Origin of the sequence: Candidatus Magnetobacterium casense (assembly GCF_000714715.1) — a bacterium.
In the GTDB taxonomy this organism is placed as follows: Bacteria; Nitrospirota; Thermodesulfovibrionia; order Thermodesulfovibrionales; family Magnetobacteriaceae; genus Magnetobacterium; species Magnetobacterium casense.
In genome coordinates, this window is the sequence record NZ_JMFO01000003.1 from 57,672 (window position 1) to 115,342 (window position 57,671).

The 57,671-nt window shown below is 48.4% G+C and carries 54 protein-coding genes (1 of these 54 only partly in view); 34 read left to right on the forward strand and 20 right to left on the reverse strand.

Annotated features, from left to right (window positions below; genetic code table 11):
• The 9 genes from Mcas_RS16075 to Mcas_RS01980 form a co-directional block, all read left to right on the forward strand.
• Positions 1 to 733 carry the end of a sigma-54-dependent transcriptional regulator gene (locus Mcas_RS16075; RefSeq protein WP_052566711.1) on the forward strand. The gene continues 737 nt to the left of window position 1, outside the view, so 733 of the gene's 1,470 nt are visible here — the last part of the coding sequence; the start codon falls outside the window, past its left edge; the stop codon is at positions 731 to 733.
• A 113-nt stretch (positions 734 to 846) separates the two neighbouring features.
• The gene (rpsF, locus tag Mcas_RS01945; RefSeq protein ID WP_040333798.1) at positions 847 to 1,230 is read left to right on the forward strand and encodes a 30S ribosomal protein S6; all 384 of its coding nucleotides are present in this window, start codon (positions 847 to 849) and stop codon (positions 1,228 to 1,230) included.
• Positions 1,231 to 1,234: 4 nt separating this feature from the next.
• A complete protein-coding gene (locus tag Mcas_RS01950; protein ID WP_040333799.1) occupies positions 1,235 to 1,639 on the forward strand; it encodes a single-stranded DNA-binding protein in 405 nt (134 codons plus the stop codon).
• A 34-nt stretch (positions 1,640 to 1,673) separates the two neighbouring features.
• Positions 1,674 to 1,934 carry a 30S ribosomal protein S18 gene (rpsR, locus tag Mcas_RS01955; RefSeq protein ID WP_040333800.1) on the forward strand — a complete coding sequence of 87 codons (261 nt, stop codon included), beginning with the start codon at positions 1,674 to 1,676 and terminating at the stop codon, positions 1,932 to 1,934.
• 1 nt (position 1,935) lies between these two features.
• A complete protein-coding gene (locus tag Mcas_RS18950) occupies positions 1,936 to 2,217 on the forward strand; it encodes a DUF507 family protein (protein ID WP_040333801.1) in 282 nt (93 codons plus the stop codon).
• Positions 2,217 to 2,492, forward strand: a complete 276-nt coding sequence (locus tag Mcas_RS18955; RefSeq protein WP_052566712.1) for a DUF507 family protein — start codon at positions 2,217 to 2,219, stop codon at positions 2,490 to 2,492. The genes Mcas_RS18950 and Mcas_RS18955 overlap by 1 nt, the downstream gene beginning before the upstream one ends.
• The gene (locus tag Mcas_RS01970; protein ID WP_040333802.1) at positions 2,489 to 2,803 is read left to right on the forward strand and encodes an HNH endonuclease; all 315 of its coding nucleotides are present in this window, start codon (positions 2,489 to 2,491) and stop codon (positions 2,801 to 2,803) included. The genes Mcas_RS18955 and Mcas_RS01970 overlap by 4 nt, the downstream gene beginning before the upstream one ends.
• A 180-nt stretch (positions 2,804 to 2,983) precedes the next feature.
• Positions 2,984 to 3,298 carry a nucleotidyltransferase domain-containing protein gene (locus Mcas_RS01975; RefSeq protein ID WP_040333803.1) on the forward strand — a complete coding sequence of 105 codons (315 nt, stop codon included), beginning with the start codon at positions 2,984 to 2,986 and terminating at the stop codon, positions 3,296 to 3,298.
• The gene (locus tag Mcas_RS01980) at positions 3,295 to 3,708 is read left to right on the forward strand and encodes a HEPN domain-containing protein (RefSeq protein ID WP_052566713.1); all 414 of its coding nucleotides are present in this window, start codon (positions 3,295 to 3,297) and stop codon (positions 3,706 to 3,708) included. The genes Mcas_RS01975 and Mcas_RS01980 overlap by 4 nt, the downstream gene beginning before the upstream one ends.
• Before the next feature lie 49 nt (positions 3,709 to 3,757).
• Here Mcas_RS01980 and Mcas_RS17940 read toward each other — a convergent pair whose 3' ends face one another.
• Positions 3,758 to 5,944: an InlB B-repeat-containing protein gene (locus Mcas_RS17940; protein ID WP_156033019.1), complete on the reverse strand. Its 2,187-nt coding sequence runs from the start codon at positions 5,942 to 5,944 to the stop codon at positions 3,758 to 3,760.
• A 666-nt stretch (positions 5,945 to 6,610) separates the two neighbouring features.
• Here Mcas_RS17940 and Mcas_RS01995 point away from each other — a divergent pair.
• Positions 6,611 to 6,805, forward strand: coding sequence for a hypothetical protein (locus tag Mcas_RS01995; RefSeq protein ID WP_040333805.1), 195 nt, complete (start codon positions 6,611 to 6,613; stop codon positions 6,803 to 6,805).
• A gap of 108 nt (positions 6,806 to 6,913) precedes the next feature.
• Here Mcas_RS01995 and Mcas_RS19110 read toward each other — a convergent pair whose 3' ends face one another.
• The 5 genes from Mcas_RS19110 to Mcas_RS02015 form a co-directional block, all read right to left on the reverse strand.
• A complete protein-coding gene (locus tag Mcas_RS19110; RefSeq protein ID WP_081853535.1) occupies positions 6,914 to 7,153 on the reverse strand; it encodes a type II toxin-antitoxin system HicA family toxin in 240 nt (79 codons plus the stop codon).
• Positions 7,153 to 7,377: a type II toxin-antitoxin system HicB family antitoxin gene (locus Mcas_RS02000; RefSeq protein ID WP_040333806.1), complete on the reverse strand. Its 225-nt coding sequence runs from the start codon at positions 7,375 to 7,377 to the stop codon at positions 7,153 to 7,155. The genes Mcas_RS19110 and Mcas_RS02000 overlap by 1 nt, the downstream gene beginning before the upstream one ends.
• Before the next feature lie 34 nt (positions 7,378 to 7,411).
• Positions 7,412 to 10,813 carry an InlB B-repeat-containing protein gene (locus Mcas_RS16080; RefSeq protein WP_052566714.1) on the reverse strand — a complete coding sequence of 1,134 codons (3,402 nt, stop codon included), beginning with the start codon at positions 10,811 to 10,813 and terminating at the stop codon, positions 7,412 to 7,414.
• Positions 10,814 to 10,890: 77 nt separating this feature from the next.
• Positions 10,891 to 11,322, reverse strand: coding sequence for a hypothetical protein (locus Mcas_RS02010; RefSeq protein ID WP_040333807.1), 432 nt, complete (start codon positions 11,320 to 11,322; stop codon positions 10,891 to 10,893).
• Positions 11,323 to 11,353: 31 nt separating this feature from the next.
• On the reverse strand, positions 11,354 to 12,121 hold the full coding sequence (locus Mcas_RS02015) for an MlaA family lipoprotein (RefSeq protein WP_052566715.1): 768 nt from the start codon (positions 12,119 to 12,121) through the stop codon (positions 11,354 to 11,356).
• A gap of 479 nt (positions 12,122 to 12,600) precedes the next feature.
• Here Mcas_RS02015 and Mcas_RS02020 point away from each other — a divergent pair, with 479 nt between their 5' ends.
• The 13 genes from Mcas_RS02020 to lpxB all read left to right on the forward strand — a co-directional run bounded on the left by Mcas_RS02020 (position 12,601) and on the right by lpxB (position 26,878).
• Positions 12,601 to 13,413, forward strand: coding sequence for a PIG-L deacetylase family protein (locus Mcas_RS02020; RefSeq protein WP_040333808.1), 813 nt, complete (start codon positions 12,601 to 12,603; stop codon positions 13,411 to 13,413).
• A 15-nt stretch (positions 13,414 to 13,428) separates the two neighbouring features.
• Entirely contained in the window at positions 13,429 to 14,469 is a 1,041-nt protein-coding gene (locus tag Mcas_RS02025; protein WP_040333809.1) for a potassium channel family protein, read from the forward strand.
• A 115-nt stretch (positions 14,470 to 14,584) separates the two neighbouring features.
• Positions 14,585 to 15,313, forward strand: a complete 729-nt coding sequence (hisA, locus tag Mcas_RS02030) for a 1-(5-phosphoribosyl)-5-[(5-phosphoribosylamino)methylideneamino]imidazole-4-carboxamide isomerase (RefSeq protein WP_040333810.1) — start codon at positions 14,585 to 14,587, stop codon at positions 15,311 to 15,313.
• A gap of 54 nt (positions 15,314 to 15,367) precedes the next feature.
• Positions 15,368 to 16,228: an imidazole glycerol phosphate synthase subunit HisF gene (hisF, locus tag Mcas_RS02035; protein ID WP_040333811.1), complete on the forward strand. Its 861-nt coding sequence runs from the start codon at positions 15,368 to 15,370 to the stop codon at positions 16,226 to 16,228.
• 12 nt (positions 16,229 to 16,240) lie between these two features.
• Entirely contained in the window at positions 16,241 to 16,801 is a 561-nt protein-coding gene (locus Mcas_RS16085) for a CPBP family intramembrane glutamic endopeptidase (RefSeq protein WP_052566716.1), read from the forward strand.
• A gap of 330 nt (positions 16,802 to 17,131) precedes the next feature.
• Positions 17,132 to 18,616, forward strand: coding sequence for an anthranilate synthase component I (gene trpE, locus Mcas_RS02050; RefSeq protein ID WP_040333813.1), 1,485 nt, complete (start codon positions 17,132 to 17,134; stop codon positions 18,614 to 18,616).
• Positions 18,617 to 18,622: 6 nt separating this feature from the next.
• Positions 18,623 to 19,207 carry an anthranilate synthase component II gene (locus Mcas_RS02055; protein WP_040333814.1) on the forward strand — a complete coding sequence of 195 codons (585 nt, stop codon included), beginning with the start codon at positions 18,623 to 18,625 and terminating at the stop codon, positions 19,205 to 19,207.
• A 5-nt stretch (positions 19,208 to 19,212) separates the two neighbouring features.
• Positions 19,213 to 19,767: a Uma2 family endonuclease gene (locus tag Mcas_RS02060; protein ID WP_162176232.1), complete on the forward strand. Its 555-nt coding sequence runs from the start codon at positions 19,213 to 19,215 to the stop codon at positions 19,765 to 19,767.
• A gap of 50 nt (positions 19,768 to 19,817) precedes the next feature.
• Complete coding sequence (gene trpD, locus Mcas_RS02065) at positions 19,818 to 20,828, forward strand: anthranilate phosphoribosyltransferase (protein ID WP_040333816.1); 1,011 nt, start codon at positions 19,818 to 19,820, stop codon at positions 20,826 to 20,828.
• An 18-nt stretch (positions 20,829 to 20,846) separates the two neighbouring features.
• The gene (locus tag Mcas_RS02070) at positions 20,847 to 21,836 is read left to right on the forward strand and encodes a Gfo/Idh/MocA family protein (RefSeq protein WP_081853538.1); all 990 of its coding nucleotides are present in this window, start codon (positions 20,847 to 20,849) and stop codon (positions 21,834 to 21,836) included.
• Positions 21,833 to 22,924 (forward strand): DegT/DnrJ/EryC1/StrS family aminotransferase, encoded by a 1,092-nt coding sequence (locus Mcas_RS02075; RefSeq protein WP_040333817.1) that lies wholly within the window; start codon positions 21,833 to 21,835, stop codon positions 22,922 to 22,924. Before Mcas_RS02070 ends, Mcas_RS02075 begins: the two co-directional genes overlap by 4 nt.
• Before the next feature lie 153 nt (positions 22,925 to 23,077).
• Positions 23,078 to 25,612 carry an N-6 DNA methylase gene (locus tag Mcas_RS02080; protein ID WP_052566718.1) on the forward strand — a complete coding sequence of 845 codons (2,535 nt, stop codon included), beginning with the start codon at positions 23,078 to 23,080 and terminating at the stop codon, positions 25,610 to 25,612.
• A 129-nt stretch (positions 25,613 to 25,741) separates the two neighbouring features.
• Positions 25,742 to 26,878 (forward strand): lipid-A-disaccharide synthase, encoded by a 1,137-nt coding sequence (gene lpxB / locus Mcas_RS02085; RefSeq protein ID WP_052566719.1) that lies wholly within the window; start codon positions 25,742 to 25,744, stop codon positions 26,876 to 26,878.
• 96 nt (positions 26,879 to 26,974) lie between these two features.
• On the opposite strand, the gene Mcas_RS02090 is transcribed toward lpxB, so the two are convergent.
• The 8 genes from Mcas_RS02090 to Mcas_RS02125 form a co-directional block, all read right to left on the reverse strand.
• Entirely contained in the window at positions 26,975 to 27,634 is a 660-nt protein-coding gene (locus tag Mcas_RS02090) for a hypothetical protein (RefSeq protein ID WP_040333818.1), read from the reverse strand.
• Positions 27,616 to 28,608: a siroheme decarboxylase subunit alpha gene (gene ahbA, locus Mcas_RS02095; RefSeq protein ID WP_040333819.1), complete on the reverse strand. Its 993-nt coding sequence runs from the start codon at positions 28,606 to 28,608 to the stop codon at positions 27,616 to 27,618. Before ahbA ends, Mcas_RS02090 begins: the two co-directional genes overlap by 19 nt.
• 7 nt (positions 28,609 to 28,615) lie before the next feature.
• Positions 28,616 to 29,788 (reverse strand): cytochrome D1 domain-containing protein, encoded by a 1,173-nt coding sequence (locus Mcas_RS02100; RefSeq protein WP_200873611.1) that lies wholly within the window; start codon positions 29,786 to 29,788, stop codon positions 28,616 to 28,618.
• Positions 29,776 to 30,918 (reverse strand): radical SAM/SPASM domain-containing protein, encoded by a 1,143-nt coding sequence (locus tag Mcas_RS02105; protein ID WP_040333820.1) that lies wholly within the window; start codon positions 30,916 to 30,918, stop codon positions 29,776 to 29,778. The genes Mcas_RS02100 and Mcas_RS02105 overlap by 13 nt, the downstream gene beginning before the upstream one ends.
• Positions 30,902 to 32,620, reverse strand: coding sequence for a nitrite reductase (locus Mcas_RS02110; protein WP_052566720.1), 1,719 nt, complete (start codon positions 32,618 to 32,620; stop codon positions 30,902 to 30,904). Before Mcas_RS02110 ends, Mcas_RS02105 begins: the two co-directional genes overlap by 17 nt.
• A 45-nt stretch (positions 32,621 to 32,665) precedes the next feature.
• Positions 32,666 to 34,267 (reverse strand): cytochrome D1 domain-containing protein, encoded by a 1,602-nt coding sequence (locus Mcas_RS02115; protein WP_052566770.1) that lies wholly within the window; start codon positions 34,265 to 34,267, stop codon positions 32,666 to 32,668.
• Between the two features lie 258 nt (positions 34,268 to 34,525).
• Complete coding sequence (locus Mcas_RS02120; protein ID WP_052566721.1) at positions 34,526 to 35,803, reverse strand: radical SAM/SPASM domain-containing protein; 1,278 nt, start codon at positions 35,801 to 35,803, stop codon at positions 34,526 to 34,528.
• Complete coding sequence (locus Mcas_RS02125; RefSeq protein WP_040333822.1) at positions 35,791 to 36,864, reverse strand: universal stress protein; 1,074 nt, start codon at positions 36,862 to 36,864, stop codon at positions 35,791 to 35,793. The genes Mcas_RS02120 and Mcas_RS02125 overlap by 13 nt, the downstream gene beginning before the upstream one ends.
• 308 nt (positions 36,865 to 37,172) lie before the next feature.
• Here Mcas_RS02125 and Mcas_RS02130 point away from each other — a divergent pair, with 308 nt between their 5' ends.
• From Mcas_RS02130 to Mcas_RS16090, 3 genes are all read left to right on the forward strand, one after another.
• On the forward strand, positions 37,173 to 37,904 hold the full coding sequence (locus Mcas_RS02130; RefSeq protein WP_052566722.1) for a 16S rRNA (uracil(1498)-N(3))-methyltransferase: 732 nt from the start codon (positions 37,173 to 37,175) through the stop codon (positions 37,902 to 37,904).
• 200 nt (positions 37,905 to 38,104) lie between these two features.
• Positions 38,105 to 38,524: a flagellar assembly protein FliW gene (gene fliW, locus Mcas_RS02135; RefSeq protein ID WP_040333823.1), complete on the forward strand. Its 420-nt coding sequence runs from the start codon at positions 38,105 to 38,107 to the stop codon at positions 38,522 to 38,524.
• A gap of 39 nt (positions 38,525 to 38,563) precedes the next feature.
• Entirely contained in the window at positions 38,564 to 39,214 is a 651-nt protein-coding gene (locus Mcas_RS16090) for a putative metalloprotease CJM1_0395 family protein (protein ID WP_052566723.1), read from the forward strand.
• Positions 39,215 to 39,262: 48 nt separating this feature from the next.
• On the opposite strand, the gene Mcas_RS16095 is transcribed toward Mcas_RS16090, so the two are convergent.
• From Mcas_RS16095 to Mcas_RS02165, 5 genes are all read right to left on the reverse strand, one after another.
• Positions 39,263 to 40,720 carry a glycosyltransferase family 2 protein gene (locus Mcas_RS16095; RefSeq protein WP_052566724.1) on the reverse strand — a complete coding sequence of 486 codons (1,458 nt, stop codon included), beginning with the start codon at positions 40,718 to 40,720 and terminating at the stop codon, positions 39,263 to 39,265.
• A gap of 15 nt (positions 40,721 to 40,735) precedes the next feature.
• A complete protein-coding gene (locus tag Mcas_RS02150) occupies positions 40,736 to 41,332 on the reverse strand; it encodes an HAD family hydrolase (RefSeq protein ID WP_052566725.1) in 597 nt (198 codons plus the stop codon).
• 129 nt (positions 41,333 to 41,461) lie between these two features.
• On the reverse strand, positions 41,462 to 42,238 hold the full coding sequence (locus tag Mcas_RS02155) for an ABC transporter permease (protein ID WP_040333824.1): 777 nt from the start codon (positions 42,236 to 42,238) through the stop codon (positions 41,462 to 41,464).
• Between the two features lie 24 nt (positions 42,239 to 42,262).
• Positions 42,263 to 42,853 carry a DUF4276 family protein gene (locus Mcas_RS02160; RefSeq protein WP_040333825.1) on the reverse strand — a complete coding sequence of 197 codons (591 nt, stop codon included), beginning with the start codon at positions 42,851 to 42,853 and terminating at the stop codon, positions 42,263 to 42,265.
• Entirely contained in the window at positions 42,850 to 44,157 is a 1,308-nt protein-coding gene (locus Mcas_RS02165) for an AAA family ATPase (RefSeq protein WP_320408694.1), read from the reverse strand. Before Mcas_RS02165 ends, Mcas_RS02160 begins: the two co-directional genes overlap by 4 nt.
• Before the next feature lie 265 nt (positions 44,158 to 44,422).
• On the opposite strand from Mcas_RS02165, the gene Mcas_RS02170 reads away from it, so the two are divergent.
• From Mcas_RS02170 to Mcas_RS02200, 7 genes are all read left to right on the forward strand, one after another.
• Complete coding sequence (locus tag Mcas_RS02170; protein WP_052566726.1) at positions 44,423 to 46,525, forward strand: molybdopterin oxidoreductase family protein; 2,103 nt, start codon at positions 44,423 to 44,425, stop codon at positions 46,523 to 46,525.
• Positions 46,522 to 47,673, forward strand: a complete 1,152-nt coding sequence (locus Mcas_RS02175) for a histidine kinase dimerization/phosphoacceptor domain -containing protein (RefSeq protein ID WP_052566727.1) — start codon at positions 46,522 to 46,524, stop codon at positions 47,671 to 47,673. The genes Mcas_RS02170 and Mcas_RS02175 overlap by 4 nt, the downstream gene beginning before the upstream one ends.
• A 24-nt stretch (positions 47,674 to 47,697) precedes the next feature.
• A complete protein-coding gene (locus Mcas_RS02180) occupies positions 47,698 to 48,234 on the forward strand; it encodes a CDP-alcohol phosphatidyltransferase family protein (RefSeq protein ID WP_162176234.1) in 537 nt (178 codons plus the stop codon).
• A complete protein-coding gene (locus Mcas_RS02185; RefSeq protein ID WP_040333828.1) occupies positions 48,227 to 49,555 on the forward strand; it encodes a DUF512 domain-containing protein in 1,329 nt (442 codons plus the stop codon). Before Mcas_RS02180 ends, Mcas_RS02185 begins: the two co-directional genes overlap by 8 nt.
• A 307-nt stretch (positions 49,556 to 49,862) precedes the next feature.
• Complete coding sequence (locus tag Mcas_RS02190; RefSeq protein ID WP_040333829.1) at positions 49,863 to 52,850, forward strand: TIR domain-containing protein; 2,988 nt, start codon at positions 49,863 to 49,865, stop codon at positions 52,848 to 52,850.
• Positions 52,851 to 53,203: 353 nt separating this feature from the next.
• A complete protein-coding gene (locus Mcas_RS02195) occupies positions 53,204 to 54,025 on the forward strand; it encodes a shikimate dehydrogenase (protein ID WP_040333830.1) in 822 nt (273 codons plus the stop codon).
• A gap of 24 nt (positions 54,026 to 54,049) precedes the next feature.
• Complete coding sequence (locus tag Mcas_RS02200; protein ID WP_156033023.1) at positions 54,050 to 55,216, forward strand: hypothetical protein; 1,167 nt, start codon at positions 54,050 to 54,052, stop codon at positions 55,214 to 55,216.
• A 96-nt stretch (positions 55,217 to 55,312) separates the two neighbouring features.
• Here the strand turns inward: Mcas_RS02200 and Mcas_RS02205 are convergent, their stop codons facing one another.
• Positions 55,313 to 56,353 carry a multiheme c-type cytochrome gene (locus Mcas_RS02205; RefSeq protein WP_040333832.1) on the reverse strand — a complete coding sequence of 347 codons (1,041 nt, stop codon included), beginning with the start codon at positions 56,351 to 56,353 and terminating at the stop codon, positions 55,313 to 55,315.
• Between the two features lie 195 nt (positions 56,354 to 56,548).
• Between Mcas_RS02205 and pseI the strand changes: the two genes are divergently transcribed.
• A complete protein-coding gene (gene pseI, locus Mcas_RS02210) occupies positions 56,549 to 57,652 on the forward strand; it encodes a pseudaminic acid synthase (RefSeq protein WP_200873612.1) in 1,104 nt (367 codons plus the stop codon).
• Positions 57,653 to 57,671 lie beyond the last annotated feature (19 nt).

Here is a 57,671-nt window from a genome sequence, read left to right on the forward strand (position 1 = left end):
CGCTCTACAGCAGAGACTGTTGAGCTTTATCAGGACAGGCCAGTATATTCCTGTCGGGGGAACTTCTGCAGTTGTTGCCGACGTCCGCGTCATAGCCGCCACCAGCAAGGACATCAAAGGGGCCGTTACAGAGGCCACGTTCAACCCCGAACTCTATGACCTCCTGCACAGACACGAAATAAAGCTGCCCCCCCTGCGAGAGCGCAAGGAAGACATCCTGCCCATAGCGGAACACTTCCTGGAGTCATCCCGGCGCAAGTACGATACAGACATAAAGGAGTTCTCTGATGCCGCCAAGTCCCTCATGTTAAGCTATCGCTGGCCCGGCAACGTCAGCGAACTCAAGCGAACCGTCTTTCGTGCGGCAGCCGTATCGGAGGGCGCCATGATTGACGACAAGGACCTCCTCGTTACCGAAGAACGCCCCTGCTCCATGCACGACTTTCTCAAGGATAAGTTGAGCAAATACCTAAAGGATATCACCCAACTCAACGATGGAAACCTATATAATACGATCATCGCCGAGGTGGAGAAGTCGCTTATATCTATCGTGCTGGCCGAAACCAACGGCAATCAGTTGAAGGCGTCCAGGGCACTGGGTATCAACCGAAACACACTGAGAGCAAAGCTCAAGCAATATCAGATATCCATAAGCGACACCAAGAAAGAACACAACGAGGACAGCTCCCCTCAGCTCCAACACGCAGGGGCCATGACCCCAATGAATCCGTGATTGTGTACTCGCTATGAAAAAATTATGCACTCATTCACTAATAAGCTATTGCCGTAAAGAATGTATTTGTGATATCATTGCTATAGGAAAAAAAAGCTAAGGGGTTTTAAGAAATGAACTACTATGAGAACATTGTTATTATTGATGCCTCGTTGGATGACGAAAACGTGGATGGCGCGATAAAACGGATATCTGACACGATAGAGGGCAACACGGGGCAGATACTGAAACAGGAGAAGTGGGGCAGGAGGAAACTTGCCTACATGATAAACAAGCACGAAAAGGGATTTTACCTCTTTTTTGTGTTCAAGGCCCCACCGACGACGACAAGATTGCTTGAGGGATTGTACAAGGTCTACGATCCGGTATTTAAGTATCAGGTGATAAAGCTGAGAAAGAAGGAGATCGAGGTGCTTGAGGAATCTCTGAGGGCAGCGGAGGCAAAACAGAAGGAAGCGGCAGATGCCCCGGTAGAAGAAGAAAAGACAGAGGGGTAGAGACATGTTCAACAAACTCATATTAGCCGGCAATCTGACAAAGGACCCCGAACTTCGTTACACCCCCCAGGGTCTGCCGGTTGTTACGTTGAGATTGGCTGCAACCTCCAGAAGTAAGCAGGGGGAAACGTGGAAGGATGAGACGTTGTTTTTGGACGTAACTGTTTTTGGTAAACAGGCTGAAAACTGTGGCCAGTATCTGAACAAGGGCAGTGGTGTTTTAGCTGAAGGACGCCTCAGGGAGAGGACTTGGGAAGCTGATGGCCAGAAGAAGAGCAGATTTGAGTGTGTTGCAACTAATGTCGTTTTTCTTCCAAAGCGTGAAGGTGGTGGTGCAGGTCAACAACAGAGTGATTTTGGTTCCGAGCCTCTGCCGCCGTATGAATCTACGGACGTTGAACCATTCTAAATTATTATAAAAACTTATAGGAGTAATAGCACTTATGAGAACGGCAACAAGAACCAAGCCGACAGAACAGGCCAAGTACAAGCGGTTTACTCGGAAAAAGTTCTGCAGGTTTTGTGCGGAGAAGACAGTTTTTATCGATTACAAGGACACCAAGACGCTCAAGTCGTATCTGACCGAGCGTGGCAAGCTCCTGCCAAGTCGGATGACGGGCACCTGCGCCAAGCACCAGAGGGACCTCACGGAGGCTATCAAGCGTGCAAGAAACATAGCCCTGTTGTCATTTATGGAAAAATAAGATGCGCATCCCCAAGTCGTGGTTGCCCATAATTGCCGGCAGGATAGTCAACAGCCTTGTCCGCGGAGGGTTTGTTGAGCCAAAGGTGGCCATCAACGAACTCTGCAGGCAGACGGAGGCGTTGCTGTATGAGGAATTGACGGTTGAGGACAGGTTGGCCGATGAGGTGCGGCAGATATTGCGGTCATTTGAGGGTGAGATAGAGCGCAAGCACCTCGATTACAAGGCGCTCTTTGATATGACCAAGCAGAGACTCATCAAGGAGCGAAACATAGTCATTTGATGCTATCGGATGATAAAATAACCCACATGTCACACGTCTTGCTCAAGGGGTTATCGGACAAGGGCCTTGTGCATTTAAAGGCCGACGAAGGCAAGATACGCAAGGAAATCAGAAAGGTCATCGTTGATGAACTCAGGTTAGGGCAGGAGATCGACGATGCCGTCCGGGCAAAGATAAACACCCTGTCAAAGAAGGTCGTTGAAGGCAGCACTGAGTGGGATATCCTTTACAAGAAGCTGTTTGCCGAGGAAGAACGAAAAAAAGGCAGGTCTTGAGTCGGAGTACATTCTTTCACATCAGCGATGAGTACGTAAAACAGCACAGGGCTAAGGCCCGTCAACTCAGAAAAACCACATGGTGGCGCCGCAAATGTCAACGTGGCATCTGCCACTACTGCAACGGCACCTTTCGCCCGTCAGATATAACAATGGACCACATCATTCCCCTGTCACAGGGTGGCACCTCGATCAAAAGCAATATAGTTGCAGCCTGTAAATCATGCAACACCAAAAAGCAGCACTCCCTTCCCTGGCAATGGACATCCTACATGGATAGCCTCAAGGAAGCGGAAAACGGTGGCGATTGAGGGGGCGACTGTCGGCCTTTCGTCGCGCCGAGTTGCATCCGGCTGTGGCGTTTGCACCGACCCCTCAGCCCCATCATAAGGAGCAGAGGATAAACTGAAAAACAGCCGGCAGTCTTGAACTTCAGACAGAACAAAGTCACCGTGATGCAATTTTATCACGATTTGTGGTAAGATTACCTTATGGAGACATCTGATCCTATCCTTGCTAAATTTCATGCGGCGCTTGTTGATATTTACGGCGAGCGCCTTGATCGCGTGGTATTGTTCGGCTCTCGTGCTCGTGGCAACGAACATGAAGATTCCGATTATGACGTTGCCGTATTCCTTAAATCGCTTCCGGACAGGTGGGCTGAACTGGACAGATTAGCCAGGCTCCGTGTCAGTTTCATTGATGATGCAGGCGTTTTTTTTGATGCGAAGCCTTATTCAGCTACGGCTTACCAAGAAAGTTCACCGCTCATGCGTGAAATCAGACAAGAAGGGCTTGACCTGTGACGCCAGAGGCAGCCAGCTTCATTGAAAAAGCCAGGAAATTGCTTGTAAATGCCAACACCATGCTTGATGTTGGCCTTAACGGTGATGCAGGGCGTACCGCTTATCTTGCCGGATTTCATGCCGTACAAGCCCTCATCTTTGAACGTATGGGAAAAACGGTTAAAACCCATAAAGGTGTTCAAATGGAGTTTATGCGTCTAACCAAAAATGAGCCGAGTGTTCCGACAGAACTCAGAATATTCCTGTCTCAGGCTTACAACCTCAAGGCCATTGCCGATTACGAGACAGGTACTGACTCTGAAGTTTCTTTTGAACGGGCTGCAGCCGCCATTGAAACGTGCAAACAGTTTGTGGCACACATTACAGGTCTAATAAATTTGACAATGTCACATTCCAATTTCTGCAATTAAAAATGACGGCAACAGGTAATACCCCCATTGCCGTCAAAGCCACCAGCGCCTAGTACGTGAACACCCCCGTGCCGCCCAACGCTCCGAAGTTGTTTGACGTGCAGAGATAGCCGACCAGGTTGCGCTTGGGAAGCGTATCTCCTTGGAAGCAGGCCATCGGAACGCTGCCACAACTCAGACCAACCGGGTCAACCGTACTCTCACTCGTTATAACAATCGAGGCGCCATAGGAACCATACAGGCTTGACTTGGGGGCCACCTCAGGTATGCTGCCTATCACGTTTGTATCCAGTGAGATGTCTTTGCCATTGAAGGTTAGCATCCGTGTCTGATAGGGGTTGATTTGTTTATTAGCTGTTGTCATTGTCGTTATCAGGTCATTTGTGGGGCTGGACATGTTACCGGCGGCAGTTGCTGTAAGCTCAACGCCTACCGTTGAGGTATCCGCCGTCATATTCGATATGACGCAATAGGTCACGTTGACGGGGTTTGTGTGCAGGTATGGCAGCGTGTAGGTGACCTGAGCAGGCGATAAAAGTGCCACGGGGTCCTGGATCGTCCCGACGGTACTGTCGATGTCTCCCAGTTGGTTGTCTATCAGGTAGAGGGTCACGACCGTGTTATTCCTCCCGCCGCTTATCTCGCCGCAGGGCGTCCCCCTGAATTTGCCGTTGCAGTCGAAGTCGTACCATCCGGATGTGCCGTATTTTTTCACGTGATTGACGACAACCCCGCGGGGCAGATAGAACTTCACCTGGTTGACCGCGCCGGTCTGGACGCCCGTCAGTGTGAATGACAAAGTGCCCACGGGCAGCTTCGACCCGGCGTTGCCTGTAGTCAGGCCCAGGCCGCCGAGGTCGGGGGTGGTGACTGAGCTGATGGTGCTGATGTTCACGGATGGATCGGCTGCCACGGTTATGTACTGTAAGTTGGCCGCGTGGAATGACTCCACGTTACCCTGGAGTCTGTCGGGGGTACCGTCGCCGTTGCCGTCGTAGTTGGGGTCGTTGCCACCGGGGCCTTGCTCCTCCGTGGCTGCGTTAAACGTTGCTGTTACCTCCTTTGCTGCCGACATCGTCAGCGTGCAGGTTGAGGTCGTTCCGGTGCAGTCCCAGCTCCAGCCGGCGAAGGTTGCGTTGTCGCTGGCCGTTGCGGTCAGGGTCACGGATGTGCCTGCGGCGAAGCTGGCCGAGCACGTTGAACCGCAGTTGATCCCGGCGGGTGCGCTCGTGACGGTTCCGTCGCCTGTACCGGAGAGGGAAATGTCAAGCGTATAAGAACCGCCGCTTGAGGTAAACTTCTGGATACGGCTATTTTCATTATCTGCTATATAGACAACACTACCTGAAGCATTTACCGCTATTCCACGTGGATAACTAAATTGGCCATCACCACTGCCAGAACTGCCCCATTTAGTTATAAAGACACCGTTTGAGGTAAACTTCTGAATACGGTGGTTTTCAGCATCTGCAACGTAGACATTACCAGAACTATCTACCGCTACTCCAAGTGGTAAATCAAACTGCCCATCACCGCTGCCTTGACTGCCCCACTTGGTCATAAAAGTACCGCTTGACGTAAACTTCTGAATGCGATAGTTGCGATGATCACTGACATAGACATTATCCGAAGCATCTACTGCTATTGCATGTGGGTTATCAAACTGCCCATCACCACTACCTAAGCTGCCCCACTTGGTTATAAAAGTACCGCTTGAGGTAAATTTCTGGACACGATGATTGCTCTGTTCTACAATGTAGATATTACCCAAACTATCAAATGCTATTCCATGTGGCCAATAAAACTGCCCATCACCGCTGCCGTTGCTACCCCACTTGGTTATAAAAGTACCGTTTGGGGTAAATTTCTGGATGCGATCATTGTAAGTGTCTGTAACATAGATATTACCCGAACCATCTATTGCTACTGCATGGTCATAGTTAAACTGCCCATCTCCACTGCCCCCACTACCCCATGTGGTTATAAAAGTGCCACTTGAAGTAAATTTCTGTATTCGGTTGTTGTAAGAATCTGCAATGAGGACATTACCTGAAGCATCTATTGCTACTGCACTTGGATGATAAAACTGTCCATCCCCGCTACCAAAACTGCCCCACTTTGTGACAAAACTATACGTCTCAGTCGCTGACAACGCTGCCACCGACACCAGCACCAGGGCTATTATTAACGTAATCATTTTCGTTGTTGCCAATAACTTTTTACTTGCTCTGATCATCCTTTTCTTCTCCTTCCAGGTTTACGGTTCATGTTCACGGTAAAAATGTCTGAATCACGCCTGCGACCGTAGGGAGTAAATTTAACTCCACGGATTGCACTGATTATCAGGATTAGGTGAAAGGCAGGTCTTAATCGTTTTTCTGTAAATCAATCCTGCATAATCCTCTAATCCGTTTAATCCCGGTTCAGACAATCTCTTTATCGCCGGAGATCATCACGGTGGGGCGCGCAAAGCCGGACTTGCCGCCTGCCGGTGGATCGGGCAAGAAAGCCCCGCAGGCGGAACATAAGGTTTATATGCAAGAAGAAAAACTATTAAATATGTGTTACATATAAGACTGACTGACTGACTGACTGACTGACTGACTGACTGACTGAGCAAGAGCCATGCCAGAATTATGGCGCCTCTGCGCTAAATCTTTTTTGCTCATCCCTGTCGGTGACATTATCCCCAATCTACACACCATAATTTTTATATCGGAACATGGGGCAATAATCTTTAGCCCGGCAATACCAGATGCAATGGGCGGTATAAAAAAATGGTTCTTTCTTACCTCAAGTGTGTAAATCAACATTGGGTAGTCCTGCATGAGGCAGAGTTTTTTTGACATTTTGATCATTATTTTTATAACATAAAATCAATGGATACGCAATGGAGGAAGCAATGGACAAGAGAAAAGTTGATAAGCATCTAAAGCTTGACCCTATCTTACTTGAAAGAGCAAAAAAGATACTGGATACAAAAACGGACAGTGAAACCGTTGAAAAAGCGCTGGGTTACATAATAGATGAAGGCCAAATAAGAGAAGCGATTAAGGCAATGAAAGGCATTGGCGGTATTGAAGCTGTTTATGATTAAGGTAATCTACGATACCAATGTTTATATAGATTGGGCTGCAAATAAAATAGACGATGATGTACTATTCAGACTGGAATCCAGAAAGTGCGAAACCATAGGAAGTATATGTTATGAAGTTTCATATGTCTTAACGAAATCCTCCCGTGATATACCTACTTGTGTGCATATAGTCCTCAACGTTGAAGCCTTTATATATCTATGGTTAGGAATAGTTAAATACGTCTTACTGCCATCTGGATTTTCTCGCTCCATAGAGATATGTTCCCTTTCTCTGATTATATTGAAACCAAACTTTTCAAACGTATAAATTACTTTCCTTTTCAGGCAGTCGTTTGGAAACTTTTGCATCAGACCTCGACAAATGCTTCATCTATGAAGGCATCTATCACCTGGTCCTCAACATCAAACACTTCACTGCCAAACGTTTCTATGTGAAACCTGATAGCAGAGATGACATCAGAGACAGCATCATCGTAAGTATCACCCTGTCCAACCACAGTGCCCTTAATCCCTAAAGGATATGCAACGTAACCATCATCATGTCTCTCCACAATAATCTTGTACTGTTTCATTTGATATCTCCATCAATACTCAATCTGAATTCGCCTAATCCAGTGGGATGACGTTCCAACTGTTGTCGGGCAGGATTGCCGGTGAACCACCGCCTTTGATCGTCAGGCCGTCCATGAGCCAGATGTAGAATTCCCCGGTAGCGGTGTTTCTTAGGCAGACATCGCTTTTACCGTCACCGTTGAAGTCTCCGACGGTCTTTATTTGCCAGTTGGCGTCGGTTAGTTGTGTGACCTGTCCGCTGGATGATACCGTTGCAGCATCCATGAGCCAGAGAGCAAAGACTCCGGTTGAGGTGTTTTGCCATAACAGATCGCTCTTACCATCGCCGTTGAAGTCTCCGATAGCCTTTATTTGCCAGTTGGCGTCGGCCACCGTGGCCGGAGACGCACTTTGTGAGATGTTCAGACCATCCATGAGCCAAACAGATAACATCCCGGTGGAGGTGTTTTGCCAGATAATGTCAGTCTTGCCATCGCCGTTGAAATCCCCGATGCCCTTTATCTGCCAGTTGGTATCGCCCACCGTGGCCGGGGAACCACCCGACGATATGAGGGCGCCATCCATGAACCATATGTAGGTCATCCCCGTGGCGGTGTTGTACCACAGGACGTCGCTCTTGCCGTCGCCATTGAAGTCTCCGATGTGCCGTATCTGCCACACCTGAGACCGGACAACGGCAGACAAACCGGTCGATACTATATTATCGCTGTCCATCAGCCAGATGTATATGCCGCCATTGGAAGTGTTCTGCCAGATAACGTCAGCCTTGCCATCGGCGTTGAAATCCCCGATGCCTTTTATCTGCCATTTGGTATCAGACATGGCCCCGGACGAACGTCCCAGAGAGATGGCGGCATCGCGCATGAACCATATGTAGGTCATCCCTGATGCGGAGTTGTAAAACAAGAGATCGCTCTTGCCGTCCCCGTTGAAGTCCATCTTTGGCGGTCGGGTGGGGATGAGTGTAAAGTCTGCCGTCACTGCCCTGTCGCTGTTGAGCGTGACGGTACACTGGGTGGCAGAGACGGTGTCGCAACCGCTCCATCCGGTGAAGGTAGAGCCGGTTGACGGGATTGCCGTCAGCGTAACGACGGTACCTGTGGCATATGCGGCAGCACCAAAGTTCCCGTTCCACACGATTGTACCGGATGAGGGTGTAACGGAGCCAGTGCCGGTACCGGTTTTTGTCACGGACAGGATGTTCTCCTGCAGAGGCAGCATAAAGGTCGCCCTAACACCCCTTGCCGTGGCGTTCATCGTGACGGTACACTGGTTTGCAGAGACGGTGTCACAGCCGCTCCATCCGGTGAAGGTAGAGCCGGTTGCCGGTGTTGCCGTCAGCACAACGATGGTGCCGGGGGCATAGGTAGCGATGCCGGTGTTGCCGGTCCATGTCAGGGTGCCCAATGAGGCCGTAACGGTACCGGTGCCGGTGCCAATCTTTGTCACATTCAGGGTATAGTTCTGAGATGTAAAGGTAGCGGTCACGTTTTTTGCTGCATTCATCGTGACGGTACACTGGTTGGCAGAGACGGAGTCGCAGCCGGTCCAGGAAGAAAATGCAAAGCCTGTTGCCGGTGTTGCCGTCAACGTAACGACAGTACCAGATGTATAGGTTGCAGTGCCGGTGTTGCCGTTCCATGTCAGGGTGCCCGATGAGGCCATCACGGTACCGGTGCCGAGCATTGTGACGGTCAGGGTGTTGCCTTGTTGAGGTGCAAAGGTAGCGGTTACGTTTTTATCTGCATTCATCGTGACGGTACACTGGTTGGCAGAGACGGTGTCACAGCCAGTCCAGGAGGAAAATACGGAACCTGTTGCCGGTGTTGCCGTCAACGTAACGACAGTACCAGATGTGTAGGTTGCAGTGCCGGTATTGCCGTTCCAAGTCAGGGTGCCCGATGAGGCCGTTACGGTACCGGTGCCGGTGCCGAGCATTGCAACGGTCAGGGTGTTGCCTTGTTGAGGTGCAAAGGTAGCGGTTACGTTTTTATCTGCATTCATCGTGACGGTACACTGGTTTGCAGAGACGGTGTCACAGCCAGTCCAGGAGGAAAATACGGAACCTGTTGCCGGTGTTGCCGTCAACGTAACAACGGTGCCAGGGGTATAGGTTGCAGTGCCGGTGTTGCCGCTCCAGGTCAGAGTGCCCGATGAGGCTGTAACCGTACCTGTGCCGGTGCCGGCAAGAGTGACGTTGAGTTTGTTTACTTGATAAGTCATGGATATCACACCGGATATGCTGCTGACAATTGTCCCATTAGTGGACATAATTCTATAATAGTAAGTGGAACCGTTTTTAAGTCCGATATGATCATATGAAGTATTATTTGTACTAAAAGCCCCAAAGTTGTTTGTTCCACTTATTGAGGCCAAATTCTCACCCCAGTAAATTACATACGTACTTGCACCTGCTACGGAGTTCCAGTTAAGGCGAAACCCGTCATCGATCTGTGTTATAGCAAAACCCATTGGAATAGGAAGCGTAACGACTGATGTGGTAAACTTCTGGATGCGATTGTTGTTTTCATCAGCAACATATATGTCTCCGAATGCGTCTGCGGCAATACCGGCAGCACTGTCAAACTGGCCGTCCTCAAGACCTGCGCTACCCCATTTGGCAAGAAACGTGCCGGTTGAGTTAAACTGCTGGATGCGGTTATTGCCATAGTCGGCGACGTAGACGTTGCCCACCCTATCGACAGTTACTCCGTAGGGTGCGTTAAAATTGCCATCCGTTGCGCTATTGTCACCCCACTTGGTTATAAATGTGCCGGTTGAGTTAAACTTCTGGATGCGGCTGTTGTCATGGTCAACAACATAGACATTGCCACCCGTATCAACGGCAATACCCTTTGGGGTACTGAATTGGCCATCGCCACTGCCAGTGCTGCCCCATACATCCAAAAATCCTCCTGTTGCATTGAACTTTTGAACCCTGTTGTTGCCGGTGTCTGTGACATAGACGGCTGATGGAGTAGTGCCAACACCTTCGACTGCGATCCTGTGAGGGCTTGAAAATTGGCCGATGCCGGTGCCAGAACTGCCCCACGTTGTTATAAACGTACCGGTTGAACTAAACACCTGGATACGGTCGTTGCCCGTGTCAGCAACGTAGACATTACCCGCTCCATCTGTAGCTATCCCAAAGGGCGAGGAGAATTGACCATTGCCGGTACCGGAGCTACCCCAGGAGGATATAAATTGGCCATCCTTTGTGAACTTCTGGATACGGTGGTTGTTCTGGTCAACGACATAGACGTTACCCATTATGTCAGCGGCTACGTCTATGGGGGCTGCAAACTGGGCATCTTTATTGCCGCTGCCACCCCACTTCGTATAAAACGTATACGTCCCTGCGGCTGCGGTGCCAGCCAGGAAAAACGAAATCATAATAAAAGTCGCTATTGCATTAAACATCGCCTTATTTCGCATAACAGGTACAAACCTCCTTAATAATATCATGTCTGTTTATATGATTTTATAGTGGCACAGGTTTTCTCTGTACCACGCTATTCCTTCTTTCTTTCCAGGTAAATGGTCTCAATATCGACCTTAAACTGCCGTGCTATATCGAGGATTTCTTCAATCCTGTCATCGAGGTCCTTATCGTGTTCTGAAGAGTTCCGGCATTTCAGGGATTCCCCCAACGCCTCAAGTTTTTTCTTGCACCTCTTGCCAAGTTCAGTGACGGCATCCATTTCAGCAAAGAATCTCCCCAACAACTCCCAGGCAACCCCCCTGTCACACCTGAAGGCTATTCTTATCGCTATAATATTTTCCTTGACAAACTCAATGAACTTGTACAGAGTCAACTCCTCCAGGGTCTCAGGTTTTATGCTATTGATGTATGCCTCTATGCCCTGGGTGCCATCAAAGTCCTTGAGCAATGGCACCAGCGTAGATGTTATGATATCCCTTGTAAGTTCCTCTGTGGTCTTCACGGTTTATAAGACTATATGTGCATCTGCCGACTTATTTGCTCTCCTGCCTGACCAGGTTGTTACGGTACTGGATGTAGGCATCGCGCAGGGCAATGTAGGGGTCAACGGCAGAAGTCTTTATGTCCTCGTAATCTCCTATATGCAGGGAGGTTTTGTTAAAATACCTGTAGGCGTTCAGTGAAAGAGAGCCTTCCAGGCTGCCGACATAGCTGATTGGGCTAAGGGCCTGGTCGCCGGCGTAGCCAAAGGAATCCCGCAGGGTCATTGGGCCAAGAAACGGCCAGACTATATAAAATCCGTGACCAATCCCGTAGGAGCCAAGCGTCTGTCCTATGTCTTTCCTGTTTGCCTCCAGGTTGAAGTTAGCCGCTGCCACATCGCCCAGGCCAAAGACCCCCAGAGTCGTGTTTATCCCAAAGCGTGCCAGTTCAATCCCAGCATCCTCAAGCTTAAGCTGCAGCAGCGAACTGACAAACCGTATAGGCATTAACAAGTTGTGAAAGAAGTTGCTTATGAGGCCACGTTCAGGTTCGTCGATAAACGCATTGTATGGGCCACTTAATGGTTTTATCAGCCAAAAATAGACCTTATCGTTAAACTCAAACATGATACGGTTTGTAACCTCAAAGGGGTCTGCTATCGTGTTATCGGTTGCTTCGGTGTTATCACCGGAGTCATTATCGGCAGCAACCGGTTTTTTCATGTAATCTTCACCCCACGCCTTTACATCACAGTAGAATGCCTCGATGGCAAAAAGCAACACAACGCTGACGACAACCAAAGTAAATTTATTACTCATACCTAAAACTCCTTTTTACTTTTATCTCTTGATGCATATTATCTGCTCTGATTGTATTTTACAAAATTATATGACTATTAGTCAAAAAAAAGCTATTTATCTTGTCAGATTATATTAACACTAAAGTGGCATATAATATACATCTGCTGTCATGTTGCAATGATGACAGGCATCTTATTGCACAGGGAAAATTTTTCCTATGTAATAAGTTGTTAATAACTGTGTACAGAGGTTGCCTTACGCTGATGGGTGTTGTTATTATACAGAGTGCACAAAAATTTATCAGTTGGAAATCTGACTGTCATAGGGAATATAATTCCTCTTGATGATTAAATACTTTACAGCAAAAACATAAACCTCTTCTTTAAGGTTTGGACGGATCTGCTAAATCCCCTCTGGCAAAATAATTGCGATAGGTGCTATACTCCTACCCATAAGAGCTTATAGACATAAAACCACTTTATATGGAGTCTGTGTGTATGAAACAACAACAACTGAATGAACCCGACCTCCTGCCCTTTTACCACGTGTCCCCTCCCGGCGCAAACATCCTCGTCCTTGCCCCCCACCCCGATGACGAAACACTGGGCGTTGGCGGTACGCTAAGGAAGCTCATGGCAGCAAACAAGCATGTACACGTTGCCTTTATCACAAGCGGTGACAAGGCCGACCCCGGCAACCCCCTCTCTGCCCAGGTCATCTACAACAACCCCGCAGGCCCACACTTCAGCCAGTATGCACTCTTTCGTGAGACGGAGGCCCAACATGCGCTGGCCATACTCAGCTCGGGCACCCACCTGCAACCAACCATGCCATGCCTGTTTCTGCGATATCCCGACCGAGAGGTCTCCAACTGCTTCGATGACTGTCTCAGAAGACTCGGGGACGTGGTCGCTCCCAATGGCACACCGGTGTTTGATACCATCTACAGCCCCTCGCCCATAGAACTGCACCCTGACCATAGGGCCACGGCCACCATTGCACTGGAGCTGCAGAAGCTCTACGGCGTCGTGGTGGCATTTTACGAGGTAACGGTGCCAATAAGACCAAACGCCCTCATAGACATTACACAAACGATCGGCACAAAGCAGGCGGCCATTATGGCCTACGAATCGCAACTGAAGATGACCGACTACCTTGAGTTTATAACGTCGCTCAACAGGATGCGTGCCCTGACCCTGGGGCGCAGCGTCACACATGCCGAGGCGCTCCTGGTGCTCAGAACCCCCTGGCAGGGGCAGACCATGGATGACTGGTTCAGCTACCGGTGTGGATTGGACGTACCCCTGTAGCTCAGGTTATCTGCAGTGAAGAACGAAATAATCTCTGACTTTTACAGGCGGTTTATTGCCGGCACCATTATCCTGGTAATCATCATGTCTGTTGGCACTACCGGGTACCGCTTGTTCGGCGGCAGTAAATACACGTTGATAGACTGTGCGTACATGACGTTTATAACCATATCAACAATAGGTTATGGCGAGATAATAGACATTGCGCACAAGCCCGGAGGTAGGGTCTTTACTATCTTTATTGCCTTCTTTGGCATAGGGGTATTGTCCTATATGTTGTCTAACTTTACAGCCTTTGTCGTAGGCGGGGAATTAAAAGAGGCATTTTGGAGGAAACGAATGGAGAACAAGATCAAGGCGCTTTCCAGCCATTATATCGTGTGTGGTGTAGAGGGGGATGGTTTTTATATATTGAACGAACTCTATACAACGTCGCGTCCGTGCGTCGTCATAGAGATAGACAAGAAGCGAATAGAAAGGGTGCTTGAGATGTTTCACGCTCAGGTAGTAATCGAGGGCGATGCCACGGACAACAACGTATTGCTCAACGCTGGTATAGAGCGGGCCAAGGGGCTTTTTGCGGCAGCCGGTGAGGACAACGTCAACCTGGTTGTCAGCCTCAGTGCCAAGCAACTCAATCCCGACATCAAGGTCGTGGCCCGGTGCAAGGAACTGAAGAACCTCAGCAAGATGAAAAAGGCGGGCGCTGACGTCGTTGTCTCACCGCACTTTATCGGAGGCATGAGGATGGCATCGGAGATGTTCCGGCCAACGGTGGTATCGTTTCTGGATATGATGCTCAGGGACAAGGACAAAAACCTGCGCATAGAGGACGTCATGGTTCCCGAGGACGTTACCCCCAGGACGGTCGCCTCACTGCACCTGAAGCGCTATCCAACCTGCATGTTGCTCGCCATAAAAACAACTCAGGAGAGATGGATATACAATCCCCCCGAACATCAGATGATAAGCCCCGGCGATACCCTCGTAATAATGACCACACCGGGGGAAAGGATAGAGCTACGAAAGATGTTTCACCTGACGGAGTCAAGCTGATCGAAATCTGCTATAATGATAAGTACATGGACAAAAGTTTTTATATAAAACCAAACAATTGCGGTGGCTGCATGACGTTTGAGGTGCTACCGAATAAAGGAGGAAAATAAAGTTAATGCTGATAATACCGGCAATAGACTTAAAGGATGGAGTGTGTGTGCGCCTTCAGCAGGGCAGGAAGGATGCTGTGACCGTGTACTCCGATGACCCTGCAGCAACGGCCCTGGCGTGGGTCAGGGACGGGGCAGAGCTTATACACATCGTAGACCTCGATGGTGCCTTCACGGGAGATCAGCTCAACATCGAGGGCATAAAACGCATCAGGGCAGCGGTTGACGTTCCCCTGGAGGTTGGCGGTGGCATACGGGATGAGGGCAGGCTTGAACTGATGGTGTCCCTGGGGATTGACCGGCTGATAATAGGGACGGCGGCAATTACGCAACCGGAGATGTTTCAACGGGCGTGTCAGCGTTATCCGGGCAGGATTTTGGCAGGCATAGACGCCGACAACTCAAAAGTCGCCATCAAGGGCTGGCAGGAGGTCACACAGCGCGATGCCATAGAGGTCGCCACAGAGTTGCAGGGGTTTGGCGCCGCCGGGGTCATCTATACCGACATATCACGTGACGGTATGCTCAGTGGTCCCAACGTGGAGGCCACGCAACAGCTTGCAAACGCCCTCAACATACCCGTCATTGCCTCCGGCGGTGTCTCGTCGCTGGAGGACATAAAAAACCTCTCAACCATAGCAGGCCTTTATGGCATAATAACGGGTAAGGCCATATACTCCGGTGCAATTGCCCTGAAAGCTGCCATTGAGTTAGTTAGGCAGATGCAGGGCTAACAAGAGAGGTTTTACCTCTTGCAGAGATTGACTTGAAACATTAAGGAGACTGACATGCTTGCAAAGAGGATCATCCCGTGTCTGGATGTGCGGGATGGACGAGTAGTCAAGGGCGTAAATTTTGTAAACATCCGCGATGCCGGAGACCCCGTTGAAAATGCCATATTCTATGACAGCGAGGGCGCCGATGAGCTGACCTACCTTGATATCACGGCGTCACACGAAAAACGCAAGATCATCCTTGACGTGGTGGAGCGCACTGCAGCGGAGGTTTTTATACCCCTGACGGTTGGTGGTGGCATCGGCAGTCTTGAAGACATCAGGGCGTTGTTAAATGCCGGTTGTGACAAGGTGTCGATCAACACGGCTGCCGTCAACGACCCCGATTTTATACGCAAGGCCTCGGAACGTTTTGGCAGTCAGTGCATAGTGGTTGCCATAGACGCCAAGAGATACACGGGTTCATCGACGGCAGAGCAACGACCACCCCAGTGGCTCAAAGATGTGTTCAGGGACGACTGCAGACACCTCTGCATAGCGCCAGGGGCAACAGCGACTACTGCGCAGAGGTGGGAGGTCTACACGCACGGGGGCAGGAGACCGGTTGCCATTGATGCTGTCCGCTGGGCCGTCTACATGGAGGCCATCGGTGCCGGCGAAATCCTGCTAACCAGCATGGACAAGGACGGTACCAAGGTCGGTTACGACATCGAGCTTACCAGGGCGGTGTCTGAGGCGGTGTCGATACCGGTGATTGCCTCCGGGGGGGCCGGGGAGTTGGAGCACCTCTTTGAGGCCCTGGACCAGGGTAAGGCCGATGCCGTATTAGCCGCTTCCATATTTCACTTCAGGCAGCATTCCATCTCCGAGGCCAAGCAGTATCTGGCCAAGAGGGGCGTGCCGATGCGCATGTAAGCGGGCAACTGTATGACACCGGCAATTGAGAGAAGACGGGTCGTTGTCCTTGCCGTTGCAGTGGAGGGGGGATTGTTGCTTTTGGCGGCGGTTTTGTCGGGGAGTTTGCACATAGGGCTGGTCTTTGGCAGTGAGCGTCCGTTGCGCGACTGTCTGGTGGCGCTGGCATGGACGCTTCCGCCGGTAGCAGTGTTTATTATGTCGCTGTCTGAGATGGCCATGTCGCTATCATTTATGCGCACAATGCGGCAGTTTGTCATCAACCACATCAGGGCCATGTTTATCAACACAACCATCGTAGACGTTGTGTTTATCTGCATACTGGCCGGTGTCGGAGAGGAGGCCCTCTTTCGGGGGATCGTTCAGGTCAAGTTTGGGATCATCTGGGGGAGTGTTATCTTTGGCCTTCTGCATTTCATATCGCCGGCGTACTTTGTCTTTGCCACGGCAATGGGGCTGTACATAGGATGGGTCTTTACGCTGTACAATAGCCTGTTTATCCCGATCCTCATCCACTTCCTCTATGACCTCGGCGCCATCGTATACCTGAAATATTACGTAAAAGAAGAATAAGAAACAAGGTATCCTCTTAAAAAAGCATGGTAATTTTTATTTTGTGGTTTAAAGACATGGATTCCCGCTCCCTGTTCAAGCCAGAGCTTGCCCCTGGCTCAAACAGGGGGACATGTTTCGCGGGAATGACAGTTATAGCCGTTTTAGCAAGTCTGTCATTCCTGTGTAAACAGGAATCCAGAAAAAGTAAAAGCATAGTTACCATGAAATATAAAGAAGATACCCAGCCTCTAAGCACTATTGGAACTTTCTTTGACCAAACTGTTATGATATACACAGTATAATTTATATGAAACATATCCTTAGAGAAAAGAGAGTGTGTTTGTCACGATGTATTATCCGGAGCTGGAACAATTTAAGGAGCTGTCAGACAGAGGTAATCTGATACCGGTGTACAAGGAAATATTGGCCGATATGGAGACACCGGTATCTGCGTACATGAATATAAACGGACGGGACTCGTTCCTGTTTGAGAGCGTTGAGGGTGGTGAGAAATGGGCTCGATACTCTTTCATAGGTGGGGCACCCATGAAGGTCATCAAGAGCTGGGGCAACGATATGGAGATCACCCGGTACCAACAGCCTCCTGTACGTATGAGGGTCGATGACCCGCTGGATGCCCTCAAACACGAGATGGCTCCATACAAGGTCGTTGAGGTTCCGGGTTTGCCACGCTTTTTTGGTGGCCTGGTGGGATATATCGCTTACGAAAGCGTGAGATTCTTTGAGAAGGTCACGCCCACCAACAAACCCTCGCTCGGGCTGCCGGATATGTACATGATGAAGATGGACACGCTGCTGATCTTTGATCACCTCAAGCATGTCATCAAGGTCGTGGCCAACGCCTTCATAGACGACAACACAACTGTCCAACAGGCATACACCGATGCGGTGGCAAAGATAAACGCCATGATCAGTCTGTTGAAAAAACCACGGAAAGACGACAGCCTTGACGTAGGCAAAGACAATTCCACGACGCAATATACGTCTTCATTCAATAAACCGGAAGACTTCATGGATGTCGTTGACAGGGCCAAGGAGTATATAAGGGCAGGGGATGCCTTCCAGATCGTGCTCTCCCAGCGATTTGAGACCGCCGCCGCCGTTGACCCCTTTACTATATACAGGAAGCTCAGGGTGATAAACCCCTCCCCCTACATGTTCTATATGAACCTGGACGGTTGTAAGGTTGCCGGCTCTTCTCCGGAGATATTGGTCAAACTGGAGTCAGACCGCATAATCCTCAGACCCATTGCCGGGACAAGAAAACGAGGCTCTACCGAAGCCGAAGACGTCGCCCTCGAACAAGAACTGCTGGCCGACCCCAAGGAACGGGCCGAACACATTATGCTCGTTGACCTTGGCCGAAACGACGTCGGCAGGGTAGCCCGTATCGGTTCCGTTGAGGTGACTAAGTTGATGACCATTGAGCGTTACAGTCACGTCATGCACATCGTATCCAACGTCGAGGGCGTCTTAAAGGATGGCCATGATGCCTTTGATGTCCTACGGGCATGTTTTCCTGCCGGTACGGTATCCGGTGCCCCAAAGGTCAGGGCAATGGAGATCATCGACGAACTCGAACCGGTGGCACGGGGGCCGTATGCCGGATCGGTGGGGTACTTCAGCTTCACCGGGGATATGGATATGTGCATCACCATCAGAACTATATTGGCCATAGATGGTAAGATATACGTGCAGGCGGGGGCCGGCATCGTTGCCGACTCGGTGCCGGAGATGGAGCACAATGAGTGCGTGAACAAGGCAATGGGAATGTTCAAGGCAGTAATAATGGCCAAGAACGGTTTGGAGTAACGAAATATGCTTTTAATGATTGACAACTATGATTCATTTACATATAACCTGGTACAATACCTCGGCGAGCTTGGTCAGGACATCAGGGTCTGCCGCAACGACAGTGTCAACGTGACGGATATTGAAGCGATGCAGCCGCAATACATAGTGATATCGCCCGGACCATGTACCCCCAATGAGGCCGGCATATCGATTGAGTTGATCAGATACTTTACCGGCAGGATACCGATACTTGGCGTCTGTCTCGGACATCAGTCCATCGGGGCTGCCTATGGCGGTCTTATCGTCAGGGCCGACAGACTCATGCACGGCAAGACGTCCATGATACATCACGATGGCGTTGGCATCTTCAGCGGAGTGTCGAATCCGTTTATCGCCACGAGGTATCATTCCCTGGTGATACGCCCTGATACCCTCCCCACCGACTTTGTCCGCTCTGCGTGGACGGACGATGGTGAGATAATGGCCATCCGCCATAAGAGCCATATAGTTGAGGGCGTGCAGTTTCACCCGGAGTCGATCTTAACCACAGAGGGCAAGCGGATATTAAAGAACTTCCTCGAACAGTCCCAGACTGTAAAGGCAATATGAGTGCTATGCTTGCAGAATGTAAGCAAAAACTGTCTTATGACGACTACCTGCTCCTGGACGATGACCACAGGTATGAGCTGATAGGAGGAATACTGTCAATGTCTCCGGCTCCAAGTATCAACCATCAGGTTATATCAAAGAGATTGTTTATCCGGTTGAATCGTTTTGTTGAGGACAATGCCCTGGGAATGGTGTTGTATGCACCCGTGGACGTTGTGCTCAGTGATGATGACGTTGTTGAGCCTGATATATTGTTTATATCGCGTTTGAATCTGCACAGGGTACAAGACAGCGGTGTCTTTGGTCCTCCTGATGTGATTGTGGAGATACTTTCGGCATCGTCACAGTACAGGGACGTGCATCAAAAGCGACAACTATACCAGCGTCACAAGGTCATGGAGTACTGGATAGTCGATCCATTCAGCAGGTGTATAGAGGTGTTGACATTAAGCGATGATGGTGAGTTTGTCTGTCACTGTCGTGGGAGTCGTATGATCAGTTCAAGAGAGTTAATGGGGCTGGAAGTAGACGTGGATGATATATTTAGGGATTTACGATGATAAATCACCAAAGATGGCAATGTCTTCAGAGGTGCATTAGGAGGTAGTCTGTGATTCGTGAGGCCATAGGGATGTTGGTGCAGGGTATAGACCTCTCTGCACAGGAGATGACCGAGTGTATGACGGAGATAATGGAGGGCAAGGCCACGGATGCCCAGATCGGGTCGTTTCTGACGGCGTTGCGTCTGAAGGGCGAGAGCGTGGAGGAGATAACCGCCGCTGCCACCGTGATGAGGCTCAAGGCGGTGCGTATCAAAGCCCCGGAAAACGTCCTTGACACCTGTGGTACGGGCGGGGACCTGGCACACACGTTTAATATATCGACGACTGCGGCCATTGTGCTTGCCGCCTGCGGTGTGCCAATAGCCAAACACGGCAACCGTTCTGTCTCCAGTCGCTCGGGCAGTGCCGATGTCCTTGAGGCGTTGGGCATAAAAATAGACCTGCCTGCCGACAAGGTTGAGCGGTGTTTGTTTGAGACGGGATTTGGGTTTTTGTTTGCGCCCATGTTTCATCCTGCCATGCGCTATGCCGTAAATCCTCGACGTGAGATCGGAGTACGGACGATATTTAACATCCTCGGCCCGCTGACCAATCCGGCCGGGGCAAGGCGCCAGATACTGGGTGTGTTTTCGCCTGCGTTGACCGAACCACTGGCAACGGTCCTGGGCAACCTGGGGGCAGAGGATGCCATGGTTTGCCACGGACAGGACGGCCTCGATGAAATAACCATTACCGATGGCACCAAGGTCAGCAGATATAGCGACGGTAAGGTCGAAAACATGTACCTCTGCCCCGAGGACTTTGGCTTTAAGCGCGGACGCCTCCAGGACATAGCCGGCGCGGAAAAGGACGACAACGCACGCTATACGCACGAGGTTCTCAACGGATACATGGGGGCCAGACGCAATATCGTTGTGATCAATGCCGCAGCCGGTTTGATGGTCTCAGACCTGGGAATTGGTATTGAGGGTGCCGTTGACATGGTGCAGGAGTGCATAGAGTCAGGCCGTGCGATGAAAAAGCTACAGGAGATACAAAAGGTCAGCAATGCCCTGTAGCTATCGAGGTGGACGGTATTGTCCATAGAGCGTAGGACATCTGCATTACACGTAGGGGTAATCGGGGCGGGGTATTTTGGACGTCACCACTGCCGCATTTTATCCGGGCTGGATGGCGTTGTGCTGAGGGCAGTATCCGATACGAATCAGCAGGCACTGGATGACGCCCTGCGCAACCACGGCAGAAAGGAGCATACAGGTAGCCCATCAGCATTGAGCACAAGCACCGATTACCGCCAAATACTGCCACTGGTGGATGCCGTAGTAATCGCCACGCCAACCGCCACGCATTGTCCCATAGCGTTGGAATGTCTAAGGGCCGGAAAGCATGTCTTCATAGAAAAACCAATCTCCTCTACACTCCTGGAAGCAGACGCCATCATACAAGAGGCGCACAGCAGGGGACTCATCACGCAGGTGGGACACGTGGAGAGATACAATCCGGCGTTTCTGAGGGCACAGTCGTTGATAGATATTCCACTTTGCATCGAGACAGAACGATTGTCACCACTGATTCCAAGGGCGTTTAATATCGACGTGACCCTGGATTTGATGATCCACGACATAGACATTGTGCTGGCCATCGCACGGTCAAAGGCAAGGTCGGTAAAGGCAGTTGGGGCACGTGTCCTTACGCAGAAGACGGACATGGCACGGGCATGGATCGAGTTTGAAAGCGGCCTCAATGCCGTGCTGATGACCGGCAGACTCTATCCGCACAAGAAGCGTACCCTGAAGGTTGTTCAGAGAGATACCTCCCTGTCTGTAGACCTGCACAACATAACACTTACCAGATACTTTAAGGACGGCACGTCAATAGCGACCGAGGACATCGCCGTTGAAAGTTCTGAGCCGCTACAGAGTGAGTTGATGGACTTTGTCAATTGCATCAGAGACAACAGACAACCTCCCGTCACTGCAGTGGAGGCACGTTATGCGTTGGAGCTGACACTGTTGATCAATAATATTATAAAGGAGAACAAGGCATACGAGAGTCTGATGATATGATACCAATGTTGGATTTACGCAAGGAGTTTCTTGATATCGAAAAAGAGGTGATACAGAGCGTTGTTGACATACTGGGCAGCAGTCGCTACATCTTGGGTCCGCACGTTGAGGAGTTTGAGAGGCAGTTGTCGGCCTACCATGGTTTGAGTTATGCTGCCGGGGTGGGTTCGGGCACGGGGGCGCTGTTTTTGAGCCTTGCATGTCTCTCTGTCGGCAAGGGCGATGAGGTCATAACGACACCGTTTACGTTTTTCGCCACAATTGAGAGCATCATCTATAACGGCGCAAGACCGGTATTTGTAGACATTGATGAAAATACGCTTAATATCGATGTTAATAAGATTGAGGAAAAGATAACGAAAAAGACAAAGGTCATCCTGCCGGTGCATATATTTGGAGTGCCCTGCGACATGGAGGGGATAATGTCTCTTGCCAGGCAGTACAAGCTTGGCATTGTGGAGGACTGTGCGCAGTCCTTTGGCTCTTCGATCAATGGTCAGTTGACGGGGAGTTTTGGAGATGCCGGGTGTTTTAGCTTTTATCCAAGCAAGAACCTCGGCTGCTATGGTGATGGCGGAGCAGTTACAACCAACGATTGCCGGATGTATCAGCAGATACTTGCGCTGAGAAACCACGGCTCACATGGCAACTACGTACACGAGTGTTTGGGCTTTAACAGCAGGCTCGATGAAATACAAGCCGGCATACTGCTGATTAAGTTAAAGAAAGTCGAGCAACAAAACCAGTTGAGACGGCAAAACGCACGGCTTTATGATTCGCTGCTTGCAGGTCATCTTCGCTGCCCGCATGTCCCCCAAGGATACGTCAGCAACTACCATCAGTACACGATACGCAGCCCGCAGCGGGACAAGATAAGGGCCAAGCTGCATCAGGAGGACATAGCATCGGTGGTGTACTATCCCATCCCGATGCACCTTCAGCGGGCAACCGAAAGGTACGGCTACAAACAGGGAGATTTCCCCATAGCGGAACAGGCGTGCCAAGAGGTGTTGTCTCTGCCCGTGTATCCCGGGATGTCGGAGGAAGACATACACAGGGTATGTGAGGTGATCCTGGGATGCCTGTAGGAAGTGCTTAAGATGGGGGTCAGGGGGGCTTCTTTGTAACCGAGGTGTCCCACCCCTCCTTGACCCCTCCCTGCGAAACCTTTTACCATGCTTTTTTTATAGGATACGTATACTTGGTAACCACTTAAATTAAAAAGGATCTGGTAAATAATTGTGAAAGAAGGTAATATAACAGATTTTATTTCCGGCTTGGAAATTGAGGCAACACCTGAAGAAGTAGAAGCTGTTCAGGTGTTTTCTAAACAACTAGTTGAAGATTACAATTACCCCAAAGACCATATTCAAACAAGACCACAGTTTCGGGTAAAGGTAAGACCCTCGGATACAAAAAAGGAATATCCTCTTGATATTGCAGTTTTCACAAATAGCAAAAAACAAGAAGATAACATATATATTATTATTGAATGTAAAAAGAAAAGTAAAAAAGATGGTAAAACACAACTTCGGGATTATTTAAAGTTTTCAAGAGCAATTTTAGGTGTTTGGTTTAATGGTGATGAAAAATTATTTATTAGAAAAATTGAAAAACATGGAAGAGTTGAGTTTGAAGATATTCCCAATATTCCTATATATGGTCAAAGAATTGATGATATTGGGAAGTTTAAAAGAAAAGACTTAAAACCACCTCATAATTTAAAGGTTGATTTTAAAACAATTAGAAATCATTTGGCCGGTATGACTACCGGAATCACACGAGATGAAACTCTAGCCAAAGAAATTATAAATATTCTTTTTTGCAAGATACTTGACGAGCAGGAAACAGATATGGACAAAACGGTTATGTTTCGTGCTGGTGTTGGTGAAGACCCCAATGAAGTCTATAGACGTATTCTTGATATTTTTGAAAGGGTAAAGATAGCAACCTTTGAGGATGTTTTTGAAAAAAGTGACTCTATAAGACTTGACCCTGACAGCCTTTATTATGTTGTTGGGCAACTTCAAAACTACTGCATTATGGATGCAGATCGAGACGCCATAGGAGATGCGTTTGAGGTTTTTATAGGACCTGCACTCCGTGGGTCAGAAGGTCAATTTTTTACACCTCGCAATGTGGTGAAATTGATGGTGGAAATTATTAACCCTATGCCAGGCGAAAAGATTATAGATCCGGCATGTGGTTCTGGCGGGTTTTTAATAGGCTCACTTGATCATGTCTGGGGACGGATTAGAGAAGATGCTAAAAGTAAAGGCTGGTCTGAGAAACAGCTAATAAAACGTGAAATAGATGTTGCCACTGAGTGTTTTCGAGGTATAGATAAAGATGCCTTTCTTGCTAAGGTATGTAAAGCATATATGGCTTTGGTGGGTGATGGACGAGGTGGAATTTTTTGCGAAAATTCTTTAAAACATCCTAACGAATGGTCACGCTCAATGTTTGATAAGGTGCAACTAGGTAAATTCGATATTATCTTAACGAACCCGCCATTTGGTAAGAATATCGTAGTCAAAGGGGATTCATTGCTATCTCAATTTGAATTTGGATATAAATGGAAAAAAGACAAAAAAACTGGTGAGTTCACAAAAACTTCTTCCCTTTGTGACGAACAATCACCACAACTTATATTTTTAGAGCGTTGTCTTCAACTGCTTCGTGAAGGAGGCAGAATGGGCATAGTTTTGCCGGAAAGTATTCTTGGTAATCCTTCATATGAATATATTATCACATACCTGTTTGAAAAAGTAACTTTAATAGGTGTTGTAACAATGCCGGAATCACTTTTTAAAACAAGTGGTAAAGGTGGAACTCATACTAAAGTTTGCACGCTGTTTATGAAAAAAAGCATACCATATCATCCTTATCCTATATTTATGGCAGAGGCTAAATGGTGTGGTCACGATTCAAGAGGTAATCCTACAATACGCATATCTTCTGATGGTGAAGAAGTTCTGCTTGATGATATTCCAGACATCATTAAACGATTTAAGGAGTTCACTCTTGATAAGTCCTTCACTGCTAATCATCTTGGTTTCACTCTATCATCAGAGACAATACGTAATCGTATTTTAGTACCCAAATACTATAATCCAGAGATAGAAACTGATATCACTAGTCTATCTATAACTCATAATATGGTGACAATTGAAGAACTTCTAAAAAATGGAATTATCACATTAGACACAGGTGTCGAAATAGGTAAAATGGCATATGGTACAGGAACAATTCCATTTATTCGTACATCAGATATTTCCAATTGGGAAATTAAAGCAGACTTTAAACATGGTATTAGTAAACAAATCTATGAAAATTACAAATCACAAATTGACGTACTTGCCGGAGATATTCTTATGGTACGTGATGGTACTTATCTTATAGGTAACACTGCTATTGTAACAGAAAGTGATGTTCCCATGATTTTTCAAAGCCACATTTACCGTATAAGGGTTGTAAAGCCAGACAGCCTTAGTCCGTGGTTATTATTCGCTTGTCTTAACTCTCCTATTGTCCGTAGGCAGGTACGAGCGAAACAATTTACACAAGACATTATTGATACTCTGGGCAAGCGATTATTTGAAATAGCCTTGCCTATACCTAAAGAGGAAACTATGTGCAATCAAATTGCCTATGAAATGCAGGAAGTAATAGAAACCCGTATTCGTCTCCGTAATCGTGCTAAAGAAATTGCAATGGAAGTAGAAGGCATTGAACATTATGGTAGTATAGATATTGAAATTCAGAATGACATGTAACCATCCATATCAGTACATGGACAGAAGTGTTTATATAAAACTTAGGATTAAGCATAATGCGTGTAGGGCTGAGGGGGGCTATGGGCGCCATGGGGCGACAAGAAGCAGAGCCACCCCCTTCTTTTTGTAATGCCAACGAGGATAATGATAATCGCCGGGGAGGCATCCGGTGAACTGTACGGGGCTTTGCTTGCAAGGCAGTTGAAGCAGCGGTGGCCCAATGTCAACTTGATAGGCGTTGGCGGCAAGGGGATGGAGGCCGCCGGGGTCGAACTTGTTGGGTACATGACGGGGGCATTTGGGCTTATCGAGGCCGCATCGACACTCGTGGCACTGAGGCGCATGTATAAAAAGATAACCGCCCTGTTTAAGACACTGAGGATTGATGTCCTGGTGTTGATAGATTTCCCGGACTTCAATCTCAGGGTTGCCAGGAGCGCCAAGAAACACGGCATAAAGGTGCTGTACTACGTAAGCCCTCAGGTATGGGCGTGGAGGCGCGGGCGGATCAAGACCATCGGGCGTCTGACGGACAGGATTGCAGTGCTGTTGCCCTTTGAACCGGCGGTTTATGCACAGCATGGCATAGAGTGTGAGTTCGTGGGGCATCCTGTGGTTGAGGAGATAACGGGGCATCCCATTGACAGGGATGCGTTGTTGGCGGGGTTTTCACTCAATCCGCAAGCGCCTGTTGTTGCGCTCTTGCCCGGGAGCAGGCACAGTGAGGTGGACAGGCATCTGCCCGTGATGGTTGAGTCTGTGAGGTTGTTGAAGGCAAGACATCCGGAGTTTCAGTATCTGATGCCGTTGGTGTCACACTTGGAGCGTGGCAGATATGCCGGTAGTCTGGCTGAGTTGGAGGCCCTCGGGGTGGTTATTGTTGCCGACCGGGCGCTTGACGTCCTTGCCGTAAGCACATTAGCGGTGGTTGCATCGGGGACGGCGGCCTTTCAGGCGGCCATTATCGGGGTGCCGATGGTGGTTATCTACCGGTTGTCAGCCTTTACTTACTACGCCGGACGGATGCTCATAAGAGTCAATTACATCAACCTCGTAAACCTGATCCACGATGCCGAAATAGTCAGGGAGTTGATTCAGGATGAAGCCACCCCGGAGATGATAGCCACCGAGGTGGAGCGTTTGTATCGTGATGATGAGGCACGTACAAGGATGCTCAACGTCTTTGGCCGTCTGAGGGCCATGTATGAGCACAAGGACCCGACCAAAAGGGTCGTCGAAATTATAGCTGAGATTGTGAGGGAGTAAGTCATGGCCTTCTGTACTCCTTATATGAACCTTTTGACCCCTTCCTGCTTGTTATAGCTATTTATGCTCGCTTACTTGCTATGTGGCCAGGGTGGCTTACCCTTTTTTGCCGGCCATGGACCAGGGGGATTTGTCTATGACCTCCTCGACACTTATCAGATAACCGTGGGGATAATCGGGCTGAAATATGTGGAACCTGTCGTGTTCAAAGAGCTTTCTCGATGCCAACAGAAATCTGTAGTGCGAATTAGTCCTGTCCAGGATATCTATTCTGCCGTTTACCTGAAAACTTATGTAGCTCAGTGTGCCATCATCCTGCTGCATACCTGCATACAAGAGTGAGGCGTAGCAATTTTTGGTCAGATTTTCGAGGGTCTTACCACCAAAAATCTCCAGTCCACCCAAGAGTGCGGGGTCAAAGTTTGACGCATCACTGTAGAGTCTGCCCATGGCCTCAACGCGCAAGACCATGCCTTCCTGCGTGGGGAGGTTGCGAGCAGTTGCTGCCGTCTCTTCAAGCAATTCCGTATATTTGAGCAGGTTATCACCCCCGGGGATCAGCCCAATGCCCTTGACGGTCATATTGAGCGGATAGCGCTGCGACGTCTCAGACCACGTGACCATAACGGGGAGGTGTGCTGAAAAATACTTCACCGGCATGCCCTCTTTCATCTCGCTGATGAACCGAAGCCTTGAACTGACAAGCCATTGCAGGCAACGTGCCGGAAGGGCGTTGGCTAAATCGTCTTTTCCCATTGATAGTAGTCGTCGGTGAAGTACTTTGGTCGGGCCTTCTTAAATTCCCTGGTGGAATACAGGATTTTATAGTCCGCCACGTTTGTTTCCCTGCTTATCGTATCGACGATTTGTTGCAGTTCTTCCGTACTCTTGGCGTGTATCATCGTAAACAGACCGTACTGCCACATTTCGGTGACGGAGCGTTCGTAACAGTGTGACACGGCCATGTATGAGGCCATCTTGCGACCCGTCTCCTGGAGCATCTCCGGTGCCACGGCCCAGACCACCATGCCGTTGGCGCTAAAGCCGATATTTCTGTGATACAGCACCGCCGCATAACGCCTGATTACCCCGCGTTGCAGCAACTCTCGCAGCTTATCTATCAGAGCTGCTTCATCCATTTGGGCAACCTCTGCAAAGTGCGCAAACGGCCTGGACACCAAGGGAATATCCACCTGCGTGACCCTGATCACACGCTTGTCGGTGTCATCCAGGGGACTAAAACTTTTGATAGAGGTCTTAACCTCTTCCTTTTCGCTGATACCGCTGCGTTTGGCCAGCTTTACACCGATCTTAAAGATCGTCTTTGACTCTAACAACATGTAATGTTCGACACCGGCCCTTTGGGCGATAAGGCGGATTGTATCATTCAGACCATAGCTGGAATCTGGGGGAACTGCTATCGTAAACCACAGATTGAAATCATGGTCTCTGAGATAGTTGTGGCTGACACCGGGGTATGAGTTTATCACCCCTGCAGCATGTTCGATCCGGTCGGCTTCGGCCTTAAATGCCACAAGCGAACTCTTGTAGCCTAGCATCCTTGTCTCATAGATCGGCGATATCTGTCTGACAATCCTGTCGGTCTTGAGCCTCCTTAGCGTGTCGATAAACTCGGCCTCGGTAATCCCCAGTCCCTGCGCCATCTCCTTAAACGGTTCTGTTACCAGGGGGATACCCTCTTCTAACGCTTTGATTACTTGGATGTCCATTGCTATCCTACTTAGCCCCCGCTGCATCAGGAATGAATACCCCAGATGGGGTGGGCACGCTCACCGTGTTGATAACATCCCACGTATCAACGCTGAAGGTCTTAACGGCATTTTCAAAATACGACGAAACATAGAGCGATTTGCCGTCGTGGGAAAATCTAAGGTGCATCACCCGTTTACCGGCACTTATGGTCTTGATCACCTTGTTGGTCTTAGGGTCTATTATCGAAACATAGTCGTCCTTGTCCCCGCTGTAGTTGACGGCTATGTATTTCTTGTCCGGGGAGACTACCACAAACACGGGTAAACCAACCAGGTCTATCGAACTGATATAACCGAAATCCTTCATGTCTAGTATATACAGCTTCTTTTCTCCTACCGCCGGGATAAAGGCCCTCTGATTGAGCACCCCCCACGTCCCGAAATGCGGTATCTTAAAGACCGTATCGCTGCCCGCCTTTGTCTCCTTTTCCGTATACTTGAACGTATCAAGGTCAACGATCCCAACACCGCCCTTGAAAAAGCCCGTCACATATATATTGTCACTGAGGAAAGCATCAAAGGGCATCTCCCCCTTTGTCTTGATCTCCTTGACCTTCTCATGGTTCTTACTGACATCGTGTACCCATATCTGGTCATCATCCATAAGGGCATAGATCAGCAGGTTGTCCCTGCACTTTATACCGACGTTGCGCGACCCCGTCTCTATAACCTTCACCGTATTGAGCCCCTCGTCAAGTATCACGACGTCCTTTGGGTCGTAGTTGGCCACACCAATGAAATCGCCACAGAATATAAACCCTATCCCGCTCTTACCCGTCCTGGCGCTCTTTACCACCTCATACGTGCCCAAGTCAACCTTCGACAAGAAACCATCCCTGCTTATGACATACAGAAACCCCTTGTGAAACTTAACAGTAGCGTGATTGAGATTCTTAACCCCCTTGATCTCCCTGAGCAACTTGCCGTCTTCGATCAACGCAAGCGCCTCCCGCTCTCTCTCTACAACAAAGACCTTTTCGGCTGCCGCATGAGTGCTGAACAATAGCGAAATACCCCAAAATATAAGCATAACGTATAGCATTAAGGGGTTAAGGGGGCTGGCCCCCTTGCGGGTAGGGGTCTGAGGGGGAGGGCAGAGCGCCTCCCCCTTCTTCTTCTCTTCTCTTATAAAATACATGCCGGATCCTCCGCGTAGTAATCCCCGTGTATGGCAAAAGCCCTTGCCCTGGAGTTGCCGTTACAGATGTCGATGTACTGACAACTGCCACAGCGACCTTTGAACTTACGCGGGGTTTGTCTGAGTTGTTTTAGAAACGGGCTGTTGTTCCAGATGTCGCCAAAGTCCTGCTGCCTGATGTTGCCTGCAACTTCCCGGTAAAACGGGTCAGCCTTGACATCGCCCTTGTGGCCTATGTTGACCAGGGCGACTGCGGCCTGATTGCCACCCCAACGCCGCAATCGGTCATAGAGTGCGTCGTATGCCGGGGTGGAGTATCGTTGTCTCACAATGTCAAGCAAGGCAACGGCCGTGGAATCGTTATTGCCCGTAATGACCTTTACGCTTATATCACGCTCTATGTATGACAGGGTCTTTTGGATAATGTACGTCACCGCCGACCTGTATGTTGCCTTGTCGAGGTCTTCGAGCATCCCCCCACGACCTGAGTATACCAAGTGCGATATGTAGAGTTTTGGGAACTGTTGTCGCTCTACGATATCAAAGATATGTTCCAGACTTCCATAGGTTGCCTGCGACAGGGTAAAGCGAAGTCCCACGTCCAGGCCCCAGTCCATGCACATCCTCAGGGCATCGATGCTCCGGCCATAGGCGCCGCTTAACCCCCTGAAGGAGTCATGCACCTGCGGCAGGCCGTCGATACTGACGCCTACGTAATCGAAGCACTGTGTTATTTCGTCTTTCAGCCCTTCGTTAATCAGGAGGCCGTTTGTCGAAAGCGCCGTCATTATTCCGGCGCCCTTAAGCTCCCGTGCAATGTCAAAGATATCATCCCGCAGCAGCGGTTCACCGCCTGAGAGTATGACACACCTTATGCCGTTGTCATACAGCGTGGGGATGATGGCCCTTATTTCGGAGAGGGTCAACGCATCGACCTCGGCGCCGTTTGTATACGCACGCTCTGTAAGGGGCTTGGCGGATGAGTAACAGTGTTTGCAGGAGAGGTTGCAATAGTTGGTGAGGTTCCAGATGCAAACGACAACGGGGGTGTCCTTTTCCCTGGTGCTGCCAGCCCTGTCATTAACACCCTTGCCGATGCTCTCTCTTAGGAAATCAGTTATCCTGAGCATCTTCGCCCGACTTCCTGAACTCCTCAACGAACCTCATCAGCACATCCATCTCCTCCGGTTTGAGGTCTATCTTTGGCATCACGCTGCGCTTGTAACCGAGCTTTTTGGCGGTGGTCACGGGGTCTGTCAGTTGTTCCCTTATGATTGACTCCGGTCTCTCCCGCACGATCTTTGAAAAGGCTGGTCCAAATGCCTCGCTTGTGGTGTGGTGGCAGCCCCAGCATTTTTCCATGTATAGTTCCCGGCCTAGCTGATATTTCTCATACCACCTTGATTTATGGACAAAGTTGTATTTTCCAACCGGGAGATTGGCCTTAAAGCTCTTGAGCTCCTTCAGGGTTGCGGAGTCGTACAGGACAAGATATCCGTCTTGTTCAAAGATGCTGATATAGGATATCTTGCCATCGCCGGAGAATTCCGTGTGTGTGGCTTTCTTTCCCTTTCTGGAGGTCAGATATTTCAGGGCGAGAGTCTTTTTATCGATGAGTGTGAGGGTATCAGTGCCGTTGTCCATCCAGAGGTATGGGGATGCCGGTGTGGTGCGGACAAAGAAGCCCTCCCCGCCGATATCAATGTTTTTGACAAAGCCCCAGTTGTACATCTTCCACAGGGATATGTATGGCTTAAGGATGTGCGGTGTGGCGAAGTAGAAGCTGCCCTTGTCGTACCAGAAAGAGGCAGAGGCCAAGTGTGGCATACTTTCGATCTTGTGTTCAAAGACGGTTTTCTTTGTCTTGAGGTCAATGACGACAAGCAGACTTTTCTCCCGTGAGCTGCCCACGATGTATCTCTCAAGGGGATCGATAAAGAAGTCCTCAAAGGACACTTCTGTCTTTATGTATTCGACGTTGAAGGTGGTGGTGTCTAACAGGCCTATTTGTGGTTTATCTTTTGTGGTGAATATTGCCTTATCGCTGGAGTATTGTTCGTAGATGGCGCTTATTTTACCGACGTTTTCAATGGTTTTTACGGGTTTGAGAGTTGCGGTGTCGAGGATGAATATGTTTTGAGGGATGAGACATGCCGCCAGGACGTGCTTACCGTCGTTGGAGAGGCTTATGTTTCGGAGGTTGACGCAAGGCCGCACCCTTCCGACGTATCTCTCTTCGGTGAGGTTGTACTTGGCCACCCAGCCGTCTCGCGATGGCAGAAAGAACATTGTCCCTTTTGTATCGAATTTACCCCCGCCGTGGACGTTTCCAAACTTGAAGGAGTCTACCATTCGGTCGCCCGTCATTATCCATACGCTGTCATTGCCCCGCTCCACTACGGCGGTTATATCCTTGATATTATGAATACGCTTGAAACTCTCTATCCGCACGGGATTTACTTCTTGCAGGGTGATGCTTTTTTCGATGTCTTGTGTTGTCCATTTTACGGTTACCGGTTTTCTGATATAGGATATTATGGCTTTTACTTCGTCGTCATTCATATCGGGCCAGGACGGCATCTGAGTTGCCGGCAGACCTTTTCTTATAATTGAGGTGAGTCGTTCATCGGAGTATCTGGTGAGCAATTGCGGCAACAGTGGGGAGGCCGTAACGCCGAGTCTGTCCGTGCCGTGGCAGGTGCTACAATATTTCTCGTAGGTATCTGCCTTTGGGGTATCCGACTTTGGCTGATCACCTTCCCCGCCACCGAAGGACAGGGAAGGGAGCAGCATCAGGAGCACAACGACAATTGCTTTTGCAGCCTTTGCCATTTACCTTAGTTTGACGCCCTGTTAAGGGTCAAGTACGTCACAGTGTTAATATACGTCATGTGTGGTGTTGTATACGTTAAAGTGCCCGGTTGGGGTTCTTACCCAGTCGCCGGTGATTTCGCTTACCAGATTGAATGTCTTATCGTCATAGACGAGGATTGCGCTTGGCTCGGTCTTTTTACCCCAGGCGGCGATCCATACCTCTTTGCCACTCTTGTCGAACTCGAAGTGGACGGCTCTTCCTTTGTGTTTTTCCGGCAGTTCGATAGTTTTTACGACCTCAAGTTTTTTCTTATCTATTGCAAAGACTGACCTCTGCAGCTTTGGATCGGGATTTAATGGTCTATCCGCCCACATCCAGGTTGATGACGGGTGTGTTTTTACAAAGAGATTACCACCGCCTTCGCCGGGGAGTTTGATCTTTTTAACGACCTTCCAGGCGTGTTGTGGGTGTTTCTTGGGGTCGGTACCGATACATGCTATGGTGTTGTCTCCCAAGTGTCCTGTACACCATATAGGGCCATACTCTGGGTGTTCTATGTTAGCGCCTCTGCCGGGATGGGGTTTAATGCCTGTCTCAACGAGTGCAACCATTTTACCCTCTACCGTATCAACGATAGCCACCTTGTTTCTCATATTGGCCGCAACGAGGAAGTATCTCTTGGAGCTGTCCCAGCCTCCGTCATGCAGAAATCTTTCGGTCTCTATCATGGATACCTTCATGTTGCGCAGATCGGAGTAGTTGACCAACCATGTCTGTCCTGTCTCTTTTACGTTGACAACCCATATTGGATCATATGGAGCGGCGACGATAGAGGCAACTCTTGCTTCTCTGAGGAACTCGTTTGTGTCATATGTGTAACTGCTGGTAGATACCACTTTCATTGGTTCGAGGGTTTCACCGTTGAGGACTACCAGACTGGAGGGCCAGTAGCATCCAACAATGGCGAGCTTATCGATGAAGTCACCTTCCTTGCCCTTGTACTTACTGGTCTCTATTGATCTTGCGTCATAACAGGTCTTGACCTCGGCTACTTTATCGGGGGTCTTGAGCCACAGGTCTATGAGTGTTACCTTGCCGTCTCTTCCTATTGAGTAGAAGAATCTGCCCGAAGCCGATGACCTTAGTATGTGTACGGCAAATCCCGTGTCTACGATAGAGACGAGCTTCTTTGTATCACCGTCAATAATGGCAACCTTTCCGGTATCCCTGAGGACGACTCCCATAAAATTCTGCCAATTAAGTGAATGCTCAGGCTTACTTGGTCTGCTGGCAGGCTGCAGGGTTACTTTCAGGGACTTCTTCATTTGGTCCAGCGTCATTTCGGGTGGTGATGGTGGCTCGTGCTGGATATATCTTGCTACGAGGTCTATATCGGCTGCCGACATAACGCCCTGTTTGCCCCAATCCGGCATTCCACCGGGCAGACCGCCGTCCATAATGATCTTAAGATTTTCCGTGCCTATCGCCAGAGTCTTGTCCGGGGTAAGGGCAGACCCTGTAGCACCCTTCCTTAACATTCCATGACAACCAGCACATCTGTCAAAATAAATAACAGATGCCTTTGTCATCTCTTCGGCCGTGATTGGTGGTGCAGCTTGTTTTGGAGCCGTATCTGCCGCAAATGATATATTAAATATCATCATCTGCAGCAACACAAACACACTGACTAAAAGTTTTCGTACCATACGCTCTTCCAGAGAATCCGGTTAATCTTCTGCGGAGATTAATCCCAATTCTCTGTAATGACCTCCTTTAATAATAATTTAACCATCTAAAGATGGTGCCTTTTGCGCTTTCCTTCTTTGTACTTTCCTTGATTCGTTACCAACCTGGACAACTCTTGAAATGTAATCTTAGTCACTACGAAATTATATACATATTAGCAATTTGTTGTCAACTGCTTAGTCAGATTTTTTTTCGTGCATCCTGGAGTAGTCCTGGGATTTGATTTCATCGACAAATTGCGATGTTATAACGTCAATGCCTTTTTCTTTGGCCTTTTTTTCTATCAGTCCGATAATCATGTTTTTCATAAAAGCCGGAGTCCGTTTCATTCTTGCCTTTGCGGCATCATCCCAGGCAATTGACCCCTGGAAGTTGTCATTGAGTTCGACCTTGTCCTTGCCCGTGACCCTGTCTTTTCCTGCGGGTTCGTAGAGACATAGGGAGTCTTCTTCCATAAAGTCGCCGTACTGAGCCAATGCCCGTGCCCTGCACCCGCCACATATCTCCGTGTACTCACAGCGTCCGCACCTGCCCTTGTACTGACCGTCGCGCAGGAGGGTGAGCTTTTGGGAGTCCGTCCAGATATCCACGATGGAGCGGTCCTTGATGTTACCCAGGGTGTCTGGCATGTATGGGCACGCCGTGACGTTTCCCACGGGGTCTACCCGCATGTATAACCGTCCGGCAAGACAGCCCCTCGTCCCCTGCGGAATATGCACGTTGTCCTCGTGCAGTATCCTGTATATGTGTGGGGCACAACGCGCCCTGACCATGATTCTCTTTTCCGTGTCGGAGATGCCAGCGATCTTTCTCAGGACTGTTTCGTAGTTCTCCGTGGATATGAATTCTTTCCTGGCCCTGCCCGTACACACTAAAAAGAAAAAATTGACCGCCTTGGCTCCAAGCCTTATGGCCATCTCAATAAATTCCTCGATATCATTGTAGTTCCTGTCCGTTACCGTGACATCTACCTGTGTCTGTAGATCAACCTCTCTGCCAAACTTCAATGCGTCTGTCGATAAGTTCCACGCCCCGTAGTACAGGCGGAAGGAGTCGTGATAGGTAGGGGTAACCGAGTCTATGCTGATGCCCAGCCCCTTGAGACCGGCAATCTTTAACCTCTTGAGGTTGTCCTTTGTCAGGAGCGTCCCGTTTGAGCCCATGACGGTGATAAATCCGTGGCCAGCGGAGTACTCCACAAGTTCATAGATGTCATCCCGCAGCATCGGCTCTCCACCGGTTAGTACCAACATGATATTGGGGTTTAACCGGTGCAGGTCATCGATGACTCCTTTTGCTTGCTGCGTTGTCAGTTCACCTGCCGCCCTCTCCCTGGCATCCATGTAACAGTGCGGGCAGAAAAGGTTACACTGACTGGTCAGGTTCCATGACACGATGTAGGGCTTGTAGTCCTGTGATTTGTCTGTTGCGCCTATGTTATTTATATCTGCCATCCCTTGTTTTGCTCCTTCTGAGTAATTAAGACATTGCATGGTGCGTATCTTAAGACATTCTCCGTCACCGAGCCAAGGTCAACCCCCTCGGCGTGATGTCTGCCCGTGCGTCCGATGAAAATCATATCGGCATTGATCTCGGTGACATAGTCGCATATGCTCTTATATATGTATCCGGCAAAGACCTTCTTGACGACCCTGACCCCTGCCACCTGCGCATCTTCCGGCACAAGCCCCCAGCCCTCCGAAAATCGTGCACTGAGACTGTTGCCGTTAAAGACGTCCCGCTCGGCCTTGTCCAGGATCATGTAGCCGACCCTCTCAAGCCCCTTGTCTATGAACTCATCGTGTATCTTCTCCTGCTGCTGTGAGTTGAATGAAAATCCCTCGGCGTTTATAACCGAGTCCTTGAGTCTGTTAAAGAGGTCCTTGTGCAGGGAGGAGTCAAAGGCGTATACAAGATGCAGGTTGCCAGAGTACTTCTCCGCAAAGGCCTTTGCCGCCTTGAGGGCATTTATGGCACAGGCGCTACCGTCGAGGCAGACCACTATATTTGGCTCCTTTAACTGTGTCGGGCGCTTTACAACGAGGATGTCCCGGTCGTTGCTTCTGACAACCCGCATACACACGCTGCCCACGAACCCCCGCTCCAAGGCGTTAAATCCGCTGGCCCCTATGACGACCAGTCCGTCGCCCTCCTGTTGTATCATTTCGTTTATGGCAATAAAGTTCTTTCCCTCAAGCACCTTTGGTCTGAAGGGCACCCCCGCTTTTTTAAAATCGTCCTCCAGAGGTCTCAGATACGACAGGGATATCTTTTCCATGCCCACCTTGATCAACTTGGCATGTACAGCGCGCTGATGTTGCAGTATCTCTTCCTTTTGATATTCCTGTGGCAGCGTAGGTTCCATTATCCTGAAGGCGCCGTCGTGCATCACCGAGTTAAACCCGTGTATGCCAACAACCTCGCATCCAAATGACCGTGCCAGTTGCAGTGTTACCTCTTCACAGGCACCGGATACCTCACTGTTGTCGTGGCATAGTATTATCTTTTGCATCATATAAGTTTCGTCTCACTCTCTCATCTATGTCTATTAAGTAGCCATGTAATTGTATTACAAACTGAGCAGTATTGTAAAGTGCTATTATCTCCACCAGGGCAATCGTACTTGACCGTAAGAAAAAAAAAGGGGAGCGGTTTCCGGCAGGGGTGCCTCACCCCCTCTGCCCTCCCCTCAGACCCCTCCCGCAAGGGGTGAGGCACCCCTGCCATAAAAGGGGACCAGTCCCCTTGACCCCATAATGCTTAATCCTGAGTTTATATAGAAACTTCCTTGCCGTAAAAAATCCCGTGATGATATGATATTGAATGCCGTATATATTTGTAGACAGCCTCGTTGTCAGGGACGGACACGCACAGTTAGGCAGGGAGGTGTCACACTACATAGCGTCGGTGCTCAGGCACAGGGTGGCCGATGAACTGGAGTTGTTTGATGCGGGGGGCAGGTACTACAGGGCTACCATCACTGCAATTGGCCGGGGAGGGGTAACGGTCAGGGCGGTACAGGAGGCGACCCCTCAGAGGGAGTCGCCCTTAGAGCTGGTGTTGTGCCAGGGACTCCTCAAGGGGGATAAGATGGACCTGGTGGTTGAGAAGTCCACGGAGCTTGGTGTCAGGAGGATAATCCCGGTTGCAACCCGGAGGGGACAGATGCACCATACCAGAAAACTCCAACGGTGGAAAAAGATAGCCATAGAGGCCGCAAGGCAATCGGGCAGGGTCGTTGTCCCCGATATTGCAGAGGTGATGGCCTTGTCGTCATTGCTGGGGCGGATATCCTCCGAAAAGAACGCCCCGGGGATTATGTTTTATGAGGGTGAGGGCACGCATACCCCGCGCGATTTGACCGGAACGCCCGGGCGGGTATACGTCCTGGTTGGCAGTGAGGGCGGATTTACTACGGATGAGGTCTTACACGCGCAGGCCGCCGGTGTTTTGGTAGCGTCACTTGGCAGACGCATCCTGAGGGCTGAGACTGCGGCCATCGTGGGTGTAGCCCTTGTGCAGTTTCTGTATGGTGATCTGGGCATCCGGGGGTAAGCCACAGCAATCAGAGCAGACACTACAGTTTTAATTTTATTTTACCGACAAATATATTGTATGGTGAATGCAGTGGTACCGCAGACATATGGACACATTTTAATTCGGTGGCAGTGGGTGGACTGTTGTGCAAAAAAAGTGATATCATAGTGTATGAGTCTGGTATTGCATAGCAAGTTTTATATTTTAGGAGGATGTAAATGAGGTTTAACAGTTCACGGTTTGGTGAGTTAGAAGTTGAGGATGGTAAGATTATAAGTTTCCCCCGCGGCTTGGCAGGCTTTGAGGGATTAACGAGGTACTGTCTGTTGTTTACCGATAAACCCGTAAAGTGGTTGCAGTCGGTGGATGACCCTGAGGTGGCCTTTACGCTGGTTGACCCCTTTGTGATATACAAGGACTATACCTTTACGGCCGTAGACGAGGTAGAGGAGTTTCTGCAGTGCAACAAGATTGAACAGTTATTGGTGTTGGTTGCAGCAACGATTGGTGAAAAAGAAATGTCGGTTAATTTTAGTTCTCCCATTGTTATCAACACATCCAACATGAAGGCGGCACAGCTAATGATTGTAGATGACAGGGTGCCTTCTATGTTGGTTGTTCCAATTGCGGCAGAGTGAGCAACCGGCAACTCATGATACTATAAGGAGGGACAACACATGGATGTATCAGCTACAGGCATACAGCAGGGTTTGTACCCAACCTATGGGTTATCAGGCAGCACAAGGGCATCAGGCAATGGCTCCAATGCTCAGGAAGCGGATGGCGTTAACAGGCAGGGTGGTGTAAACACCGGCACGGATGGTAAAGCCGGCGGCGTCACGGCAAACAATGCCAAGACAACACCACAAACCAACGCAGACAAGGCAAAAGAGCGTGAGATACAGATACAGGTACAAAAGCTAAAGCAGCGCGAACAGGCAGTCAAGGCCCACGAACAGGCGCATGCGTCCGTTGGTGGGCAGTACACCGGCGCTCCAACGTATGAGTATACGAGGGGGCCTGATGGCAAAAACTATATAAGCGGCGGCGAAGTACCAATTGACGTATCGAAGGAAAAAGAGCCTGATGCTACAATCAGAAAGATGCGGCAGGTTAGGGCGGCGGCCCTTGCCCCCGCAGACCCCTCTCCGCAGGACCAGGCAATTGCCGCCAAGGCAACCAACATAGAGAGCAAGGCTCAACAGGAATTGATTACCAAGCAGTTTGACCAGAGGCAGAAGCAGATGGAATCCTACATGATGTTCCAGGGGATTGGAAACTCGGAGGCAAAACAAGATGTAGGCTCTAATGTCTCAATTTACGCATGAATAGTTTAGGCAACCCCCTTACTCAGAGTGCGTCACTGTCTCGCTCTTTCACAGGACAATAATCCTGTCCTGGTGTGTGACAATGCTTTTTAATGCCTCTATCTTTTCCTTTTTCATCCACATGTCGGTAACAACTATTACCTCGTCACTTCCCCTGGCTGACTCAACAGGCATGACTTTAAGGCCGAAAAAGACGGCACCCCCAATGTCGTCATAAACGGCCCTGACCGTCAAAGACGCACTGTCGGCAACGATGCACAGCACCCTGGCCGCAGAATTTGGACCATAGATGGCAAACTCCCTGACGTTATGCTCCATGAGCGTGTTGAGGCAACTGAGCGCACGCTGCAGGTTGCTTTTGTCCTGATAGGTCATCGTTTGGAAAAAGCCTCGTATCTTATAAAGCTTCCGGAATATGCTCCGTGGTTGTTTGACGGTCTTATTTGTCCTGATTATGAGATGCTGGATGATAGTTGCTACCAGGTTGAACTTGAGTTTGATAATGGTTGATGGTGATTTAGGGGCATGTTCTTTTTTTCGCTGCCTGGATAGATCGTTAAGTTGTCTGGCGGTCCAGTGTCCGATGTTTTGTTTATATTCGGCAGTCAGTGGTGGTACTGCTTCGGTATCATAGTTGCCGATTCTGTGGGATTTGACGATAGGGTTTTCCAACAGGGGCATTGTACGCCCTGTCAATCTGGCCTCAAGGGCCATTGTTGAGACATTGCGGCCGTCATGGGGGCCTATGTAGTTGTCGGTGCCATCGGTGCCGGGGTGCCATACGTGGTATATGAATTCGCTCTGATGCCATATCTCTCTTTTGCCGGCGTTGACGAGTCTGAAGGTCATATCATAGGGGCCGCAGATATGTCCAAAGTAGTCCATGTGTTCATCTGCCCCGCCGATGGCTATAAGGTCACTGCGTCGGGCACACATGCAGGCGCCGTAGTTGAGGGTATGGAGCGGGTCCTGGTCGTCCTGCAGACCCGTGCTCTTGCCATCCTTGAAGTTGATACAGCCCTTGCCCGTGATATCGTCCACGGTTGGGTAGTTAAACGGGTAAAATCTCCTGTCGTCGTTTCGGATCTCGTCTATGTGCAGTACGATGTTGGGGTCTGAGCGGAACATTTCAACGATGCTTTCGACAAAGGTTGGCGTAAAAATTGCGTCTGAATCGCAGAAGACAACAATCCTGCCCCGGCTGACCAGAATGCCAACGTTATACAGCAGATGTTTGTGATAGCAAGTCTGTTGCGGCATGTCCAGGACGATCCACTTATCCACCACCGGCGCCACACCGGAGTCCTTACACCCCTGCAGCAGGGCCGATATCTCGGGGGAACGTCTGCCAAAATACTCGATCCAGAGAAGCTCGTACTGGTCCCTTTTGGTGGTCTGTTGATTGAGGTACTGGAGGGAGTGAAAGCTCTCCCGGCATGACCAGTCCAGCAGTACGATGCTGACCTGTGGGGTAGTGGGCAGGTTGTTACTGAATAACACGTCCATAATCGTTGTACTCCTTTATGTTTTAAAATGCCTGTAGTAGCCTTCGTTAGCCATTTGCAGCATTTCTCTGTCGCCTCTGGTGTCGCCGTATGCGTAGATGTAGGTTGAGTCGTCCAGGTTGTATTTGTCTCTGATGCGTCGAACCTTTTCGGGGCCGTAGCAGTTTTTCGTGGCCAGTTGGCCGGTGATTATGCCGTCTTTGGTTTCAATCTCTGTGGCGATCAGGTCAATACCGTGCAGTTCACACCAAGGTCTGAGGTAGTAGCGCAGGGATGCCGAAACGATGACCACCTGGTGTCCTTGGCTCTTGTGCCAGTTGAGGCGTTGCATGGCGCTTGTCTTGAGGAGCTTGGGTAGTTGACACCTCGAATAGTCCGCTGCTATGGCCTCAAAGGTCTTGAAATCCCACCCGCCATAGAAGTAGCGAATTGCCCGTGTCTTGAGCTTGTAGTTGGGAATAATTTTCAGTGCGTAGAGCAAGAGATAAGGCAGCAGCACCGTCATCCCGGTTAGCAGGCATCGCCACCCAAGGCTGAATCTCAGGAAGTCTATAAAGCTATCCCGCCTGGTTATCGTACCGTCAAAGTCAAAAAACGCTATCTTATTCATCATTGCAAAGAGAAGAAGAAGAAGAACAAGGAGGGCGGCTCCGCCCCCTCCTTGACCTCCCCCGCAAGGGGAGGGGCGAGGCGCCCCGGCCACAAAGAAGTCCCCTTGACCCCATCTTACCGAAGCGTAACATCATAGTACGTCGCTGAAGCCGTCCTTGAATTTGCTGAAGGTAAAGCAGCCTATGGCGAAAATTGATAGGGACATTGTTAGTAGAGACAGCAGCAGAGATGTTGTTGGTAGTTCTCTGAATAGTATAATTTTGTGGTATGTGGATGCGAAGTGTGCAAACGGATTGAGGTAGAAGAGGATTCTGAATTTTTCGGGGATTTTTTCGATGCTGTACATGATAGGTGATAGGAAGAAGAGTCCTTGCATGGCGTGGCCGATCACGTATCCCATATCTCTTAGGAACGGCAGCAGGGCAGAGAGGATCATGCCGGCACCCATGGTCAGTAGCAGTTGCAACAACACTACGGGCAGCAGCAGGAAGTATACGGTGGAGAATGTTGTCAGGGTTGAGTAGACGATCATAAAGATGAGGAATCCCACGACGGGTTGGACGTAGCTGGATATGGTCACGGAGATCGGCAGGTAGATGTTGGGGAAGGAGACTTTTTTGATCATGTCGCTGTGTTCGATGATCGAGGTTGATGCCCTGGTGATTCCCTCGGCAAACGCCGTCCAGCAGAGTATTGTGGAGAGGAGGAAGTACAGGTATGGGACGTGTGTGTGTGTGGTACCGGCATACGGTCTGGCCTTCATTATCTCATCGAAGACGAACCAGAAGATGAGTATCTGCAGCAGCGGCAGCACAACGCTCCACAACGCACCCAGCACGGAGCCGGCGTACTTGGCCTTGACATCCTTCTTGATAAAGTAGACAAGCAGGCTTAGGTTAGTAAACATGGCGATGTAGTTAGCATAGGCATCTTACGGGTAGTTGATTGCAGAGCAGAATAAGTCGAATGATTTTGAATTTTTACGAGCTACATCAAAACGCACACAGTTAAAGAGTATTTCAGCATGTGTTGTTTTTTTGTATTTTTTTAACATGATTCTTTCGAGAATCGCTACACCATTTCGTCCCTCAAAATTATCCTGATTATTGTGCTGAAGGATTAATTCTTGTCTGTTTTTAATACCTTCAATATCTGCAACGATCCAATTTTCGAAACATCTGTCAGAGACGACAACTGTTATTTTTTTTAACTGTTCTTCATTAAAATCTTTTAATAGTCGTCTTTTAATTTCTTCTAAGACTGAAACTCCAAACTTGACAGCAGGCGTTGTTCTTTCTTCTCTATCTAATATACAAATGATATGCCTATATCTATCCTTAAGAGCCTTTTGTAAACGAGCATAAATAGGATTAACATAAGCCTCTGGAGTAACATCCTTTCCATTTACGCCTGCTTGTATAAAATCAGGCGATTGTATAGATTGAGTTTCAAATTTCTTTCTGAAGGAACGAATTTCTGTTTTACCATCAACAATAAACAAGGCGGTTTTCAGATCAATCATAGTGGTACACCACCTATTGATCCGCCTACATAAAAATACCCACAACCAAAACCAGTATTTCTTATTACCTCTTTAAGATTATTATCCTCAGATAGTCTGGTACATTCTGTCTTGCCTGCTTTATTTTCCACTACGACAATCTCTTCAGGTCTTAGTGCATTTAGCACTGTCTCTGAATGAGTCGTAAGTATGCACACCTTATCCTCGAAGTAGTCTCTAAAGTATTCTATAAGTAATTGACATGCCCAGGGATGCAGATAGTTTTCAAGTTCTTCAATAGCTGTTGTACCCGTATTTTGCGAGTATATTCCTACAAGCAGCGCTATAAACTTAACCGTGCCATCGGATAGGTTCTTGGCAGGATTTTTTATATCATCAACATCAATAATAGAAAATGAACGAGTCATGTCTTGACTAATGTAAGTGCTTTCGATGTCTTTAAAGCGCGGATATATGTTATCAAGCAAAGACTTCAGATCGTCTAAGTCTACATTATTGTCATTGATCATAGCATACAAGGCATTCGTGAGGTATTTACCATCCGGCAACATCTTCGATGGGGCACTCATATCATTGCGTTCCCTTGCAACTTGCGGAACAATGCTTAAAATCGTGGTGCCTTTTAAGTCTTCTCTTACAAGGCCGCAATAATCAAAGTTATCGCTTAATACCCTAAAAAATCTGCCCTCAAGCAATTCTTCATTACGAGAAGAGACTTGCATCTCAACAATTTGATTTGGAGTCTGTATGTCATTTTTTATTGAAATTTTTATTGGACACATTACAATATTTGCCTCTAAAAATCTTGTTCTATATTCTGGTGTTTTCGTTTCTGCCTCAAGAATTACACTAAACTTGTTGTCTTTATAGCTTCCTTTTTGTAACTGAAGTTCCTGGTTTAATATTGGTATTGTATCACCAATTATGAAAAGTCTTATTTTATATTCGTAGAGTAAAACCTCATCTGAATCACTTAACGCTATCTCTCCCTTGCAAGAGGCGCATATTCCCTTCTCCGAAAGATTGTCGCCCAATGTAGAGGTAAAGCAACCTGTCATACCGCCGCGCTCGCTTAGAAATGTGCGCACATCACCACTTGCAGCCTTTGCAAACAGATCAAGCGCATAACAGATATTACTCTTGCCGGCACCATTGGGCCCTATCAATACGTTCAACCCCTTCTCAAAGGTCATACGAAAGTCCACCAACGACTTAAACCCGCTTATAGCGATCTCAGTAATCACAAACCCACTCCATATACAATAGACATTATCGAACATTACCCCCCCAAAAGTCAAACCCATCCGCCGCAGGCCAGCAAGGTTGCACAGGAAGGGGTCAAGGGGGCCAGGAGCGTCCTGGAGCGACAAGAAGCGGAGCCGCCCCTCTCTTTCTCTTACGGTCAAATGCGATTGACTTGATAATAAATTGCAAATATAGACAGGAGATATGTTAAAATAAAAGCGATTAGGAAAAGTACTGTTAGCTCAAACGATGCAAATATAAACAAAGGGATAATTTTTTCAGCGTTTTATACTGAAAATCAAGAGGATACCAGATGGTGTTGTTATGAGCGTTACATGGCATAAGTCAACCTGTCCGTACTGTGGATTTGGGTGTGGCCTGATGGTTGGAATTGACGGCGGCAGGGTTGTCAAGGTGACTGGCATGAAGGGACACCCAACCAACGATGGCAGATTGTGTGTGCTTGCAGAGACGCTGCCTGGAGTTTTTAATGCCAGAGATCGGTTGACACGACCAATGTTGCGACGTAAGGGGGTTCTGACGGAGGTTACATGGCAGGAGGCCATTGAACATGTGGCCGGGACACTGCTGAATATAATACACGAACACGGCCCCGATGCCGTTGCATTTTATGGCGGCGCCAGTAAACTCACCGAAGAATATTACCTGATTAACAAACTCATGAGGGCCTGCATCGGCACAAACAACATTGAATGTAGCACACGCCTGTGTATGGCCAGTACGGCTACGGGGTTGCTTTCAACCATTGGTGCAGATGCCCCTCCTGCGTGCTACGCCGATATAGAACATGCCGATCTGTTCTTTATTGCCGGCAACAATATGGCCGTGACGGTACCGGTGTTGTTTCAGCGGGTTCGGGCCGCAAAGAAGGCCAACTGTGCAAAGGTTATCGTTGCAGACCCTCGCAGAACGGATACTGCCGCCATTGCCGATATCCACCTCCAGCTCATACCCGGTACCGACGTTGCCCTCAATAACGCCCTGGCACACGTGCTCTTAAGAGATGGCTTCGTTGACAAGGAGCAGGTCGAACTCCACACAAGCGGCCTGTGTGACCTGAAGAATTTCCTGAAGGACTACACACCGGCAGTTGCGAGTCAGATTACGGGCTGTCCGCAGCAACAGATTGTCGATGCAGCACATGTCATAGGTCAGTCAAAGGCCATGCTCACCTTCTGGTTTCAGGGGTATAATCATTCCTCGCAGGCCGTGTTTAAAAACAATACGTTGCACAACCTGTCGCTGTTGACGGGCAACTTCTGTCGTGTGGGGGCAGGGCCGGTATCAATCACGGGGGAATCAAATGCCCTTGGCTGTCGGTTTGTTGGGGCGCTGTCACACCTGCTGCCGGGTATGCGCCTGGTAACCAACGCCACACATCGTCAGGAGGTGGCTGATTTTTGGGGCATCCCCGCCGAAAAGATAAAACCCGTCCCTGGCCGCTCAATCATCGACATCATCGCCGGACTGCATAACGGAGAGATAAAGGCACTGTGGGTTGCATCGACCAATCCTGCGGCCTCCCTGCCACACACCCGGTGGGTACAGGAGGGGCTGGCCAAGGCGCAACTGCTCGTCGTTGCCGACATCTTTCACCCCACCGAAACCACCATGCTTGCAAACGTTGTCCTGCCGGCGGCACAGTGGGGTGAAAAAACCGGCACCTTTGTCTCCTCCGAACGGCGTATCGAGCTGGTTGAAAAACTCGTACAACCACCGGGGGATGCCTTGCCCGATTATGAAATCATTTGGCTGATAGCCCGTCAGATGGGATTTGAACGGGAATTTCCATACACCAGTCCCGAGGATGTCTTTGAGGAATGGAAGGGGTTGACACGTGGACGTCTGTGCGATACCAATGGCGTGACATACCGGCGACTGAGAGGGGCCGTTGGACCTCAACTGCCATGTCCAACGCCGGAACATCCAGGCACTGAACGGTTGTTTGGCAACCTGGAGTTTGCACGTCCCGATGGTCGGGCGGCGCTTTTGGCACGCAGGTACGTCGAGCCGATTGAAACACCGGACGAGGAGTACCCCTTTATGCTTATCACGGGACGTCTGGCATGTCAGTTCAACACACGCACACGCACCGGGCGCATTGACAGGTTAAACAGGTCGGTTGCCGACAGTTTCGTTGAAATCAGCACTGAAGATGCCCGTATCATCGGTGTTACGAAAGGCGATGTTGTCAGGGTCATCTCACGTCGCGGTAGTGTGGTGGCAGAGGTGATGTTGTCGGAGCGGATACGTCCCGGCACGGTCTTTATCCCATGCCACTTTGGCGGCGCCATTGGGGGTGAACAGGACAGATTGGTCAACCTCGTTACCAACCCCGTATACGATATACATTCCAGGCAGCCGGAGTTCAAGATCAGTGCGGTAAGGATGGTCAGGGCAGAGTGAAGGATATTTCCACACAGACGGTCAAGTTTTTCGAGTCCGTGCTCAGTGCATCGGTTGACGGGATACTGATCGTGGATGAGTCACAAAACGTGATCGTGGTCAATGACGCCTTCTGTGTACCGTTTGGTTGTGTGCATGGCGACCTGCTGGAGACCAGCTTGTATGTCTGGCTCGAACGTATTGATGTCTCTCTGGTGCAGCGTTGGGGAAGGCTTGTCAGTGAGGTATACCTCAATGGCAGGTGCAGCAACGTCGAATTTGCCATACAAACAACGACGGGGGTTGAATACTTCAACGTCACGGCCTCATTACTAAAGCAGGTGCAGGAGCAAACTGTCAACGTTATCATCAGCATCTGGCACAACATCACGGCACTTAAACAGACAGAGGCGGTACTGCGCCAGGAGCGTGACACCCTGGAGGTGCGCATCACACGGAGAACCGCCGAACTGGCAAAGGCCAACGAATCCCTTATGATTGAGATCGCCCAGCGTAAAGAAATGCAACAGCAGATAACTCGCTCCCTTGATGAAAAGGTTGAGCTGCTAAAGGAAGTCCACCACCGTGTCAAGAACAACATGCAGATAATATGCAGCCTGCTCATGCTGCAAAGCAGCTACATAGAAGACGATAAGTATAAGGATATGTTCAGGGACAGCCTCAATCGCATCAGATCGATGGCCCTGCTGCACGAAAAAATCTGCCAGTCTCCGGACTTGGCCAACATCAACATACGGGCGTATATACTTGGCTTGGCCAACACCATCTTTAGTGCCTATAAGGTCAGTAACAGCGTGATTACCCTGGAGTTGGACGTTGACGACATCCCCGTCAACATAGATACCGCCATGTCGTGTGGGTTGATCCTGACAGAGCTTATCTCTAATTCCCTCAGACACGCATTTCCGGGCAACAAAGCGGGCGCTGTCAAGATATCCCTGCACCGCCATGATAACGGAAACTTCAAACTCGCGGTCAAGGACAACGGCATTGGTATGCCCCAGGGCTTCGATATCAGAGAGCCTGACTCCCTGGGATTGCACCTGGCTGTCTCTATGGTGGAAAATAAATTTAACGGTCAGATAGAATTAAAGAACAATGGCGGGACGGAATTTTGCATAATATTTAAAGAAATACTACCGCAATAACCTTTATTTATGACATTATATTGTATGGCAATTTTAAACGTTCCAAACACACTGACTGTACTGAGGATTTGTACGATACCGATTATCGTGACAATGCTCGTAAGCGGCAGACACATGGCGGCACTGTGGCTGTTTGTCTTTGCCTCCGTCACGGACATCTTTGACGGCCTTATCGCACGCCTTGCCAAGCAGCAGACCCAGTTGGGACGGTTTCTCGACCCTATGGCGGACAAGCTCCTGTTGGTGACCTCGTATGTGACCTTTGCCTACTATGGTTGGGTACCCGTGTGGCTGACTGTCGGCATCCTGTTGAGGGACGTTACAGTGGTGGCGGCGTGGGTGACGTTTTATCTGGTACACAAGTTTGTCTTCATACGGCCATCCATCCTGGGTAAGACGGCCATTGCCATGCAGATGGTGCTCTGTGCCCTGGTGCTGTTGCGGTTGAACTATGGCAGCAGGATACCTGAACCCGTGGTGTTTGTCTGGCTAACGGCTGCGTTTACTATTGTTTCGGCGCTGCACTACTTGTATCTGGGGTTTACATATAAACATGAGTGACACGGGCGCCAACAAGGTACTCTCCGTCTATCCGGACAGCCCCGCCGCAGAGGTCGGCATCAGGCCAGGCGATGAGCTGATCTCTATCAACGGCAACGCCATCAACGACGAAATAGACCTCAGCTTCTACGCTGCCGATACCACGGATGAGCTGGAGATGGTCATCAGGCGTCGTGGCCGCCTCATAAACGTATCAATCCCGCTGGATGAGCAACAGTGGTTGGGGATTGAGCTACAGTCGTTTAAGATAAAGACCTGCAAGAACCACTGCCCCTTCTGCTTTGTCTCGCAACTACCCAGGGGATTACGAAGAACCCTGTACATCAAAGACGAAGACTACCGCATGTCCTTTCTCTATGGCGGTTACATCACGCTCACGAACCTGACCCCGGAGGAAAAAACACGAATCGTACAGCAGCGTCTAAGCCCCCTGTACGTATCCGTTCACACTACGGACAATGCGCTGAGGCAACGCCTTCTTGGCAATCCTAATGCGGTTGACATACTGAATGAGATAGAGTTTTTTGCAAGCAACCGGATAACCCTGCACACGCAGATCGTACTCTGCCCCGGTCTGAACGATGGCCAAAACCTCCGACGAACCATCAGCGACCTGGCGGGGTTCTTTCCATATGTGGAATCCATAGCGGTGGTGCCCGTTGGTCTGACCGCACACGGTAAAAAGAGGGTGAATCCCGTTACCAGGGCGGATGCTCAAAGCGCCCTGGAGCTTATCGGCAGGTTGCAGGGGGAGTTTTTCGACAGACACGGACAGGTTATCGTCTATGCCGCCGATGAGCTTTATCTGCGTGCAGAGGCAGATATCCCCCCGCTGAGTCACTACGGCGAGCTGCCTCAGATAGAAAACGGTGTGGGACTGATTGCGTCGTTTCTGGATGGCGCTCAGGGCTTTGAGGGGCTGCGGCGTACCCCCAAGCGGATGGCGGTGACGTTTACGGCCATGTCATTTTATCCGTTTCTGAGGGACTTTGCCAGGGTGCTTTATGAAGAGACGACCTGCAATCTCAGGGTAGTACCCGTAGAGAACAAGTTCTTTGGTACCTCCGTGACTGTCACGGGGTTGCTAACTGGCGGGGATGTGATCAACGCCCTTGATGGTCAGATCAAGAGGGGCGAGGTGTTACTTATCCCGGATATCGTGCTCAGGGCCGCCAGGTGCGACCTGGAGCGACAAAGAAGCGACGATGTCTTTCTGGATGACGTCACGGTAGCTGGAATCGGGGAGGCCCTGAAGGTCAGGGTACAGGTCATAGAGTCCACATTTGATGGGCTTATTACGGCATTAGAGGAGTTACGTTAATGATGATAAGTGCAAAGACCAAAGTAAAAACAAAGGTATCCTCTAAGAAAAGCATGGTAAGCCTTATTTTATGGTTCAAAGGCATGGATTCCTGCTTTTGCAGGAATGACAGTTACAGCCGTTTTCCAATTGTGTCATTCCTGGCTTGACCAGGAATCCAAGATGCGTAACAGTATAGTTACCATGAGATATAAAGAGGATACAAACAAAGGCATTATGCCCATGAGAAAAAAATTATTGACCAAGAATAGAGGCATATGTTATCGTCATTATATATGGAATGTTTAAGGGACGATAAGGATATAATATGGCAAAGATATTTATTAGTCACTCATCCACAGATAAAGAAGAGATTGCAACCCCTTTATTTAATCATCTAAAGACAAACCACACAGTATGGTATGACAGCGAGCGGATAGCGCCTGGTGATTCTATAGCATCAAAGATAGCAGAAGGTATGGATCAGAGCGATTGTTTTGTCTTATTAATCTCAGACGATTACAATCAACGCGCCTTTTGTCAGCGAGAACAAGATGCAATAATTTATAGGCATATAAATAAAAGAAAACGTCTTTTAATTGTCAAAATAAATAATGCCAGGATTAGTAGCATAATAGAAGACCTTAGCTGCATAGAATATACCTCGGACAGCATAAATATACAGTCAATATGCGATGCAATAGATAGGAGCTGTAAGACTACTGTCACAAGGGTTGATGAACCTGATTTTTATATAGATAAGTTGGTATCTGATATTTTGCAGTTTAGGTCAGGTTGTATGGAATTGGAAACGTATACGTACATCACATCAGGCACAATTAAACCTAAAGACTCAATTTTAAATGAAGGTGTTATACTCATAAAGCCTGGTGGAACATTCTATAAGCCCTGCTTGGAAGAGATATTTAAAAGAATAGTTAAGAAATGTATAATTAATAAAGTCATAGTTTTTGATGGTAGAGCAATAAAGCGTATGGAGTTATTTGATAAGCAGTACAATACGCCAGTAAGAATAGCTACTGGTGATATAAAACTTTCGGTAAACGATTATGAAGAAATTAATCGGATATATAACACTGCTATATTTAAAAGAGAATATGGTGTTGCTTACAGTAATAGTTTGGTAGTTCCAGCATTAAAGCTTTGTGAAGAAAAAAACATAGGGCTTGATGAGTTGACAAGATTATGGGATGAGGGGAGGCAGCCAAATAAATTCTGGAACGGAAGGCATGATGGCCTTAATAAAATAGGTTATCAAAAATCAGTTTATCCTATAAAAATAAGATACGAAAATCAACCTGATGTCAGAATTGTAGTTAATGGATATATACCTGGATTAAAAAAACTATTCACAGATGATAAAAGTAGGGTAATAGCCTTACATATTTCTACCAATGAAAAATGGAATGATTTGAGGCTTAATTTAATTGGTCATAAATCAAATCCAGATTTATGTAAGGAAGGTACAATAAGAAAGGATGCAACAATAGGACGCATCCAACTTGATCCAAAGATACAAGGTAATGCAGTTAATGGACAGAAAAACATATGTCATATGAGCGGATGTTTATTTGATGGAATGAGAGAGCTAACTGTGTGGTTTGATATGGACACTACAGACACTGTGCTTGGAAGAATTCTAAAAAGCAAAGGAATATCCACAGAACGTATAAAACTAGCAATGGATAACTCTTTACCTGATATATCATGGTCAAGTACAAAAAGTAACAATGGAGAAATAGACGATGTTATTTTTCATGTTATTGATGAAGCTGATGATTTAAATAATTTTATTGTTGAAAATGAAATTCGATCTGATTTATTTAGACAAGTAAGTGATAAAATTATCCAAAGTTATTTTAGAGATGCGAAATTAAAAATTAATATTAAAGAAAATACTGATTTGCTTAAAAAGTATAATATTATAAAAAATAGACTTAAAACATTTATTTCTGAGGGGTTATATTATAAAATTCTAAAAAATGAAAGGTATTTTGCGCGACGAGTTGCCAAGGTGTTTGAAAATGATGATAATGAAGAGAGATTAACCTCTTTATTCTACGAAGTGGTAAACGAGATCGAAAAAATAATTCAAAAAGATGGTAATACTAATGTTTCACCAGAGATAGTGGCTGAAGCTTATAAAATAGCGGCAAATGATATAAAGTTCATAAGCAATAACATATATAAAACCAATGTTGATAGCCCTATGCTGTTTTATTCAAAGATTGTAACAGAATTACCTGAGCAGGCGATAAACTGTGCCCGAAGAATAAGATATAATTTCGTAAAAGAGCTTTCATCAATAAATCCTAATATTTGTAATGACAATCCAACATGTATTAGTGATAGAAAAGAATGGAAAACCTTTGTACAAAATGATCTGCAGCATATAGTGGATCAATTTCAAAATACCATATCAGAAAGTCCTATCACGACACTTATACTATGTGGTGGTCGGTCAACGCGTATGAATTCTACGATACCAAAACACATATTGCCATTGGGAGAAAAATTTCTATTTGATTGGGTTTCAGATATGATATTAGAAGCAACAAAGAAATCTTCGATGATTTATGCAGCAACAGGGTTTAGATCTGAGCTATCAGACCTGGTTTATGGTAATAGAATTAGAAATATTAAAAATGAACTTGCTTTTGGACCAGCGTTCAGAGTTGCTACTTGCTTAGAAGCCTTAAAAGATAATACTGGTCTTTTTATAGTTGTTTATACTGATATGCCATACATATCTCCAACTAATATTCGCAAGCTAATTGAACATTTAAAGAGTGAAAACAGCAATAAAAAGACATTTGGTATGATGACAAGTTTTGCAGACCTAGGTGGTTATGTGATAAGAGATGCTGATAATAATATAGAATCTATTATACAGGCAAGAATTGAGCCAATGAACATTAACGATGAAATGGGAAGAGATGTTGGCCTTTATATTTTCTACAACACGCAAGAATTTAGAGATGCGCTATTGAGTGTTAGCAACTCTAATGTCAGAGGTGAGTATTATTTTGCGGATGTAGTAAATGAATTGTACAAAAAAGGATGGAATATCGTTGATGTAGAGGAGACAAAAGCAAACTCACGATGCGTTAATACTTCAAGTGACTTATTGCGTCTTGTCTCCGACATAGATTTTAATGTTAATTTTGATGATATGTGTGGTAATTTTAAGAGAAATTATCACATGTCGATATCTGAACATATCAGAAGGAATAACTTGAAAAAGGCTATTGAGGAGTACAATGGCCCATTTTATTTTTTTAAATTCCCTGAATAAGATATAATTATAGAGTTTCCTACAATGCGCCTGTTTATAAAAATCTCAGTGCTTATTGTCCTACTCTATTAAGTATTTGGGCAAAGGTTTTCATATAAAACTCAGGATTGAGCGTTATGGGGTCATAGCAAATCGCATTCAAAGGAGTATGTTATGTTTCTACATTGTAAGATGCTGTATTTTAATGGGGTCAAGGGGACTGGTCCCCTTGCGGGGTGGGTCTGAGGGAGGGGCGGAGCCGCCTCCCTTCTTTCTTTTCTTGTATTGCATGCAGCGGAATCGAGAATGCCCTAAACAGGTCATAGAGTCCACATTTGATGGGCTTATTACGGCATTAGAGGAGTTACGTTAAGATGATAAGTGCAAAGACCAAAGTAACGGGGCTTTTAGGCTATCCCGTTGAACACAGCCTGTCACCGGCAATGCACAACGCCGGATTTAATCACCTGGGACTGGATTACTGTTATCTGGGTTTTCCCGTGCACCCCGATGCCCTTGGCGATGCAGTCAGAGGACTCAGGGCATTGAACTTCGCCGGAGTAAACGTGACCGTCCCGCACAAGGAAAAGGTCATCCCGCTCCTGGATGAGATCGACGAGGAGGCCAACTTTATCGGTGCCGTCAATACGGTGCTCAATACGGGTGGTGTCCTGCGGGGGTTCAACACGGATGGTCGGGGATTTTACCGGTCTCTGACGGAGTCCGGAGTTGTCATCCAGGGCAAGAAGGTGTTTATCGTGGGTGCGGGTGGGGCGTCGCGTGCCGTGGCCTATTATCTGTGCAAGGAGGCCGCATCGGTGCACATCTTCGACATAGACCGGGGAAAGCTCGACACACTCGTTGGCGACCTCAGACGCATAAATCAAGCCGTCTACAGTGAGGCATCGTTATCCGGTATCAGCGCCTCAGACATCGTCCTCAACGCCACCCCCCTCGGACTCAAGAACGATGACCCCACGCCGTTTGACCTTGCACAGTTAAACCCCTCACAGGTCGTCTACGACCTCATATACACGGAGACCCCCCTGCAGCGCTATGCCGGCGAACTTGGCTGCAAGACCCTCAACGGTCTAAGTATGCTCTTTTGGCAGGGCGTGCTGGCCTTTGAGGTATGGACGAAGAAAGATGCCCCCGTCGAAGTGATGCGCAGGGCTTTGTTGGATGCCAGGAAATAAAAGAAAAGACAGCCAAAGGAAGAGTTGGAAACACTGTCTTTGATCGTCAAGCTCATAATAACGCCGGAGTTTGCGTTGTTCATCATGATGCTGTTGTTTCTTATGGTATTTCACAAGAAAAAACTGCTTACGGCAATTTCAGGGTTTATTCTTTTGTCGGCCATATATCTTTTTCGTCATGGGACAGGAGCGTACCTTCATCATTTAGCTCAACCTGGCGAATATCATCTGCTTTACAACCTGATGCTGCTATTGCCGGGGTTTGGACTGGTGGCATATTATTTTGAGGAGTCCGGCTTTGATGAGAGAATATCCGGGGTTATTCGTTCAGACAGGGTGCTTCTGTGGGTGGTGTTTTGTCTGTCTATAGTATTGGACAATATTGCAGCGGCAATGATAGGAGGGGTGTTGCTATTGGCGCGTTATGGAAAGGATGCCCCGTTTATCATGGTTGTCTCCGTAATTGCGGCATCCAATCTTGGCGGCTCTGGTTCTTTTGCCGGAGATACGACAACGGTTATGTTGTTTGTAAGCGGGGTATCTATCGTGACGCTTGCAAGGGCGTTTGTCGCCGCAATTGCCGCGCAGGTTGTGATTAACCTCTTTGCCTCCAGGCATGACTCTACCCCCATGCAAGCAGACAAGGACAATCTAAAGCCTTTGAGCCGGCGGATGTTTCTTCCAATGATGGCCGTACCGGGGCTTGCCTTGGGCAATATCGTGTTTGATCAGCCGGGGATTGGGCTATGGGTTGGTCTGACTTTAGGTGTTATCGCCGGACGTGTCAGATTCCATTGGAAACCAATAACACAGTCCCTTGAAAATACGTTTTTTCTTACCATACTTGTGGCAACGGCCAGTCTGCTTCCCCTGGTCAAAATACAACCCGTCCTGGCGAAATTCAGTAAGAATACCGTTGCTGTCATTTTGGGTCTTCTATCACCGTGGTTTGACAACATACCGTTGACAAAGATAGCTATGGATATTGGAGGGTTTGACTGGGGGTTATTGGCATATTGCGTCGGTTTTGGAGGCAGCGCCATGTGGTTTGGAAGCAGCGCCGGGGTAGCTATAGCCCTTAAGTTTCCTCAGGTATATGAGACAAGGAGGTGGTTCAAGCCATTCTTCATTGTTATGCTCGCTTACCTGGTCGGTATAGTCGTTTATTTGAGTGTGTTCAGTTTTTTTTAATAGAGTGGCTCTGATTCTTTACTATACGTTTGCAGGTTGCAGCAATAGGTGGGGGCAGAGCCTCGCCCCCTTTTTCTTAACGGGGGGAGGGTGTTTCTAATGAATTGTTTTAACAAACTTAGCTGCCCACTTTCTATCCTTGTTTTTATGACAATACAAACAAGCAAAATCTAATGTAACATATCCTCTGGCAAATAGTTTACCATCTTCCTCGTAGAACATTTTGGCGTTTTCATCCGTGTTAATTGTTACTAAATGTGTTCGAACATCTGCCTTAAACGGTCCCCTTACAACCGCAGATTCTATAGCCCATGGCATATGACAGTCTATACACGTTATACCCACCTGACCCATTGGAGTTTCTTTATATTTTTCAGCCTGAGATTTGTGACAAGAGGCACATTCCTTGATTATCCCCACCTTGGCTCGCTTATGGGAATTATGACATGTGGTGCAGGCAAGGTCTCTATGCGGACTTACCAGAAACTCCGAAAACTGTTCATGATGGCTGATAAATCCGTTTTTTGCCGGAATTTTGTCTTTATTTCCCCTAACATGGCATTTTCCGCAAAGTGCCGCTGAGGTGTCAACTACTATGTTTTTTTTGCTGCCATTCTTTATGTGTTCACCACCAGGTCCGTGACACGCCTCGCAATGAATCCCCGGCTGCGCCCATGTCCCTATCAACCCCTCTCGCCCTTCCTGATGACCTTCAGGATTATAAGCCGTCGTGTGACATGGGCCACAATCGTATGGCTTTTTTTTGCCTTTCTCATAATATACCCATGTCCCTGTTTCTATGTTGTACTGGGTCTTTAAGTCCGAGCCATCCTTGGCGGATGTAACAATATACCCATTAAGGTCAATGTATCTTACTTTCTTTTGTGCCCCACCTATTATATATGATATGTCATCCCAGGTATAACCTTCAGGAATTGGTATGTTACGTTGTCTGGCTTCTTCAGCCCTTGCTAATTTATAAGGGTGTCCTGAAGTGATGTGATCGTTATATTCTTTTGGGTGACATTTAAAACAGGCATACGCTCCAACATAACCTGCAGGTGACACGTTGGAAGGGGTAATCAGCATTAATAGGAAAATGGTAGCAAACAGGTATTTAAAAAACGGTCTTTCCACGGCATACCTCCTTAGACTCACAATAACTTATGTTTTTCCGACAACCATGTTGCCCTTCCTTTAAAGTTATCATAAAGATAAACAGGTTGTCAATCTATCGGATTGGGCATTGGGCCCCTGAGGTTACCCCTTTTGTTTACAGACTAAAATATGTTACCATGTTAAGTAGTAAAAGGACATAACGATAGAGATTACATGGAGGTTGTTGTTGATATGCCGGGAGGTTCTTTATCTGACGCCCTGACGATACAGGGCAGAAAGGTGGGAGCGGGAGAGCCTGTTTTTATTGTAGCCGAGGTATCGGCCAACCACCGGCAGAGTCTTGACGTTGCCCTCAGGACAATCGAGGCTGCTAAGGAAGCCGGTGCGGATGCCGTTAAGTTTCAGACCTACACGCCCGACACCATCACCATCGACTCGCAACAGGAATACTTCCAGATACGCCACGGCACCATATGGGATGGCAAGACCCTCTATCAGCTCTACGAGGAGGCATTTACGCCCTGGCAGTGGTACGGGCAACTCAGGGCCAGGGCACAGGACGTGGGACTGATCTGTTTTTCGTCGCCATTTGACAGGACGGCGGTGGACTTCCTGGAGGAAATGCAGACCCCGGCCTATAAGGTAGCCTCCTTTGAGATAACCGACATACCACTGATCCGGTACATGGCGTCAAAGGGCAGACCCGTTATAATATCAACCGGCATTGCAGAGCCGGCAGAGATAGAGGAGGCCATTGACGCCTGCAAGGGCGTAGGCAACCAGGACATCGCCCTCTTGAAGTGCTCAAGCATCTACCCGACGCCCTTTGAGGAGGTCAACCTCAGAGGGATTGCCTGGCTGCGGGAGCGTTTTGGGGTGATCGTTGGTCTGTCTGACCACTCAACCAGCATTGCCATCCCGGTGGCATCGGTGGTGCTGGGGGCGTGTATCGTGGAGAAGCACTTTACGTTGGGACGCCACCTGGGAGGGCCAGACAGCGGGTTTTCGCTTGAACCGCATGAGTTTCAGCAGATGGTGCTGGCCATCAGGCAGGTCGAAGCAGCCCTGGGTGACGGTAACTATCGCACCAGTAACAGGGTGCGACGCAACAGAGTACATGCCCGCTCGCTCTTTGTGGTGGCCGACATACAGGCTGGACAACCATTCACGGAGGAGAACGTCAGGTCTATACGACCAGGTAACGGACTGCATCCCAGGCACCTCAAAGACGTATTAGGCAAGCCGGCCGCAACGTTCATCGCCAGAGGCACCCCCTTGGGTTGGCAACTCGTTGAAGGAGGCGGAGGTGACTCGTGATAGCGGGTGCATATGGTAA

Bases quoted from the DNA above. Each gene is read 5' to 3' on its own strand.
- ahbA (WP_040333819.1), bottom strand. From the start codon at position 28,608: ATGGACATCCAAGTAATCAAAGCGTTAGAAGAGGGTATCCCCCTGGTA.
- Mcas_RS02160 (WP_040333825.1), bottom strand. From the start codon at position 42,853: ATGATTGATCTGAAAACCGCCTTGTTTATTGTTGATGGTAAAACAGAA.
- Mcas_RS02125 (WP_040333822.1), bottom strand. From the start codon at position 36,864: ATGATGCAAAAGATAATACTATGCCACGACAACAGTGAGGTATCCGGT.
- Mcas_RS02015 (WP_052566715.1), bottom strand. From the start codon at position 12,121: ATGAGTAATAAATTTACTTTGGTTGTCGTCAGCGTTGTGTTGCTTTTT.
- pseI (WP_200873612.1), top strand. From the start codon at position 56,549: ATGGAGGTTGTTGTTGATATGCCGGGAGGTTCTTTATCTGACGCCCTG.
- Mcas_RS02195 (WP_040333830.1), top strand. From the start codon at position 53,204: ATGATAAGTGCAAAGACCAAAGTAACGGGGCTTTTAGGCTATCCCGTT.
- Mcas_RS02060 (WP_162176232.1), top strand. From the start codon at position 19,213: ATGCTTGCAGAATGTAAGCAAAAACTGTCTTATGACGACTACCTGCTC.
- lpxB (WP_052566719.1), top strand. From the start codon at position 25,742: ATGCCAACGAGGATAATGATAATCGCCGGGGAGGCATCCGGTGAACTG.
- Mcas_RS02115 (WP_052566770.1), bottom strand. From the start codon at position 34,267: ATGATGATATTTAATATATCATTTGCGGCAGATACGGCTCCAAAACAA.
- Mcas_RS17940 (WP_156033019.1), bottom strand. From the start codon at position 5,944: ATGATCAGAGCAAGTAAAAAGTTATTGGCAACAACGAAAATGATTACG.
- Mcas_RS02180 (WP_162176234.1), top strand. From the start codon at position 47,698: ATGGCAATTTTAAACGTTCCAAACACACTGACTGTACTGAGGATTTGT.
- Mcas_RS01975 (WP_040333803.1), top strand. From the start codon at position 2,984: ATGGAGACATCTGATCCTATCCTTGCTAAATTTCATGCGGCGCTTGTT.
- Mcas_RS02000 (WP_040333806.1), bottom strand. From the start codon at position 7,377: ATGAAACAGTACAAGATTATTGTGGAGAGACATGATGATGGTTACGTT.
- Mcas_RS18955 (WP_052566712.1), top strand. From the start codon at position 2,217: ATGCTATCGGATGATAAAATAACCCACATGTCACACGTCTTGCTCAAG.
- Mcas_RS02075 (WP_040333817.1), top strand. From the start codon at position 21,833: ATGATACCAATGTTGGATTTACGCAAGGAGTTTCTTGATATCGAAAAA.
- hisA (WP_040333810.1), top strand. From the start codon at position 14,585: ATGCTGATAATACCGGCAATAGACTTAAAGGATGGAGTGTGTGTGCGC.
- trpE (WP_040333813.1), top strand. From the start codon at position 17,132: ATGTATTATCCGGAGCTGGAACAATTTAAGGAGCTGTCAGACAGAGGT.
- Mcas_RS02150 (WP_052566725.1), bottom strand. From the start codon at position 41,332: ATGATGAATAAGATAGCGTTTTTTGACTTTGACGGTACGATAACCAGG.
- Mcas_RS02190 (WP_040333829.1), top strand. From the start codon at position 49,863: ATGGCAAAGATATTTATTAGTCACTCATCCACAGATAAAGAAGAGATT.
- hisF (WP_040333811.1), top strand. From the start codon at position 15,368: ATGCTTGCAAAGAGGATCATCCCGTGTCTGGATGTGCGGGATGGACGA.
- Mcas_RS02020 (WP_040333808.1), top strand. From the start codon at position 12,601: ATGAAACAACAACAACTGAATGAACCCGACCTCCTGCCCTTTTACCAC.
- Mcas_RS19110 (WP_081853535.1), bottom strand. From the start codon at position 7,153: ATGCAAAAGTTTCCAAACGACTGCCTGAAAAGGAAAGTAATTTATACG.
- Mcas_RS01995 (WP_040333805.1), top strand. From the start codon at position 6,611: ATGGACAAGAGAAAAGTTGATAAGCATCTAAAGCTTGACCCTATCTTA.
- Mcas_RS02100 (WP_200873611.1), bottom strand. From the start codon at position 29,788: ATGTATTTTATAAGAGAAGAGAAGAAGAAGGGGGAGGCGCTCTGCCCT.
- Mcas_RS16090 (WP_052566723.1), top strand. From the start codon at position 38,564: ATGGATGTATCAGCTACAGGCATACAGCAGGGTTTGTACCCAACCTAT.
- Mcas_RS02055 (WP_040333814.1), top strand. From the start codon at position 18,623: ATGCTTTTAATGATTGACAACTATGATTCATTTACATATAACCTGGTA.
- Mcas_RS02105 (WP_040333820.1), bottom strand. From the start codon at position 30,918: ATGCTCAGGATAACTGATTTCCTAAGAGAGAGCATCGGCAAGGGTGTT.
- Mcas_RS02110 (WP_052566720.1), bottom strand. From the start codon at position 32,620: ATGGCAAAGGCTGCAAAAGCAATTGTCGTTGTGCTCCTGATGCTGCTC.
- Mcas_RS18950 (WP_040333801.1), top strand. From the start codon at position 1,936: ATGCGCATCCCCAAGTCGTGGTTGCCCATAATTGCCGGCAGGATAGTC.
- Mcas_RS16085 (WP_052566716.1), top strand. From the start codon at position 16,241: ATGACACCGGCAATTGAGAGAAGACGGGTCGTTGTCCTTGCCGTTGCA.
- Mcas_RS02130 (WP_052566722.1), top strand. From the start codon at position 37,173: ATGCCGTATATATTTGTAGACAGCCTCGTTGTCAGGGACGGACACGCA.
- Mcas_RS16095 (WP_052566724.1), bottom strand. From the start codon at position 40,720: ATGGACGTGTTATTCAGTAACAACCTGCCCACTACCCCACAGGTCAGC.
- Mcas_RS02185 (WP_040333828.1), top strand. From the start codon at position 48,227: ATGAGTGACACGGGCGCCAACAAGGTACTCTCCGTCTATCCGGACAGC.
- rpsF (WP_040333798.1), top strand. From the start codon at position 847: ATGAACTACTATGAGAACATTGTTATTATTGATGCCTCGTTGGATGAC.
- Mcas_RS01950 (WP_040333799.1), top strand. From the start codon at position 1,235: ATGTTCAACAAACTCATATTAGCCGGCAATCTGACAAAGGACCCCGAA.
- Mcas_RS02165 (WP_320408694.1), bottom strand. From the start codon at position 44,157: ATGGGTTTGACTTTTGGGGGGGTAATGTTCGATAATGTCTATTGTATA.
- Mcas_RS16080 (WP_052566714.1), bottom strand. From the start codon at position 10,813: ATGCGAAATAAGGCGATGTTTAATGCAATAGCGACTTTTATTATGATT.
- Mcas_RS02120 (WP_052566721.1), bottom strand. From the start codon at position 35,803: ATGGCAGATATAAATAACATAGGCGCAACAGACAAATCACAGGACTAC.
- fliW (WP_040333823.1), top strand. From the start codon at position 38,105: ATGAGGTTTAACAGTTCACGGTTTGGTGAGTTAGAAGTTGAGGATGGT.
- Mcas_RS02170 (WP_052566726.1), top strand. From the start codon at position 44,423: ATGAGCGTTACATGGCATAAGTCAACCTGTCCGTACTGTGGATTTGGG.
- Mcas_RS02090 (WP_040333818.1), bottom strand. From the start codon at position 27,634: ATGGGAAAAGACGATTTAGCCAACGCCCTTCCGGCACGTTGCCTGCAA.
- rpsR (WP_040333800.1), top strand. From the start codon at position 1,674: ATGAGAACGGCAACAAGAACCAAGCCGACAGAACAGGCCAAGTACAAG.
- Mcas_RS02155 (WP_040333824.1), bottom strand. From the start codon at position 42,238: ATGTTTACTAACCTAAGCCTGCTTGTCTACTTTATCAAGAAGGATGTC.